Here is a 52,701-nt window from a genome sequence, read left to right as displayed (position 1 = left end):
TAGATAGGCCGGATGTGGAAGACAGGACGAAAGACTGTCGGAGCTGACCGGTACTAATAAGCCAACAACTTCACACACACCCAAACACTGTTTGGCAATACTGCTTCGCGTCCACTATGCGGTTCCCGAGAAACGGGCACCACCCACACACCCCCTGGCGGGCGTGTGTGGGTGCACCCTGAAAACTCGATACTGTTACGGCGGTCATAGCGTTGGGGAAACGCCCGGTCCCATTCCGAACCCGGAAGCTTAGCCCTTCAGCGCCGATGGTACTGCCCTCGAGAGGGGGTGGGAGAGTAGGACGCCGCCGGACACCCATTCACGAAAGGCCCACCCCCGCACCGGGGTGGGCCTTTCGCATACCCCCACACCACCACCAACCCACCCCGCCCCCCGAGATCACCCAGGCCCCACCCGCCCACCACCGACCAGGCAGTGACGCACGGCCCGCGCGGCCATGACGTGCACAACGACCCGCTCGGTCGCCACGACCCGCACACCACCCTCCGGTACGCACGTGTTCGGAAGCGGCGCTCGAACGAACCAGGTGACGGCGCCGTGCTGTGAGCACGGGCGCCGGCGCTGGGACTGAGAGGTCCGCGGCACTCAGGACCACCACTGGGCTGCGGAATGTGCAGGGTCGCAGGCGCCACTGAAGGGCCGGCCCTGGCGTCGTCAGCGGCCTCCGGCCGTATCGGCCGAACTCGGGCCGTGGCGAGGCGGCGTGCAGGGGCCTGTCTGAGCCCGCCCGATGGTGGCGTTCGCGGCTCGTTCGCTACACCGTGACAGCGGCTCGTCTGAGTGCACGTGCGGGTCCTTGCCGCACGGGCGGTCGAGAAGGTGTTTGTCGGGAGGTGTGCGGCCGATCGGCCCGTGCCTGCAAGGGTGCGGTGGTGCCGCCTGTCACAGGTCGGCGGAAGCTCTTGGCCGCCCTCAAGGGAACGTGGCGTGGGAGAATACGGCTTGTGTCGGCGTCTGGAAGGAGTAGCGTGAACGATTCACCGCGGGACGAGAACAAGGGCGGTGCTGGCGGTCGCTCGTCGTCCCCCCGTGGTGCCAGCCCTCGCGGGGCTGGGCGTGACGGTGGCAGGAGTGCACGCTCGCCCGAGGGCGGCCGCGGTGGCGACCGGCCTCGGGGCCAGGGACGTCCCTCGTCCGAGCGCGGCGTGCGGAGCGGGAGTGAGGGGCGCGACCGTTGGTCCGGTTCCGGTAGTTCTGACGACCGCCGGCGCGGCGGCGAGCGCGCCGGATCGCGGAGCGGTGGATCGGGTCGGTCCGGGGACGCGAGCCGCAGCGACCGTCCGGCGCGCGGTGACGGACAGGCGGGGGACCGCAGGGATCGGCGCGAGCGGTTGTCGGGTGGTCGTCCGCAGGGTGGCTCTGGGGACCGTCGTGAGTCGTGGTCGCGCGACGACCGACGTGCTCGGCCCTCGTACGGGCGCCCGCAGGGTGGCTCTGGCGAGCGCCGCGACTCGTGGTCCCGGGACGACCGAGGTGAGGGACGTCCTGACGGTGGGCGTCCGGGACGCGGTCGTGAGGAGCGTGAGTACCGCGGGCGGGGCACGGGCCCCCAGAGCGGCGAGCGCCAGTCGCGCGACCGTGACGACCGCGAATACCGCGGGCAGGACAGGCGGGACGGGCGCTCGGGCGGACCTCGTCAGGGACGGGAGCAGTCCGGCGGCTACCGCGGCGGTTCGGACCAGCGTGACCGCGCCCGGGATCGCCGAGACGGCCATGACCCTCGTGACGGGACCCGCCAGGGGTACCGGGGCGACGGCTCGCGCGGACCTGCGGCCGGAGAGCGCCACGGCGGAGGGCAGGGACGGCGTCCCGCGGGGCCGGGTGGCTCGGGAGGGCCTCGGCAGGGCCACCGCCCGGCCGCGGCGGCGGAGCGCCGCCCCCGCGTCGTCGAGCCGGAGATCGCCGAGGACGCGACGATGGGCCAGCTCGGGAAGGACGTGCGCGGCCGGCTCCGAGGGCTGACCAAGGAGAACGCCGAACGGGTCGGGCTGCACCTGGTCATGGCCGGGCGCCTGCTCGACGTCGACCCCGAGCGGGCCTACGAGCACGCTCAGGCAGCCGTCCGCCGCGGCGGACGCGTGGACGTCGTGCGGGAGGCCGCCGGCATCGCCGCGTACCGCACGGGTCGCTTCGCCGAGGCGCTGCGCGAGCTGCGGACCGTGCGACGGCTGAACGGGTCCTCGGAGCACCTGCCGCTCATGGCGGACGCGGAGCGCGGGCTCGGGCGACCCGAGCGTGCCATCGCCCTCGCCACCAGCGAGGAGGCGCGCACGCTCGACGCCGAGGGGCGGACCGAGCTCGCGATCGTGGCGAGCGGTGCCCGGAGCGACCTGGGCGAGCACGACGCCTCGCTGGCCGTCCTCGACCGGATCCCCGCCGCCGAGCGGAAGGGCGACCTGGGCCTCCGGGTGCTGCAGGCCCGCGCGGCCGCGCTCGAGGCTGCTGGACGTGCGGACGAGGCCGCCACGCTGCTCGCCGGCGTCGACCCCGCGGCGTTGGAGCGCGTCTCCGGCGCGGTGGAGGAGATCGACGACGTCGTCGTCTACGACACGTACGACGAGGACGCGGACGACGACGAGGACTCGGACGACGAGGACTCGGACGACGAGGACGCGGACGACGAGGACGCGGACGACGAGGACGCGGACGACGAGGACGCGGACGACGAGGACGCGGACGCTGACAACGAGGGCACATCCTCCGAGCCCGACGCCGAGCCCGAGACGGAGGTCGCCCTCGAGGAGGGTGCCGACGGGCAGGACCATGAGGGCGTCGGGTCGGGGGCCGAGGCTCCCGACGACCGTACGGCGACCGTCGACGGCGGCGCGGACTCGGAGGAGGCAGCCGATGCGGCCGACGTGGCTGCGCTCGACGCCGCAGGTCGCGCCGCGGCCGAGCCGGTGACGGACGAGGACGACGAGGCGCCCGAGATCGTCGATGTCCTCGCCGAGGACCGGGCCGACGACGTGGCGGAGGACGCGGTCGAGGAGGTCGCCGACGGTACGGAGGCAGCGCCTCCCGTGCCGGCCGACGAGACGTCCGCGGAGAAGGGATGACGGCGACGCTCGCGAGCAGCGACGTCCCCTTGGCCTCGGCGCACGACCTGGCGCTCGTCGACCTCGACGGAGTGGCCTACCGGGGACACCTGCCCATCCCGCACGCGGCGGAGAGCTTGACCGCCGCGCGCGGCGAGGGCCTGCGGCTCGTGTTCGTGACGAACAACGCGTCACGGGAGCCCGAGGAGGTCGCCGGCCAGCTCACGGGGCTGGACATCCCCACGGCTGCGGACGAGGTCATGACCGCGGCGCAGGCGTGCGCGGCGCTGCTGCGCACGCGCCTCGCGCCGGGCGCCCGCGTGCTCGTCGTCGGCGGCGCGGGGCTGCGGACCGCCGTCGAGCGGTCGGGGCTGATCGTCGTCGACTCCGCCGACGACGTGCCCGACGCCGTCGCGCAGGGCTACGCGCCCGGGCTGGCCTGGGAAGACCTGGCCGAGGCGGCGTACGCGGTCGCGGGCGGTGCGTGGCACGTGGCCAGCAACCTCGACCTCTCGTTGCCGACCGCGCGGGGGTTCGCGCCGGGGAACGGCGCCCTCGTGGGCGCCGTCGTCGCGGCCACGGGCGTGCGGCCCGACAGCGCGGGGAAGCCCTCCCCGACGATGTACCGCCTCGCCGTCGAACGCGCGGGGGCCGAGCGGCCGCTGGTGATCGGCGACCGGCTCGACACCGACCTCGCGGGGGCGCGCTCCGGCGGATACCCGGGCCTGCACGTGCTGACCGGGGTGTCGACAGCGCGCGACGCGGTCCTGGCGGACGCGGGCCTGCGCCCGGACTTCCTGGGCGGCGACCTGCGCGCGCTGCTGGAGCCGCACCCGGCGCCGCAGCGTGCCGCGGAGGGCTGGTGGACGTGCGGCGACCGTGCCGCACGGGTCACCGACGGCCGGCTCGAGCTCGACGGCGAGGGGCCTCGCGGCATCGACGTGATCCGCGCCGCCTGCGTCGCCGCGTGGGAGGCCGTGGACCGCGGAGACGTCGTGGATCCCGCCACCGTGCCGGAGCTGCAGGCCTGACGCCAGGAGCTCGTCACCAGGAGCTCGTCACCACGAGCTCGTCACCACGAGCTCGTCACCACGAGCTCGTCACCACGAGCTCGTCACCACGAGCTTGTCACTGTTCAATGACGTCGGTCGCCGGTCTTCTGACGGCTTGCGCCTGATCTCGGTCGGCTGACACCGTGCGTCCTACTCTGTTCCCGTGCGGCGGGCGGGGTCCCGGCGACGGACCAGGTCGGGCCTGTGGGTCGTGGCACAGGGACGTGGGCGCCAGCGGGTAGCGTGGACCCGGACCTCGGCCTGCGGCGTCGTCCCCCACGATCAGCCGCTGACGGGCCGGTGGTCCGCGCACCCGGCCACGGTGCCGGCGACGAGACCACGACCCGCGAGCGGCAGGAGGGACGATGACGCAGGATCCGGTGACGCCTGGAGGCGTCGTCCCCGAACCGCCTCGCGACGCCGAGCAGCCGCCGACCGACGGAGCGCGCCCGGGCGACGTCCACGCGGTCGACGCTCGACCCGCCGACGTCCGCGCCGCTGACGCTCGACCTGCTGACGCTCGACCTGCTGACGCTCGACCTGCTGACGCTCGACCTGCTGACGCTCGACCTGCTGACGCCGAACCGATCGACCCCGCCCCGACGGCGGCGGGAGCCGCCGGCCCGTTGGCGGGCCTCGACGGTCTGGACGAGGTCCCGGTGAGCGAGCACGTGGAGCGGTTCGCGCAGGTGCACGACGTCCTGCGCGCGCGCCTGGACGGCGAGCCGGAGCCAGGGGAGCGGGACCGCGGCGCCCCTCGCCCGGGACCGGCGCGGTGATGCCCGAGCCCCGTGCGGACACGGAGCTCGTCCGGCGCGGCCTGGCACGCTCGCGCCGGCAGGCCGTCGAGCTGATCGGCGCGGGGCGTGTGCGGCTCGAGGGGCGCACGGTCGCCAAGGCCTCGACGCCCGTGCCCGCCGGCGCGCCCGTCACCGTGGACCCGGACCCGGCCGACCCGGGTTATGCCTCCCGCGCCGGCGGCAAGCTGGCGGGGGCCCTGGACGCGCTCGCCGCGGACCCTGCCGGACACGACCTGCTCGACGCCGTCGACGGCGGCTGGTGCCTCGACGTCGGGGCATCGACCGGAGGCTTCACCGACGTGCTCCTGCGCCGCGGCGCGCGGCACGTCGTCGCGCTCGACGTCGGGCACGACCAGCTCGTGCCCGCCCTGCGCGCGGACCCGCGGGTCACCGTGGTCGAGGGGTTCAACCTGCGGGACCTCACGCCGGACGACCTCGAGCGCTCGCCGGACGTGGTCGTCGGCGATCTCTCCTTCATCTCGCTCACGCTGGTGCTGGGCCCGCTCGCCGCGGTGCTCGACCCGACCTCGCAGGTGCTGCTGCTGGTCAAGCCGCAGTTCGAGGTCGGACGAGAGCGACTGGGCAGCGGGGGAGTCGTCCGCGACGGCCGCCTGCACGCCGAGGCGGTGGGCGCCGTCGTGCGGTCCGCGGCCGAGCACGGCCTGGAGGCGCGCGCCGTCGTGCCCAGCCCGCTGCCCGGCCCGAGCGGCAACCGCGAGTACTTCTGCTGGCTGCGGCCGAGCGCGGGGCCCGACCGTGCCGGTCCACGTCCCCACGGCGCTCGGTCCGGCGGCCCCGACCCCGCGGCGCTGGCCGCGGCCGTGGAGGCCGCCGTCGCCTGGCAGCCCGGCGCCCCCGACGCGCCGCCGTCCGTCCCACCCGTCCTGCCGATCGGAGGAGCACAGTGAGCCGCCGAGTCCTCATCGTCACCCACGGGGGCCGCCCCGAGGCCGTGGCGGCGCTCTCCGAGGCCGTGCGCGAGCTGACCCAGGCGGGTTTCGAGGTCGCGCTGCACGACGACGACCTCGCCGAGTCCTTCGGCGACCACATGGCCGCCGCCCGCGCGCGCGAGGGCGTCACCGACTCCGAGGCCGTGATGGTCCTGGGCGGCGACGGGACGATCCTGCGCGCCGCCGAGCTGACGCACGGCACGGGGGTCCCCCTGCTCGGGGTCAACCTGGGCCACGTGGGCTTCCTCGCCGAGAGCGAGCGCGACGACCTGCGGCACGCCGTCCGGCGCCTCGCCGCGCGCGACTACGAGGTCGAGGAACGCGCCGTGGTCGACGTCACCGTCCACCTGCCGGGCGAGGAGACGCCCCGCACGGGGTGGGCGCTCAACGAGGCCACCGTGGAGAAGGCGCGGCGCGAGCGCATGGTCGAGGTCGGCATCGCCGTCGACGGCCGGCCGCTGTCGTCGTTCGGGTGCGACGGCGTGGTCATGTCCACCGCGACCGGCTCGACGGCGCACGCGTTCTCGGCGGGCGGGCCCGTGATGTGGCCCGAGGTGGACGGCGTGCTGCTGGTGCCGCTGTCCGCGCACGCGCTGTTCGCGCGCCCGCTCGTCATCGGCCCGCGGTCCACGTACACGGTGAAGGTGCTCGAGCGCAGCCCGGTGCCCGCGGTGCTGACCTGCGACGGCCGGCGGCGCATCGACCTGCCGGTCGGGTCGTGGGTCGAGGTGCGCCGTGGGGCACTGCCCCTGCGGTTCGCGCGGCTGTCGCCGTCGCCGTTCACCGACCGGCTGGTGTCGAAGTTCTCCCTGCCGGTGGTCGGCTGGCGGGAGCTGGCCGCGAACCGACCGGACCACCGGGCGCCCGGCCGCCCGGAGCAGGACGCCCCGACCGAGGGCGGGGCCGAGCACGAGAAGGAGGCGTAGGTGCTCGAGGAGATCGCGATCGAGAACCTGGGCGTGATCCGCGCCGCCCGGGTGCCGCTGGCGGACGGGCTGACCGTCATCACGGGCGAGACCGGTGCCGGCAAGACCATGGTGCTCACGGGCCTCGGCCTGCTCATGGGAGGCAAGGCCGACGCGGCCGCGGTGCGTCCCGGCGCAGACGGTGCCGTCGTCGAGGGACGGCTGCGGGTCGCGACCCACCCCGCCGTGGCGGCGCGCGTCGACGAGGCGGGCGGGGAGGTCGACGACGACGGCACGGTCGTCGTGCTGCGGACCGTGGCGGCCGCGGGGCGCTCGCGGGCGCACCTGGGCGGCCGCGGCGTGCCGCAGGCGGTGCTCGCGGAGATCGCCGACGAGCTGGTCACCGTGCACGGGCAGGCCGACCAGCTGCGGCTGCGTACCGCGGTCAAGCAGCGGGAGGCGCTGGACTCGTTCGCCGGACCGGAGCACCAGGACCTGCTCGACGCGTACCGCGCGGCCTGGACCGAGCGCGCCGGGCTGCTGGCCGAGATCGCCGAGCTCACCGCGCGCGGCGCCGAGCGTGCCCGCGAGGCGGAGCTGCTGCGCCTGGGCCTCGCCGAGGTCGAGCGCGTGGACCCGCGGCCCGGGGAGGACGCCGAGCTGTCGGCGCTCGTGGGCCGTCTCGGCAACGCCGAGCAGCTGCGGGTCGCCGCGCAGGAGGCGCACGACGCCGTCGCGGGCGACGACGTCGAGACCGCGGGCAGCGCGGTGGCGGCGGTCGAGCGGGCGCGGCGCGCGCTCGATGCGGCCGCGGGCGACGACCCGGCGCTCGGCGCGCACGCGACCCGGCTTGCGGAGGCGGGCTACCTGCTCGCGGACGTCGCGACCGACCTCTCGGCGTACGTCGACGACCTGCAGGCCGACCCGGCGGGGCTCGAGACGGCGCACGCCCGCCTCGCGGAGCTGACCACCCTGACGCGCAGCTACGGCGAGACCGTCGACGACGTGCTGCGCTGGGCGAGCGACGCGGGCCTGCGCCTGCTCGACCTGGACGACGGCGGCGAGCGGCTGGCCGCCATGCGCGAGCGCACGGTGGAGCTGGACGCCGAGCTGGCGGCCGCGGCCGAGCGGCTGACCGCGGGGCGCCGGACCGCGGGGGAGGAGCTCGGCGCCGCCGTCACGGCGGAGCTGGCGGGGCTCGCGATGAAGGGGGCGCGGCTCGTGGTCGACGTCGCCGAGGCCGACGAGCCCGGGCCGTGGGGCGCCGACCAGGTGACGTTCCTGCTCGAACCGCACCCCGGGGCGCCCGCCCGCCCCCTGGGCAAGGGCGCGTCCGGGGGCGAGCTGTCCCGCGTGATGCTCGCCGTCGAGGTGGCGCTCGCCACGGCCCGGCTCGAGGCCACGACCGGCGCGCGGGCCGCGGCCCCGCTGCCGACGTTCGTCTTCGACGAGGTCGACGCGGGCGTGGGCGGCCGCGCCGCGGTCGAGGTGGGGCGCCGGCTGGCGACCCTCGCACGCAGCACGCAGGTGGTGGTCGTGACGCACCTGGCGCAGGTGGCGGCCTTCGCGGACTCCCACCTCGTGGTGACGAAGTCGAGCGCGGACGGCGGCTCCGACGCCGACGGGGGCACCGACGGGGATGCAGGCGGCGTCACCGTGACGGGCGTGCGCGAGGTCACCGAGGACGACCGCGTCCGCGAGCTCGCAAGGATGCTGTCGGGTCAGGAGGAGTCGGCGACCGCCCGTCAGCACGCGGTCGAGCTTCTCGAGTCGTCCACCGTGGGACGATAGGGGCGATGAGAATGATCCTGCGCAAGTCCGAGCGCGCCCCCGACGCCGGCGACGGCGGCCCCGACGTGACCGGACCCGCCCGGGTCGGCACGCGCACGAAGGACCTCACCAAGCGGCTGAAGCCCGGCGACGTGGCGGTCATCGACCACCTCGACATCGACCGCGTGGCCGCCGACGCCCTGGTGGCGGTCGGCCCGGCCGCGGTGCTGAACGCCGCGCGCTCGACGTCGGGCCGGTACCCGAACGCGGGCCCGGGGATCCTGATCGAGGCCGGCATCACGCTGGTCGACGACCTGGGCCCGGCCGTGATGGCGCTGCCCGAGGGCGCGTCCGTCGTCATCGACGGCGGCACCGTGCGCGTCGACGGCACGACGGTGGCGGACGGGGTCCGGCAGACGCCGGAGACCGTCGAGGCCGACATGGCCGCCGCGCGCGAGGGGCTCTCAGACGAGATCGAGCACTTCGCCGAGAACACCATGACCTACCTGCGGCGCGAGCGGGACCTGCTGCTCGACGGCGTCGGCGTGCCGGACGTGCGCACGCGGTTCGACGGCCGGCACGTGCTCATCGTCGTGCGCGGGTACCACTACCGCGAGGACCTGGCGATGCTGCGGTCCTACATCGCGGAGAACCGGCCCGTGCTGGTCGGGGTCGACGGCGGCGCCGACGCGATCATCGACGCCGGCTGGAAGCCGGACATGATCGTGGGGGACATGGACTCGGTGTCGGACCGGGCGCTGTCCTGCGGCGCGGAGATCGTGGTGCACGCCTACCGCGACGGCACCGCGCCGGGGCTCGACCGGGTCGAGTCGCTCGGCGTGGCGCCCGTGGTCTTCCCCGCGACCGGCACGAGCGAGGACATCGCCATGCTGCTCGCGGACGACAAGGGCGCCGAGCTCATCGTCGCCGTCGGCACGCACGCCACGCTGGTGGAGTTCCTCGACAAGGGCCGCGCGGGCATGGCCAGCACGTTCCTCACCCGCCTGCGGGTGGGCGGCAAGCTGGTGGACGCCAAGGGCGTGTCCCGGCTGTACCGCACCCGGATCTCGAACCTCCAGCTCACGCTGCTCTCCCTGGCCGGCGTCGCCGCCGTCGTCGCCGCCCTGTGGTCCACCTCCGCCGGCCAGACGTTCTTCGGCCTCGTCGGCGCCCGGATCGACGACCTCGTCTCGTGGGTGGGTAGCCTCTTCGGCGGGTGACGCCCTCCCCGCGCCCGCCGCTGCCCCGCCCGACCCGACCCCATCGAAGGAACCTCTGCCGACCGTGATCGACTTCAGGTACCACCTCGTCTCGCTGATCTCCGTCTTCCTGGCGCTCGCCGTGGGCATCATCCTCGGCGCCGGCCCGCTCCAGGGCCCGTTGGGCGACCAGCTCACCGAGCAGGTCGACGCCCTGCGCACCGAGCGCAACACGCTGCGTGACGAGCTGGGCGACGCACGGACGTCGGCGGAGGAGCAGCGCCGGTTCATCGACAGCGCGGGCGACCAGCTCGTCGCGGGCTCGCTCGAGGGCAAGAACGTGGCCATCGTCGAGGTGGACGAGGTGAGCGACTCCAGCCGCAAGGCCGTGCTCGACGAGCTCGAGGCCGCGGACGGCACCGTCGTCGCGCAGGAGCGGCTGTCGGCGTCGTGGACGTCCGCGGACGAGCTGACCATGCGGGAGACCGTCGCGGACGGGCTGCGCGCCAAGCTGCCGGCCGACGCCGTCGACGGCGCCATCGACGAGGACTCCGGCACCGCTGAGCTGCTGGCCGCCTCGCTGACGGTCGCGCTCACCGACGCGGGCCCCGAGGCCGGGACCTTCTCCGACGTGGCGCTGGAGCAGCAGCACCTGCTGCAGCAGGTGGGCCTCGTGGAGCAGGTCGCGGAGCCGAGCGCCCCCGCCGATGCGATCCTGCTGCTGTCGGGCGGCGGCAAGGCCACCGACGACTCGCAGACGACCGACGCCGACCCGAAGCAGACCGGGATGGGCGCGCTCGTGGCACTCGCGGGCACGTCGGCCCAGGTCGCCGGCACGTCGGTCGTGGCGGGTCCGACGACGCAGGACGGCGACCTCGTGGGCAGCGTCCGCTCGGACGACGAGCTCTCGGGCCTCGTGAGCACCGTGAGCGGGATCGAGGAGACGACCGGCCAGATCGTCGTGCCGCTGGCGATCGCGGCTCAGGAGGCCGGGACGGTCGACCAGTACGGGTTCGAGGACGGCGCGACCGTCCTCCCGCCGGCGGTCGTGAACGGCGCGACGCAGGCGGACGGCTGATGGCCGGGGGGCTCGGGGCGCTGCTGCGCGGGGCGGCGGTCGCGGCGGCCGGCACGGCGCTCGCCCGCCGCGCGCTCGAGACGGACCCGCCGGGCGGCTCCGCCCGCTGGACCCGCACCAACCACCGGGGCGAACCGGTCAGCATGCTCGAGGGCCCCGCGGTGGCCGCCGGGCTCGTGGCGGGCACGCTCGCCGCGGGTGGCGGGCGCGCGCGGGCCGGCACGGTCGTCGCGACTGCCGGCGCCGCCGCGTTCGGCCTCGTGGACGACCTCGCCGAGGACACCAGCACCCGGGTCAAGGGGCTGCGCGGGCACCTGGGCGCGCTCGCCGAGGGCAAGCTCACCACCGGCGGGCTCAAGGTGCTCGGCATCGGCGCCACGGCCCTGGTCGGGGCCGCGGTCGGTACCCGGCGGCGCGGCGGGGCGGTGGGCCACCTGGTCGACGTCGCCGTCAACGGCGCGCTGATCGCCGGCACGGCCAACCTCCTCAACCTGCTCGACCTGCGCCCCGGGCGCGCCCTCAAGGCCTCGGCCGCGCTGAGCCTGCCCGTCGCGGGCGGCGCCGGGGCGACCACGGGCGTGGTCCTCGGGGCCGCGGCCGTCGCCGCCCCCGGCGACCTCGCCGAGCGGGACATGCTCGGCGACGGCGGCGCCAACGCGCTGGGCGCGCTGGTCGGCGCGCAGTGGGCCTTCGGCGCCCCGCGTGCCGTGCGCCTCGCGGCCCTGACCTCCGTCGTCGGGCTGACGCTCGCGTCGGAGCGCGTGAGCTTCTCCGCCGTCATCGAGCGGACGCCGTGGCTGCGCGCCGCCGACCAGCTCGGCCGACGGCCGGCGCCGGCAGCCCAGGACCCCGCCGCGGGGGAGTGACCGCATGACGTCGCGCCCGGGCGGGCTGCGGGCGGCGACCCAGACGCTCGCGGGCGCCGCCGTGATGATCACCGTCGTGACGGTGGCGAGCCGGCTGGTCGGCTTCGCCCGGTCGCTGGTGCTGTCGTGGGCCGTGGGCACCGAGGGCGTCGGGCCCGCGTACAGCGCGGCCAACCTGCTGCCGAACGTGCTCTTCGAGGTCGCCGCCGGCGGCGCGCTCGCGGGCGCGGTGGTGCCGCTGCTCGCGGGCCCGATCGCCCGCCGGTCGGCGAAGGAGACGTCCGGCGTGGCCTCGGCGATGCTCGGGTGGACGCTGGCCGTCCTCGTGCCGCTCGGCGCCCTGCTCGCCCTGCTGGCCGGCCCGATCGCCGGGCTCCTCATGACCAAGCACCCGGAGCTCGTGGACGTCACGGCCACGTTCGTGCGGACGTTCGCGCTCCAGGTCCCGCTGTACGGGCTCGCGGTGGTGCTCGGCGGCATCCTGCAGGCGCACAAGCGGTTCTTCTGGCAGGCGTTCGCGCCGCTGCTGTCCAGCGTGGCCGTCATCGTCGTGTACCTCGTCTTCGTCGCCATGACGGGCGAGAACCGGGACGACGTCGGCGCGCTGTCCGCCGCCGCGATCGGCTGGCTGGGCTGGGGCACGACGGCGGGGGTCGCCGTGCTCGCGCTGCCCCTCGTGCTGCCGGTGCGGCGGACCGGGACGCGGCTGCGGCCCACGCTGCGCTTCCCCGGCGGCGAGGGTGTCCGCGCCCGCAACCTCGCGCTGGCGGGGGTCGGTGCCCTCGTGGCGCAGCAGCTGTCCGTGCTCGCCGTGATGGGCGCGGCGCTGCAGTTCGGGCCGTCGCAGACGTTCCCGACGTACACGTTCGCCCAGCAGGTCTACCTGCTGCCCTACGCCGTGCTGGCGTTCCCGCTCGCGACGAGCACGTTCCCGCGGCTCGCGGAGCACGTGGCGCACGGGCGCCGCGACCTGTTCCGGAGCCTGCTGGCCGCCACCACCCGGACGCTGCTCGTGGTCTCGGGGCTCGGCGTCGCCGCGCTCGTGGCGGCGTCGTCCGCCGTGGAGGCCGTGTTCGCCCGCATCGCCCACGGGTCGGTGGCGGGGCTCGGGGACGCGGTGGCGTGGATGGCGCCGGGGATCGTCGGCTTCGCGCTGATCCTGCACCTGTCGCGCGCCCTGTACGCGATCGACCACCAGCGCGTGGCGGTCGTGGTGACGGCGGCCGGCTGGCTCGTCGTCGCGGCGGCGGCCTTCGTGCTGCCCGCGGCGACGGGGGTCCGCGACCAGGTCGGCGTGCTCACCCAGCTCGGCCTGGCGACCGCGCTGGGCATGACGGTCGCGGGGGCGGGCCTGCTCGTCGCCGTGGGCCGGCTCGCCGGGCGCGAGGCGCTCCGGGGCATCCCGCGGACCCTGGTGGTGCTCGTCGTCGCGACCGCGCTCGGCGCCTGGGCGGGGGCGCTGGTGTCGGGCGTGCTGCTCCCGGCGCACGCCGCCATCCTCCCGGCGCTCGGCGTCGGGCTGCTCGCCGCGCTGGTCGGCGGAGGGGCCGTCGTGGGCGCCTTCCTGCTCACGGACCGGTCCGCGGTGACGGGCATCGCGCGCCGGGGGCGCGGCGCCGCACAGGAGTGACGCGGAGCGGCGCGGGGAGTGACGCGACGCACCGCACGGCCCGCGTGCCGCCTCCCCACCCGCTGTTAGGATGGAGTTCCGTGGCCGACACCGCGAACAGACTCCAGCCCCGCTCCTCCAGCCGTACGGGTGCGACGCACCAGACGCGGCACATCTTCGTGACGGGCGGTGTGGCCTCGTCTCTCGGCAAGGGACTCACCGCCTCCTCGCTCGGGCGCCTGCTGCGCTCGCGGGGCCTGCGCGTCACCATGCAGAAGCTCGACCCGTACCTCAACGTGGACCCGGGCACGATGAACCCGTTCCAGCACGGCGAGGTCTTCGTCACCGAGGACGGCGCCGAGACGGACCTCGACATCGGCCACTACGAGCGTTTTCTCGACGTCGAGCTGCCGGCCTCCTCGAACGTCACGACCGGCCAGGTCTACTCCCGCGTGATCGCCAAGGAGCGCCGCGGCGAGTACCTCGGGGACACCGTCCAGGTCATCCCGCACATCACCGACGAGATCAAGTCGCGCATGCGCGACCAGGCGGGTCCCGACGTCGACGTCATCATCACGGAGATCGGTGGCACCGTCGGCGACATCGAGTCGCAGCCCTTCCTCGAGGCCGCCCGCCAGGTGCGGCACGAGCTCGGCCGCGACGACTGCTTCTTCCTGCACGTCTCGCTGGTGCCGTACATCGGCCCGTCCGGCGAGCTCAAGACGAAGCCGACCCAGCACTCGGTGGCTGCGCTGCGCTCCATCGGCATCCAGCCCGACGCCATCGTGCTCCGCTCGGACCGCGTGGTGCCCGACGGCATCAAGCGCAAGATCGCCCTCATGTGCGACGTCGACAACGAGGCCGTCATCAACTGCGCCGACGCGCCGAGCATCTACGACATCCCGCGCGTCATCCACTCCGAGGGCCTCGACGCCTACGTCGTGCGCCGTCTCGACCTGCCGTTCCACGACGTCGACTGGGACGGCTGGACCCGCCTGCTGGAGCGCGTGCACGAGCCGGAGCACAACGTCGAGATCGCCCTCGTCGGCAAGTACATCGACCTGCCCGACGCGTACCTGTCGGTGACCGAGGCGCTGCGCGCCGGCGGCTTCGACAACGACACCAAGGTCGCCATCCGCTGGGTGGCCGCCGACGACTGCCGCACCCCCGAGGGTGCGCAGGACGCCCTGGAGGGCGTCGACGCCGTGCTCGTGCCGGGCGGCTTCGGCGTGCGCGGGATCGACGGCAAGGTCGGCGCGCTGCGCTGGGCGCGCGAGAACCTGGTGCCGACGCTCGGCATCTGCCTCGGCCTGCAGTCGATGGTCATCGAGTACGCGCGCAACGTGCTGGGGCTGCAGGACGCGTCGTCCACCGAGTTCGACCCGCAGAGCACGCACCCCGTCATCGCGACGATGGCGGAGCAGCTCGCGATCGTCGACGGCGGCGGCGACCTGGGCGGCACCATGCGCCTCGGCGCGTACGACGCGCACCTGGGCGCCGGCTCCGTCGTGGCGAAGGCCTACGGCAGCGAGCGGGTCTCGGAGCGTCACCGCCACCGCTACGAGGTGAACAACGCCTACCGGGCGCAGCTCGAGGAGGCCGGCCTGGTGTTCTCCGGCACGTCGCCCGACGCGAAGCTCGTCGAGTTCGTCGAGCTGCCCGCCGACGTGCACCCGTACTACGTGAGCACGCAGGCGCACCCCGAGTTCAAGTCGCGCCCGACCCGCTCGCACCCGCTGTTCAAGGGGCTCGTCGCGGCGGCCCTCGAGCGCCAGGGCAACCAGGCGTGAGCGACGCCCCGGGCGCGGGTGGCGGGGGCGCCGGCGCGCCGCTCGCCGACGAGATCACCCCGCGCCCCGTCCTGCGGCACGACGTGCTGCAGCGGGGCCGGATCATCGACCTCGTGCGCGACGAGGTCGACCTCGGGGACGCCGGGGTGGTGACGCGCGAGTACGTGGAGCACCCCGGCGCCGTCGCGATCGTGGCGCTCGACGAGCAGGAGCGGATCCTGCTGGAGCGTCAGTACCGCCACCCCGTGCGGTCGTTCATGTGGGAGGTGCCGGCCGGGCTGCTCGACGTCGACGGCGAGCCCGCCGTCGACGCGGCGGCGCGCGAGCTGGCCGAGGAGGCCGACGTCACCGCCGAACGGTGGGCGGTCCTCGCCGACTACGCGACGACTCCCGGCAGCAGCGACGAGGCGGTGCGGATCTTCCTCGCGCGCGGCATCGCGCCGGTGGCCGAGGCCGACCGGCACGTGCGCACCGGCGAGGAGGCCGGCATGGAGGTGCGCTGGGTGCCGCTCGACGAGGCGGTCGCCCGAGCGCTCGACGGCAGCCTGCACAACCCGTCGACCGTGGTGGGCATCCTCGCCGCCGCCGCGAGCCGTGCGGGCGGCTGGTCGTCCCTGCGGCCGACGGACGCGCCCTGGCCTGCCCGGCCCGGCGCCTGAGCTGCCGGTAGGCTCCACAGGCGTGCGTGACGCCTCCCTCCCCGAGCCCGGTACCGACGGTCCGCCGGCGCCGGCGGGCACGCCCGCGGTGCGGGTGCTCGGCCCGGTCCGAGTCTCCGGGGCGGGAGGCGAAGAGCGCGCGCCGCGGGGTGCGCGCGCGTCGGCGCTCGTCACCCTGCTCGCCCTCGCGGGCCCGCGCGGCGTCTCGTCGTCCGTCCTCGTCGACCGGCTGTGGCAGGAGTCCCTGCCCGCCGACCCGCGTGCTGCCCTGCAGAACCTCGTCTCGCGGCTGCGCGCCGTGGCAGGGCGCGGCGTGGTGCTGGCCACGGAGGCGGGGTACGCCCTGGGCGTGGCGACCGACCTCGACCTGGCCCGCGAGGGCCTGACGGCCGCGCGCCGTGAGCTCGTCTCCGGCGACCCGGGCGTCGCCGCCCGCACCGCCGAGGAGTCCCTGGCGCTGTGGAGCGGCACGCCGGGCGTCGACCTGGAGGGCGGCGAGTTCGCGGCCGTCGCCGCGGAGCTCGCGGCCGTCGCCCGGCGGCGGCGCGACGAGCTCCGCGCCGTGCGCCGCGACGCGGCCGAGGCGGCGGGGGAGCACGGCCTCGTCGCGGAGCTCGCCGGCGCCGACGTGGCGGCCGACCCGACGGACGAGGACGCGGCCCGCGCGCTCATGGCGGCGCTCGGCGGCCTCCGCCGACCGGGCGAGGCGCTGCGGGTGTTCACGCGGCTGCGGTCCGTGCTCGTGCGCGAGCTCGGCAGCGAGCCCGGCCCGGCGACCGTCGCCCTGTCCGAGCGGCTCGCCGCGCAGATCGGACCGTCGGGGGACGCGACGGACGCCCGGCCGGGAGTCGCGGAAGCGCCGTCGGTCCCACCGGTCCTGGCGGCCGCCCCCGGCTCGGGCGCCCCGGGCGCCGGGAGCGCGCCCGCCGGCGGCACGGCGCGGGGCCTGCGCACCTATCCGACGCCGCTGCTCGGCCGCGAGCCGGACGTCGCGGCCGTCCTCGACGCCCTGAGGGCCTCACGCCTCGTCACCGTCCTGGGCCCGGGCGGGCTCGGCAAGACCCGGCTCGCGCAGGAGGTCGCCCGTCGGTCGCTGGGCCGCGCCGCGGTCGTGGTCGTCGTCGAGCTCGTCGGCGTGCGGAGCGACGACGACGTGGTCCTGGCGCTCGCGGACGCCCTGGGCGTCGCGCCGGGGGTCGGCTCCGTGCGCCTGGCCGACCGGCTCCAGGCGGGCGACGTCGCCACCCAGGTGACAGCCCGCCTGCGCGACGCCGAGGCCCTGGTCGTGCTCGACAACTGCGAGCACGTCGTGGAGGGCGCCGCGCGGTGGGCCGGGACATTGCTGGCGGTCTCGCCGCGGCTGCGGGTGCTCGCCACGAGCCGCACCCCGCTGCTGCTGGAGCAGGAGGAGACGTACGTGCCCGCCCCGCTCGGCTCCGCTCCGGACGGCGACGACGACGGCCCCGCCGTCCGCCTGTTCGTCGAGCGGGCCCGCGCCGTGCGGCCCGACGCGCTGCTCGACCGCGCGGCCGTCGCACACCTGTGCGAGCGGCTGGACGGGCTGCCCCTGGCGATCGAGCTGGCGGCGGCGCGCGTGCGCACCCTGAGCGTCGCGGAGATCGACGCCCGGCTCGTCGAGCGGTTCGCCCTGCTGCGGGTGCGCGACCGGTCGGTCCCGGACCGGCACCGCACGCTGGAGGCGGTGCTGGACTGGAGCTGGAACCTGCTCACGCCCGGCCAGCAGGCGCTGTGGCGGCGTGCGGCCGTGCTCCCCGACGGGTTCTCCGCCGAGGCCGCGCGCTCCCTCCGTCCCGAGGCGCCCGGCTGGCAGGTGGACGACGACGTCGACGCTCTCGTGCTGCAGTCGCTGGTGCGGGTCGAGGAGGCGGACGGCGCGAGCCGGTACCGCATGGTCGAGACGGTGCGCGAGTTCGGGCTGCTGCGGCTCGCGGACGCCCACGAGGAGCCGGCCGCCGACGAGGCCGTCCTCGCGTGGGCGCTGACCGTGGCCCGCCGGTGCGCGTCCAGGATGCTGTCACCGCGCCAGCTCGAGGCGGTCGCGGAGCTCGGGCGCGAGCAGGAGAACCTCGTGTTCGCGGTCCGGCGCGGCATGGACCTGTCGCGACCGGAGGTGGTGGTGCACGGCTTCGTCGCGCTGCTGGGCAGCTGGGCGGTGCGCGGCGCGGAGGAGCGGGTGGTGGGCTTGGTGCCCGGGGTGCTGCACGCCCTGGAGGGGTGGCCGGTACCGGACGAGCACGCCGACGCCACCGCGATCGCGCTGGAGGCGATCGCCGCCGCGTCCGTCTTCGGGGTCCCGGGGTCTGCCGCGCGACCCCTCGCGCGGCTGCGCCGGCTGCTGCGCACGAGCCGGGGCGTGGGGGCGCGGACGCGCGAGCTCTCCCACCTCGTGCTGGCCCGGACGGCCGAGGAGTCGCTCGAGGTGCTCGCCCGGCTGCAGCGGTCCGACGACGGGTACACGGCGCTGCTCGGGCACATGTTCGAGGCCCAGCAGCGCGAGAACGACGGCGAGATCGCACGTGCTGTCGAGCTCGCGCGCGGCGCGCACGAGGTGGCCCGCGGGATCGACGACGCCGCGGCCTCGGCCATGACCGCGATGGTCCTCGCGTCGTTCCTCGCGGAGCAGGGCGAGGCGGCCGAGGCGGCCCGCTGGGTCGCGCGGGCGAAGGACGGCGTGCTCAGGATAGGCGCCGAGGAGATGCAGTGGCAGGTCCGGTGGATCGAGCTGGGCTCGGCCCTCACGCTCGGCGACCTGGCGACCGCCGAGTCCGTGGTCGTGTCGATGGTCCCCACCCCGGAGGCTGGCGACGACGGGCGCGAGCAGCAGGCGCGCGGCGTCGTGGAGCTGGGGCGCGGCGAGCTGGCGTGGGCCCGCGGCGACCGCCCGGGCGCTCTCGCGCACCTCGACCGGGCGATCGAGACGTTCGGTCCGGGCCAGCCGCGGGGGGACGCCGCGCCGTGGTTCCTGCTGCTCGCCTCGGCGACCCTCGTCCGGCGGGTGCAGGCAGGGGCGGACGGCGGCGTCCTCGTGCGGCGGATCGTCGACGTGGGGCGGCGGGTGCGGGGCCACGGGCGCGGCTTCGTCGACCGCCCGGTCCTCGCGACGTCGTCGGTCGGTGTCGCGTACTGGGCGTGCCTCGACCCCGGGGTGTCGTCCGAGCGGTGGCCCGACCGCGCGGCCGACGGCGCCGAGCTGCTCGCCCTCGCGGGCCTGATGGGCGCGCGCCAGGACCTCCCGGCCCTGCGGCTCGACCGCCTGCGGGCGGACCTGGCCGGGGTCGCCTCCCTGGCGGGCAGGTCCGGCGCCGAGCTGGTGCGCCAGGGCGAGGACCGGGCCGGTGTGCTGGCCCGCGACGCGCTGGTGCCGCGCGCGGAGGAGCTCCTGGTCCGCCTCGCGGGGGAGGCGGACCAGGAGCCCGGGGACGAGCGCGGTCAGGCCTTCTTCATGTAGCTCCGCACGGCCAGCGGGGCGAAGATCGCCACGACGACGGCGCAGCTGAGCAGTGCGATGCCGACCTGGCCCGTGACGCTGCCGGTGGAGGCGAGGTCGCGGACGGCCGTCACGAGGTGCGACACCGGGTTGACGTTGACGAAGCCCTGCAGCCAGCCGGGCATCGTGTCCACGGGGACGAACGCGTTGGACAGGAACGTCAGCGGGAAGAGCACCAGGAACGAGATGCCCTGCACGGACGACGCGGACCGGCCGATGACGCCGAAGAACGCGAAGATCCAGCTCAGCGACCAGGCGCAGACGATGACCAGCAGGCCGGCGAGCAGCACGCCGCCGACACCGCCGCCCGGGCGCCAGCCCATGACCAGGCCCATGCAGATCGTCAGGGTCGTGGCGATGAGGTAGCGGACCAGGTCCGCGATCAGGGCGCCGGCGAGGGGCGCGATGCGGGCGATGGGCAGCGACTTGAACCGGTCGAACACGCCCTTGTCCATGTCTTCGCGCAGCTGGGTGCCGGTGACGGCGGACGCCGTGATGACGGTCTGCACGAGGATGCCCGGGATGATGACGGGCAGGTAGGCCGCGATGCTGCCGGAGATCGCCCCGCCGAAGATGTACGTGAACATCAGCGTGAAGATGATCGGCTGCACCGTGACGTCGATGAGCTGTTCCGGCGTGCGGCGGATCTTGATGAGGCCGCGCCGGGCCATGGCAAGCGAGTCGGACACGGCCTGGCCGACGGTGACGCGGTTGCGCAGGGTGCGCTCGGCGCCGGGGACGATGCGCCCGCCCGACGCCGACGGCGCCGCGGGGGTTGCGGTGAGGGTGGTCATGCGGGGATCTCCTCGAGCTCGGGGGAGCCGGCGGCGTCGGACTCGGTCGCGCCGTGGCCGGTCAGGGTCAGGAACACCTCGTCGAGCGTGGGCTTGTCCATCGACAGGCCGTCGACGTCGACCCCCGCGCCGCGGAGGCGCACCAGCAGGTCGGTGACGCGGGCCGGGTCGGCGACGGGCACCGTGAGGCGGCGGGACTCCGGCGACGGCGTGGCGGGCACGCCGAGCACGTCCCGCACGGCCTCGAGGGCTACGGGGACGTCCTCGGCGCGCACGAGCGTGAGCTGCAGCGACTGCTCGCCCACGGAGGACTTGAGCTCGTCGCCGGTGCCCTCCGCGACGACCCGCCCGCGGTCGATGACCGCGATGCGGTCCGCGAGCTGGTCGGCCTCGTCGAGGTACTGCGTGGTGAGCAGCACGGTGGACCCCGTCGCGACGAGGCGGCGGATGGTCTCCCACATCTGCGCGCGGGTGCGCGGGTCGAGGCCGGTGGTGGGCTCGTCCAGGAAGAGCAGCGGCGGCTGCGCGATGAGGCTGGCCGCCAGGTCGAGCCGGCGGCGCATGCCGCCGGAGAAGTTCTTCAGGGGGCGCGCGGCGGCGTCGGTGAGGCTGAATTCCTCGAGCAGGTCACGGGTGCGGCGCGTCGCGGCGGCGCCCTTGAGCCCGTTGAGGCGGCAGAAGAGCAGCAGGTTCTCCGTCGCGCTGAGGGTCTCGTCGACCGAGGCGTACTGCCCCGTGACGCCGATGAGCTGTCGCACGATGAACGGCTCCCGGGCCACGTCGTGGCCGAACACGCTGGCCCGCCCGGCGTCCGGGCGCAGCAGCGTCGCCAGCATGCGGATCGTGGTGGTCTTGCCGGCCCCGTTCGGGCCGAGCACGCCGTAGACCGTGCCGGTGGCGACCTGCAGGTCGACCCCGTCCACGGCGCGGTTGTCGCCGAAGGTCTTGACGAGGCCCTCGGCCTCGATCGCGGTGGTGGTCATGGCACCACCGTGCGCGGCGGCGCTCGCAGCCTGCTGTCACGGCGCTGTCACGGCCTCGCGCGGCGCCGTCAGGGCATCCGGGGGTGGGGCCGGGGCCCCACGACATCACCTCAGACGGCGTCCCGGGGGAGGGCGGCCACCGCGGACCGGATCTCCGCGACGCGGGCGGCGGCGTCGGGCAGCGCGGCGGCGTCGACGGACGCGACGGCGACGATCCCGATCGAGTTGACGAGGAGGGCGCCCGCGAACCCGGCCAGGTCGGCCAGGTGCACCGGCCGCGACACGCAGGGCGCGACGGCTTCGACGAGCGCGAGGCCGGTGCCGCGCAGGTGCGGGGCGGTGGGCCAGACGACGTCGCCGCCCGGCTCGAGGAACCCGACGTTCGCGATCGTCGACTCGGCCACTGCGCCGTCGGGTCCGGTCAGGAGGGCGTCATCGTACCCCTCGCGCTCGACCTGCCGGGCCCACTGCGCCTGGGCGAAGCCGCCCAGGTGCTTGAGGTGGGCGAAGGGTCGCAGGTACGGCACGGCGCGCAGGCGCTGGGGCGCCGTCGGCGGGAGGCGGGGGTCGGTGACCTGGACGGCGACGTGCTCGGGGTCGCGCAGCACCACCCGCACGGACGCGTCGGCGCGGCCGTCGAGCGCGTGCCGCACGAGGGCGCGGACCCGGTCGCCGTCGAGCGGCACGCCGAAGATCTCGCGGTGGGCGGCGTCGAGCCGGAGCAGGTGGTGCTCCAGGCCCTGCACGCCGCCGTGGCGGACCTGCATGGCGGTGAAGTGACCGTCGGTGGACGCGACCTGCTCGGCCGTCGCGGGGCGGCCGTCGACCTCGATGCGCACCCGAGCACGGTAGCGCGGAGCCGGGCGGGGCTGCGCGCCGCCGGGCGTACCCGGCTAGGTGCGGGTGCGCAGGCGCAGGACAGCGTTCGCGGTGGCCCAGGTGAGACAGCCCGCGCCGACCAGGTGGAAGCCGACGAGCAGCTCGGGCAGGCCGGTGAAGTACTGCACGTACCCGATGAGGCCCTGGGCCAGCGTCACGACGACCAGCAGCCACGCGCCCTTCCGGGCGGCCAGGACGCCGGGCCCGGGCACCGTGCGGTACAGCAGCACCAGCAGTACGACGAGCGTGATCGTGAACAGCCAGACGGAGCCGGAGTGCGCCTTGGTGACCGTCAGGGGGTCGAGGGCGAGGCGGTAGCCCACGGAGTCGTCGCCGGAGTGCGGGCCGGAGCCGGTGACGAGGACGCCGAGGGTGACGATCGGGACGAGGAGGACGCCCTGGATCGTGCCGACCACCGACACGGCCCGTCCGCCGACCTGCGCGGGGGTGCCGTCGCCTTCGCCGTGGCGGTGCAGCAGGTAGGCGCTGAACCACACGAGCGCCGCCGAGACGCCGAAGTGCAGCGAGACCCAGCCGGGGTGCAGGTGCAGCAGCACGACGACGCCGCCGATGACCGCCTGCGCGACGACGCCGGCCAGCGGCACGACGCCGAGAGCGCGGTACGACGTGGGCCGGCGGCGGTCGGTGGCCACGAGCACGAGGACCATCAGCCCGACGATCGCCAGGAGGAACGCCAGCGCCCGGTTCCCGAACTCGATGTACGGGTGGATCGTCGAGGCCTGGTGGAAGACGGGGCTGAACTCGCCCGGCTCGCAGTTCGGCCAGCTCGAGCAGCCGAGCCCGGAGTCGGTGAGCCGCACGGCCCCGCCGGTGCCGATGATGAGGATCTGCCCGATGACGTTCGCGAGCAGCACGCCGCGGGTCCAGGGGCGGAACCGGGCGAGGCGGTCGGGCCGGTCGGTCAGCGGGCCAGGACCCGCCTCGGGGGCGGGCGCGGCGGGGCTCGGCGAGGTCACGGGTCCACGGTATCGCCGGAATCCGGGCGCCCGGGCCCCCGCGGGGGCCCGGCGGTGTGACCTTCGCCCGGCTCCCGGCGCGCGGTCACTGCCAGCGGAAGAAGCGGGCCGCGGCCCATGCGAGCAGCGCCGTCCACGCGGCGAGCACGACGACGGCCAGCGCCGGCACCCCGGTGCCGAGCAGGGCGCCGCGCATCGCCTCGCCGAGCGCGCCCGACGGCAGGAACGTCGCGAGGTGCTCGAGCGCGCCGGGCAGCTGCTCCGGCGGCACCAGCAGCCCGCCGCCCACGACGAGGAGCACGAGGACGAGGTTGGCGAGCGCCAGCACGCCCTCGGCGCGCAGCGTGCCCGCCAGGAGCATCGCGAGGGCGGTGAAGCATGCGGTGCCGAGCAGCCCGACGCCGACGGCGGCCAGGATCCCGCCGGCGGCCGGCTGCCAGCCGAGCGCCAGAGCCACGGCGCCGATCACGACGACCTGCACGACCTCGACCGCGAGCACGCCCAGCAGCTTGCCTGCGAGCAGCCCGCCGCGGCCCAGCGGGGTCGTGGCGAGGAGGCGGAGCACGCCGTTGCGCCGGTCGAAGGCGGTGGCGATGGCCTGAGAGGTGAACGCCGTGGACACGCAGGCGAGCGCGAGCACGCCCGGCGTGACGAAGTCGATGCGGGCGAGCCCGCCCGTGTCGATCTCGATCACGCTGGTGCGGGTGAGGCCGAGCAGCACCATGACCGGCAGCACGATCGTGACGAGCAGCTGCTCGCCGTTGCGCAGGACGGCGCGGGTTTCGAAGCCGGCCTGGGCCAGGACCCGGCGCCATGCGGGGGCGGCGAGCCCGGGGGGCTCGGCCGCCGGGGCGGGAGCCGGAGCGGGGGTGGTCGTGGTCATCGCAGGTGCCGTCCCGTCAGGTCGAGGAAGACGTCCTCCAGCGTGCGGCGGCCCACGGTGAGCCGGCTCGCGAGGACGTCCTGGTCGGCGAGCCAGCCGGTCAGCGCGGCCAGCGCGCGGGGGCCGGCGGGGCCCGTCACGACGTAGGAGCCGGGCTGCGGCTCGGCCACCGCCCAGGTGCCGGGGCCGCCGGACCGGCCGCGCTCGTCGCCCAGCCGGTCGTCCAGCTGGTCGCCCAGCGACGCGGCGAGGGCCGCGACGTCCAGGCCGGGGGCGGCGTCGAACCGCAGCGTCCGGTCGTCCTGCGCGTCGGGGGAGAGGAGCTCGGGGACGCTGCCGCTGGCGATGACGCGCCCGTGGTCGACGACGTGCACGCGGTCGGCCAGGTCCTCGGCCTCGTCCATGAGGTGCGTCGTGAGGACGACGGCGGCGCCCTCGTCGCGCAGCTCGCGCACGAGCTCCCACACGGCGTGCCGGCTCTGGGGGTCCATGCCCGCGCTGGGCTCGTCGAGGAAGACGACCTCGGGCCGTCCGACCACCGCCGCGGCGAGCGACAGCCGCTGCCGCTGTCCGCCCGACAGGCGGCGCACCGTGGTCCGCGCGAACGAGCCGATGCCCAGGCGCTCGCCGAGCTCCGTCACGTCGCGCGGGGCTGCGTACATGGCGGCGACGTGCCGCAGCACCTCGCCCGCGTGGGCGCCGGTCGGCAGTCCGCCGTCCTGGAGCATGACGCCCACGCGGGGGCGCAGGGCGCGCGCGTCGGCCACCGGGTCGAGCCCCAGCACCCGCACCGTGCCGCCGTCGGGGGAGCGCAGCCCCTCGCAGCACTCGATCGTGGTGGTCTTGCCGGCGCCGTTGGGGCCGAGCACGGCCGTCACCGCGCCGGCGTCGGCGACGAGGTCCAGGCCTGCGACCACGTCCCGGCCGCCGTAGCGTTTGACGAGGCCCCGCACGTGGACCGCGGCACCGGCGGAGGGCTCGACGGAGCCGGCACGGCGGTCCTCGGCAGGGCGGGCGGGCGGCGTGGCGCCGTCCGCGCCCGATGGCGCGATCGAGGTGGGCACCGGAAGATTCTACGGAGTCGCCCGGACGGGGCGGCGCCCCGTCACGCCCGACCGGAGGAGCAGCACGACCATGACCTTCTACACGTTCACCCCGCCGCAGGACGTCGCCGCCCTGGCCCGGCGCCTGTGGTACTGGCCGGTGATCCGCGGCGTGCTGGCGCTGCTGTTCGGTCTGCTGGCGATCTTCCTGCCGGACAAGACGCCGGGCCTGCTGGTCCAGGTCTTCGGGGTGTTCGTGCTGATCGACGGGCTCGTGAGCATCATCGACGGGATCCGGCGCCGGGGGACCTCGGCGGGATCCGTCAACACCGGCATCGGCATCGTCTCGTTGGTGGTCGGTGCGCTGATGCTGTTCATCCCGAACTTCTTCCTCGGGTTCGTGCTGGTGCTCATCGCGATCTGGGCGCTGCTGGTGGGGCTGCTGCAGCTCTTCGTGGTCCCGACGATGCGGCGCCGTGGCGGGGCGTCGTGGGTGTGGAACCTCATCGTGGGTCTGCTGCTGATCGCGCTCGCCGTGGTGTGCTTCGTCAACCCGAGCAGCGCCATCGTGGGCCTGTCCATCGTGATCGGCGTGTTCGCGGTGATCATCGGCATCGTGATGATCGCGCTGGGGGTCAAGCTGCACCAGCTCGGCACGCAGGGTCCGGGCGACGGCCCGGGCGAGGTCATCGAGGGGCGCATCGTCAGCGGGGAGTGACGTTCGCGACACCTGCCCTCCCAGCGGCCCGTGACGGGGGCCGGTGAGGCATGCCTTGCTTGACATCCTGGATTACGCAACAAGGATGTTCCCTATATCGACGTCGTCGCCGGTGGCCGTGTCCTGCAGTTGAGGCCTGCCCCCGGTCGGTCCACGAGCCGTAGGGGAGGAGCGCATGCCGACGAGCACGACCGACCGCAGCTCGGCGCGCGCCGTCCCGCGCGTCCTCGACGGCGCCCCCGAGGCCGACGGCACCACCCGCCGCCGCGTCCTGGAGCTCGTCGCCGGCGAGGGCCCCGTCAGCGCCGCCGAGCTGGCCGACCGCCTGGGACTCACCTCCGCGGCCGTGCGCCGCCACCTGGCCTGCCTCGAGGAGGACGGGACGATCGCCGTGCACGACGGCGGCCCGTCGTCCGGCCGCCGCGGGCGCCCTGCGCGCCGGTACGTGGTGAGCACGCGCGGACAGTCCGACCTCGCGGGCGGCTACTCCGAGCTCGCTGCCCAGGTGATGCGCCACCTGCGCGAGACCGGCGGCAGCGAGGCCGTCGCCCGGTTCGCGGCGGAGCGCTACGACGCCGTCGTCGCGCGGTACGCGCCGCGCCTCACCGCCGCCGACCCCGAGGGCCGCGCGGGTCAGCTCGCCGACCTGCTCTCGGCCGACGGCTACGCGGCGTCGGTCCGGCCCGTGTCCGGCCCGCTGCTCCCGACGGTCCAGCTGTGCCAGGGCCACTGCCCCGTGCAGCACGTCGCCGAGGAGTTCACCGAGCTGTGCGAGGCGGAGGCCCGCGCCTTCTCCGAGCTGCTGGGCACGCACGTCCAGCGCCTGGCCACCATCGCGGGCGGCGCGCACGCCTGCGTCACGAACGTCCCGACCGTCACCACGCAGGTCACACCCCAGAACCTCCCCACCCCGGCCCACCGCACCCGCGGCACGCAGGAAGGAACACGATGAGCGCTCCCACCCAGGACGCCGCCCAGGCGGCTTCGGCGCAGAGCACCGAGAAGCGGTCCGATGACGAGATCATCGACTCGATCGGTGCGTACGAGTACGGCTGGCGCGACAGCGACGCCGCGGGCGAGGCCGCACGCCGCGGCCTCAACGAGGACGTCGTCAAGAACATCTCGGAGCTGAAGGACGAGCCCGAGTGGATGCGCAAGGCGCGCCTCAAGGCGCTGCGCCTGTTCGACAAGAAGCCGATGCCGAACTGGGGCGCCGACCTCACCGGGATCGACTTCGACCGCATCAAGTACTTCGTGCGCTCCACGGAGAAGCAGGCCGCCAGCTGGGAGGACCTGCCCGAGGACATCCGCGCCACGTACGACCGGCTCGGCATCCCCGAGGCGGAGAAGCAGCGCCTCGTGGCCGGCGTCGCCGCGCAGTACGAGTCCGAGGTCGTGTACCACCAGATCCGCGAGGACCTCGAGGCCCAGGGCGTCATCTTCGTGGACACGGACACGGGCCTGCGCGACTACCCGGAGCTGTTCCAGGAGTACTTCGGCACCGTCATCCCCGCCGGTGACAACAAGTTCGCCGCGCTGAACTCGGCCGTGTGGTCGGGCGGCTCGTTCGTCTACGTGCCGCCGGGCGTGCACGTCGAGATCCCGCTGCAGGCCTACTTCCGCATCAACACGGAGAACATGGGCCAGTTCGAGCGGACGCTGATCATCGCGGACGAAGGCTCCTACGTGCACTACGTCGAGGGCTGCACCGCGCCGATCTACTCGAGCGACTCGCTGCACTCCGCGGTCGTCGAGATCGTCGTGAAGAAGAACGCCCGCGTGCGCTACACGACCATCCAGAACTGGTCGAACAACGTGTACAACCTGGTGACCAAGCGCGCCACGGCCGCCGAGGGCGCCACCATGGAGTGGGTCGACGGCAACATCGGCTCCAAGGTGACGATGAAGTACCCGGCGATCTACCTGCTGGGCGAGCACGCCCGCGGCGAGACGCTGTCCATCGCCTTCGCGGGCGAGGGCCAGCACCAGGACGCCGGCTGCAAGATGGTGCACGCCGCGCCGCGCACGTCGTCGTCGATCGTGAGCAAGTCCGTCGCCCGTGGCGGCGGCCGCACGTCGTACCGCGGCCTGGTGCAGGTGCTCGAGGGCGCCAAGCACTCCGCGTCGACCGTGCTGTGCGACGCGCTGCTCGTCGACCAGATCTCCCGGTCCGACACCTACCCGTACGTCGACGTCCGCGAGGACGACGTGTCCATGGGGCACGAGGCGACGGTCTCGCGGGTGAGCGAGGACCAGCTGTTCTACCTCATGTCCCGAGGCATGGAGGAGACCGAGGCGATGGCCATGATCGTGCGCGGGTTCGTCGAGCCCATCGCGCGCGAGCTGCCCATGGAGTACGCGCTCGAGCTCAACCGCCTCATCGAGCTGCAGATGGAAGGGTCCGTCGGCTGAAATGACTGCTACCACTGATCTGTCCACGGATCACTCCCGCGCCGTGGCCGACGGCGCGCACTCCCACGGCGTCGTCCCGGTCGGCTCGCGCGCCGAGCGCAAGACGTCGTTCGACCTCGCCGACATCCCCGTGCCCACCGGGCGCGAGGAGGAGTGGCGGTTCTCGCCCGTCGCGCGGCTCCAGCCGCTGTTCGGCGAGGACCTGGGCGCCGGCGGCGTCCTCACGACCGTCGTCGAGACGCCCGAGGCCAAGGTCGAGATCGTCGGCAAGGACGACCCGCGCCTGGGCACCACCGGCAAGCCGGGCGACCGTACCGCCGTGACCGCGTGGAACGCGGCCGCCGAGGCGACCGTCGTCACGCTCCCGGCCGAGGCCGTCGCCACCGAGGTCACCTCGGTGCGCGTCGAGGGCGCGACCAAGGACGCGACGGCGCAGCACCTGCTGGTGCACGCCGAGCACCACGCCGAGGGTGTCGTCGTCATCGACCACCGCGGCGACGCCGTCCTCAACCAGACGGTCGAGATCGTCGTGGACGAGGGCGCGCACCTGACGGTCGTGTCGGTGCAGGACTGGGCCGACGGCGCCGTGCACGCCTCCAGCCACCGCGCCCGCATCGGCCGCGACGCCAAGCTCAAGCACGTCGTGGTGACGTTCGGCGGCGACGTCGTGCGCATCACCCCGGACGCGACGTTCACGGGCGAGGGCGGCGAGGTCGAGATGGTCGGCCTGTACTTCGCCGACGCGGACCAGCACCAGGAGCACCGCCTCTTCGTGGACCACGCCGTGCCGCGCTGCAAGTCGCGCGTCACCTACAAGGGCGCGCTGCAGGGCGCCGGCGCGCACGTGGTGTGGGTCGGGGACGTGCTCATCCAGGCCGAGGCCGAGGGCACCGACACCTACGAGCTCAACCGCAACCTGGTCCTCACCGACGGCGCCCGCGCCGACTCGGTGCCGAACCTGGAGATCGAGACGGGCGAGATCGAGGGCGCGGGGCACGCGTCGGCGACCGGCCGCTTCGACGACGAGCAGCTCTTCTACCTCATGGCCCGCGGCATCCCCGAGGTCGACGCGCGTCGCCTCGTGGTGCGCGGCTTCTTCGCCGAGCTGATCGACCAGATCGGCGTCCCGTCGGTCGAGGAGCGCCTGCTCGCGTCGATCGAGGCCGAGCTCGAGAAGTCGATGAGCGTCATCACCGGCGTCGCGCCGGCCGCGGAGTGACGCGGCGATGACCTCTCAGCTGGCCTGCATGGCCGACGACCTCGCCCCCGAGGAGGCCATGCTCGTGGAGCTCGACGGCGCGGACGGGGCCCCGGTCCCGGTCGCCGTCGTGCGCGACGCCGACGGCGGCTGGCACGCCCTGTCCGACATCTGCTCGCACGGGCAGGTCTCCCTGTCCGACGGGGAGGTCGAGGGCTGCCTCGTCGAGTGCTGGCTGCACGGCTCGCAGTTCGACCTGCGCACCGGCAAGCCGGTCCAGCTCCCCGCGACGCAGCCCGTGCCGGTGTACCCGGTGACCGTGGACGGCGACCGCATCCTCGTGGACGTCGACGAGCGGCTCGCCGTCGCGTCCTGACCTGCCTCAGACTTTCGCAACACAGACCTGGAGACACGAAGCATGCCCACCCTGGAGATCCGCGACCTGCACGTCAGCGTCGAGACCAAGGAAGGCGCCAAGCCGATCCTGCGCGGCGTCGACCTGACCATCAACTCGGGCGAGACGCACGCCATCATGGGGCCGAACGGCTCCGGCAAGTCGACCCTCGCCTCGGCCCTCGCCGGCCACCCGAAGTACACGGTGACCTCGGGCACCGCGACGCTCGACGGCGAGGACCTCCTCGCGATGACCGTCGACGAGCGCGCCCGCGCCGGCCTTTTCCTCGCCATGCAGTACCCGGTCGAGGTGCCGGGCGTGTCGGTGGCGAACTTCCTGCGCACCGCCAAGACCGCCATCGACGGCGAGGCGCCCGCCCTGCGCACGTGGGGCAAGGAGGTCAAGGGTGCGATGGAGAACCTCCGCATCGACTCGACCTTCGCCGAGCGCTCCGTCAACGAGGGCTTCTCCGGCGGCGAGAAGAAGCGCCACGAGATCCTGCAGATGGAGCTCTTCAAGCCCCACTTCGCGATCCTCGACGAGACCGACTCCGGCCTGGACGTCGACGCCCTGCGCGTCGTGTCCGAGGGCGTGAACCGGGCCAAGGCGAACACCGACGTCGGCGTCCTTCTCATCACGCACTACACGCGCATCCTGCGCTACATCAAGCCCGACTTCGTGCACGTCTTCGTCGACGGCAAGATCGCCGAGGAGGGCGGCCCCGAGCTCGCGGAGCAGCTCGAGGAGAACGGCTACGACAAGTACGTCGGCACCGGCGCGACGATGGCCTGACCTCCTCTGTCGAGGAGCCGTCACCAGGAGGACAGCATGACCACCACCGACACCGTGCGCCCGTCGCTCACCGCGGCGGAGCTCGCCGCCGTGCGCGCGGACTTCCCGCTGCTCGGGCGCACGGTGCGGGGCGGCCGGCCGCTCGTCTACCTGGACTCGGCCGCGACCTCGCAGAAGCCGAACGTGGTGCTCGAGGCCGAGGTCGACTTCTACGAGCAGCGCAACGCCGCCGTGCACCGCGGCGCGCACCAGCTCGCGGAGGAGGCGACCGAGGCGTTCGAGGACGCGCGGTCCGCCGTGGCCGCGTTCGTCGGGGCCGACGTCGACGAGATCGTCTGGACGTCGGGCGCGACGGCGGCGCTCAACCTCGTGGCCTACGCGTTCTCCAACGCGACGGCCGGGCGCGGGGGAGCGGCCGCCGAGCGGTTCCGCCTGGCGCCGGGCGACGAGATCGTCGTCACCGAGGCGGAGCACCACGCGAACCTCGTGCCGTGGCAGGAGCTGTGCGCGCGCACGGGCGCCGTCCTGCGCTGGTTCGGCGTCGACGACGAGGGGCGCATCGACCTCTCCGACGTCGCGAGCGTGATCACCGACCGCACCCGCGTCGTCGCGTTCGGGCACGTGTCGAACGTGACCGGCGCGATCGCTCCGGTGGCCGAGCTGGTCGCGGCGGCGAAGCGGGTCGGGGCGCTGACCGTACTGGACGCGTGCCAGTCCGTGCCGCACCTGCCCGTCGACCTGCACGCCCTGGGCGTCGACCTCGCCGCCTTCAGCGCGCACAAGATGCTCGGCCCCACCGGCGTCGGCGCCCTGTACGGGCGGCGCGAGCTGCTCGAGGCCATGCCGCCCGTCACCACGGGCGGGTCGATGGTCGAGGTCGTGACCATGGCCGAGACCACGTACGCGCCGCCGCCGCAGCGGTTCGAGGCGGGCACGCAGATGGTGGCGCAGGCCGTCGGCATGGGTGTCGCGGCGCAGTGGCTGGACGAGCTGGGCATGGACCGCGTCGCGCGGCACGAGCAGGAGCTCGCGGCCGAGCTGGTGCGGATCGCCGAGATCCCGGGCGTGCGGATCGTCGGGCCGGCGGACGCGCGCGACCGGCTCGCGGTCGTGTCGTTCGTCGTCGACGGCGTGCACGCGCACGACGTCGGGCAGGTGCTCGACGACAAGGGCATCGCGGTGCGCGTGGGTCACCACTGCGCGCAGCCGCTGCACCGCCGGTTCGGCGTGGCGGCGACGGCCCGCGCGTCGGCGTCGGTGTACACCACCACCGAGGAGATCGCGGCGTTCCGGGAAGCATTGGCGGGCGTGCGCGCGTTCTTCGGTATGGACTGACGGCAGGCGGAGAGGACAGCAGTGAGCTCGCTCGAGCAGATGTACCAGCAGGTGATCCTGGACCACGCGAAGCGCCCGCACGGGCGGGGGCTCGTGGACGCGCCCGCCGACCACCGGTCGGGGGAGTCGCACCAGGTCAACCCGACCTGCGGCGACGAGATCACGCTGCGCGTGGACGTCGACGGCTCCACCGTCGCCGGGGTGTCGTGGGAGGGTCAGGGCTGCTCCATCTCGCAGGCCTCGGCCTCCGTGATGACCGAGCTGGTCACCGGGCACGACCTGGCCGACGTCGCCCGCATCGACGCCGTGTTCCACGACCTCATGGGCTCGCGGGGCAAGGGCCTGGACGACGAGGACGCGCTCGACGCGCTCGGGGACGCCAGCGCGTTCACCGGTGTCTCGCAGTACCCCGCCCGCATCAAGTGCGCGCTGCTCGGCTGGGCGGCGCTCAAGGACTCGCTGGCGCGCAGCGGCGCGCTGAGCTGAAGCCGACCCGAATCTGAGAGGACACGATGACCGAGAACACGACCGACGAGGTCGCCCCGCCGGCGGCGTCCCCGACGCCGACCACGGCCGCCGACGTCGAGGAGGCCATGCGCGACGTCATCGACCCCGAGCTGGGCATCAACGTCGTCGACCTGGGCCTCGTGTACGGCATCCAGGTGGACCAGAACAACATGTCCACGATCGACATGACGCTGACGTCCGCGGCCTGCCCGCTGACCGACGTCATCGAGGACCAGGCGGGCACCGCGCTCGAAGGCCTCGTCGACGGTTTCCGCATCAACTGGGTCTGGATGCCGCCGTGGGGCCCGGAGAAGATCACCGACGAGGGCCGCGAGCAGCTGCGGATGCTGGGCTTCAACGTCTGATCTCGCGACACAGCCCCTCTGTCCTGCATCACCGCTGGACAGAGGGGCTTCTTCGTTCTCAGGTGCACCTCGTGGCAGGTCGTGGGCCGTCGACCGGCGTGCCGTCCGCGGTGAGCCTGCGGGAGCTCCGCGGCGGCCGCGCCGAGCGGGCGAGGCTCAGTCGCGGCGGCGCGTGAACCAGCCGCGGAGGCCACCGGTGCTGGCGGGCAGGGTGGGGCTGGTGATCGTGCTGTCGGGGGCTGTCGAGGTGATCGACGGGGTGTCGGCCGGGCTCTGCTCGGGGCGGCTCGGAGCGGCGCCCGCCGAGCCGGTCGCCGTCGCGGCGGCGCGCGTCTTGACCTCGTCGAGGTAGTCGTCCACCTCGGTCATGTCGTAGCCCTCGCGGAACTTCGTGGACGCGAACCGGGCGCCGTCGACCAGGGCGGCGACGTCGGTGCCGTCCTTGACCGCCGCGACGAGCGTGTCGAGGAAGTCGTCCACCTCCGACATGTCGTACCCCTCGCGAAGCTTGGTGGTGGCGAAGCGCTTGCTGAGGATCTCTTCCGCGAGGCTCGTGCTCATGCGACGAGGACGTCATGCCGGTGCGCCCGGGCGCCTCCGGGTATCGCCCCGCCCTCTTGCTTGATTGCGCGCGTCGTTGAAGAATTCGAGCAACTTCGATCACTGCGTCCCCGAGGGAGTGGGCGCAGCGCGTCCGTCGGAGTGCCTGGATCACGGGAGAACGACATGTCGACGAAGACAGGTTCACGGATCGGCAGGATCAGCAGAGGGACAGCGACGGGGCGCCGACGACGGCGCGGCGCGGTGGCCGCGCTCGCGGCGCTGGTGCTCGTGCCCGGCCTGGCGCTCGCCGTCCCGGCGGCGTCGGCCGCGGGCGAGGATGCCGCGGCGGGGACCACGCTGGGCGACGTCACCGGGATGGAGCGGGACGGCGACACGTTCACGTTCGCCGCGGAGACGTCCGCGCAGGGCGAGGCGAAGCTCCGGGTGAGCTTCCTCGAGGCGGGGGCGCTGCGCGTCCGCCTCGCCCCTGACGGGACGTTCACCGACCCGGCGAACGACGCTCCGTCAGACCCGGACGCGCCCGCCGCGAAGATCGTCGTCGGCGAGCTCGACGGCGACGCCGGCGCCACCATGACGGAGACGTCCTCGGCGTACCGGATCGCGACGGCCGACGCGACGCTCACCGTCACCAAGGCGCCGCTGACCCTGGCGCTCGCGGACGGCTCGGGCGCGACGCTGTGGGCAGAGACGACGCCGCTGTCCTGGGACGCCTCCGGCACGACCCAGTCGCTCACGCGCGGCGCGACCGAGCAGTTCTTCGGCGGCGGCATGCAGAACGGGCGCTTCTCGCACCGCGACGAGACGATCCAGATCTCTCGCGACTACAACTGGGACGACGGCGGGAACCCGAACGCGTCGCCGTTCTACCTGTCCAGCAACGGGTACGGGGTGCTGCGCAACACGTTCGCCGCGGGGAGCTACGCCTTCGGCGACCCGGTCGCCACGCGGCACGCCGAGCAGCGGTTCGACGCCTACTACTTCGTCGGCGACACGCGCACCGTGCTCGACGACTACACCCGGCTGACCGGGCGGCCCGCGATGCTGCCCATGTACGCGATGGAGCTCGGCGACGCGGACTGCTACCTGCACAACGCCAACCGCGGGGAGCGCGAGACGCTGCGCGACTCGACCGCGATCGCGCAGGGGTACACCGACCACGACATGCCGCTGGGCTGGATGCTCGTCAACGACGGCTACGGCTGCGGCTACGAGGACCTGCCCGAGACGCACGACATGCTCACCCAGCACGGCTCCGAGCTCGGTCTGTGGACCCAGGCCGACCTCACCGAGCAGCCGGCCGAGGTGGCCGCCGGCGTCCGCGTCCGCAAGACGGACGTCGCGTGGGTCGGGCCCGGCTACCGCTTCGCGCTGTCCGCGTGCGAGAAGGCGAACGCGGGCATCGAGGACAACGCCGCCGACCGCGCCACCGTCCTCACGATCGAGGGCTGGGCGGGCACCCAGCGGTGCGGCGCGATGTGGAGCGGTGACCAGTCGGGCAGCTGGGACTACATCCGCTGGCAGATCCCGACGTACGCGGGCTCGACGATGTCGGGCCAGGCGGCGACGACGGGCGACGTCGACGGCATCTTCGGCGGCAGCGCCCAGACCTACACGCGCGACCTGCAGTGGAAGATGTTCCTGCCGATGACGTACGCCATGAGCGGGTGGGCGGCGAGCGACAAGCAGCCGTACCGGTACGGGGAGCCGTACACGTCGATCAACCGCTCGTACCTGCACCTGCACGAGCGGCTGCTGCCCTACCTGTACACGTACCAGGCGGACGCCCACGCGACGGGCCTCGGCTCCACGCGGCCGCTGTACGTGAACTACCCGGACGACCCGAAGACGTGGGGCGACGACGTGAAGTACGAGTTCCTCGCCGGCGACGACTTCCTGGTGGCGCCGGTCTACGAGGACACGACCGTGCGGGACGGCATCTACCTGCCGGAGGGCACCTGGACCGACTACTGGACCGGGCGCACGTACACGGGCCCGACGACGATCGACGGCTACTCCGCGCCCCTGGACCGGTTGCCGCTGTTCGTGAAGGGCGGCGCCATCGTGCCGATGTTCCCCGACGGGACCACCGACTGGGAGGCGGGCAAGAAGGCCGGCCGGCTCGACGTCGACGTGTACCCGCAGGGCTCCTCGGAGTTCACCCTGTACGAGGACGACGGCCGCACGCAGGAGTACGCCGACGGGGCACATGCCGCGCAGCGGATCGCCGTGACGGCGCCGCAGGCTGGCAAGGGCGAGATCTCGATGTCGGTGGGGAGGCTGACCGGGGACTACACCGGCAAGCCGTCCGCGCGCAGCTACCGGTTCACGCTGCACACGGACGCGGCTCCGTCGGTGGTCCGGGTCAGCGGCCAGAAGCTGGCGGCCGTCGGGGACGTCGAGGACCTCGACCGCGGCCCGGGGTACGTCTTCGACCCGGCGACCGGCGTCCTGACCGTGCAGACGGCGAAGGTCTCCACGGCATCGTCGTTCGACGTCACGGTCAGCGGGTCGGCCGCGGTCGGCGGGGAGCACCCCGCCGAGCGGGCCGTCGACGTCGCGGTCACCGCGCCGTCGCTGTCGCTGGCCGGAACGGCCGGGACAGCCACGCTGGCCCTGACGAACCACACGGGCAAGCCGATCGACGTCACGGGCGCCACCGTCACCGCGCCCGACGGGTGGTCCGTCGATGCGACGTCGTCCACGACGGCGAAGTCCCTGAAGGACGGCGCGACGTTCACCGCGACGTTCGGCGTCACCCCGCCGGACGACGCCGCCCCCGGCCAGGTGACGATCGGCGGCACCGCCGACTACCGGGCGCGCACGACACCCCGCCAGGTGTCGGCACGCGCGCAGACGACGGTCGCCTACGCGAGTCTCGCCGCGGCGTTCGACAACGTCGGCGTCACGACCCTGGCGGACCCGTCGAAGGGGAACATCGACGGCGGGGGCGGCAGCCTCATCGCCGAGCGGCTCGCCGCCAAGGGTGTCACCCCGGGCGCCACCGTGAGCGCGAACGGGTTCGACTTCACGTTCCCCGACGCGGCGCCGGGCACGCCCGGCAACGTCGGGAGCGCCGGCCAGACCGTGCCGGTCTCCGGGGACGGGAACGTCATCGGGGTGCTCGGCACGGGCACCAGCGGGTCGGCCACCGGAGGGGTCACCGTGCACTACGCGGACGGCAGCACCGACGCGAGCACGCTCGGCATGCCGAACTGGTGCTGCCTGGCGACGAACTCCTACGGGGCGAAGATCGCCGTCGTCACCCTCGGGAAGAACACCCCCACCGGGGCGGCCTACCCGACCACCGAGTACCGCCTTTACACCAACACGATCCCGATCGATCCCGACAAGAAGGTTGTGGCGGTGACCCTGCCGGCCAACGCCGCGGTGCACGTGTTCGCGCTGGACGTGGGCACCGAGACGGTGGTGCCGCCGCCCGTCGCCGACGGGCAGTACTCGCTGGCTCTGGCGAGCGGGCAGCGGCTGACGGCGCCGGGGAACGAGTCGACGCAGCTGACGGTGGCGGCGGAGTCGAGCTCGCCGACCCAGAAGTGGGTCCTCACCCGCCTCGGCGGGTCGGACTACACGATCCGGAACGCGGGCAGCGGCCAGTGCGCGGACGTCTTCTACAGCTCGAGGGACCAGGGCGCGCTCGTCGGGCAGTACGGCTGCGGGGGCACGGACAACCAGGTCTGGCAGGTCAGCGTCGAGGACGGACAGCTCCGGCTCGTGAACAAGAACTCAGGGCTCGCGCTCACGGCCGACCCGGACGGCAAGGTCGTGCAGCGCACCGACACCGGTGCGTCGAGCCAGCGGTGGGCCGCCGCGGCGGGCTGATCGGACCCTGCCCGAAGCGCCCGGGGTGGGGCCGGCGTCGCCGCCGGCCCCGCCCTCGTCGTGCGGGTTCCCCGTTGACCGGGCCGGTGCCACGCCGTAGCGTCGGGGCATGCGCAGCCTTCAGGTCACGACGACGCCGGACACCTCCGGCGCCGACTGACCGCTGCACGCACCACCGCACGCACCCAGGCCCCGGAGCTCGCTCCGGGGCCTTTCTCGTGCCCGGGCGGCTCCGCCACCTCGCCCGAAGGAGCACCGCCATGAACCACCGTGACCAGAGCCACGACCAGCCCGTCGTCGATCCCGACGCCGGACCCGACGTCCTCGACCACCGCGACCTCGCCCGCGCGATGGGGATCTTCACCACCAGCCCGCTGGTGGGTCCGGGGCTGCCCCTGTGGCAGCCGGCGGGCGCCGTCGTGCGCCGCGAGCTGGAGCGGCTCGCCGAGGACGTGGCGCTCGCGGGCGGCTGCGAGCCCGTCTGCACCCCCGTGCTGGGCAAGCGGTCGCTCTTCGAGCGCTCGGGTCACTGGGCGAAGTTCGCCGACGACATGTTCCCCGCTCTCGACGACGGCAGCGACGACCCGCTCGTGCTGCGGCCCGCCAACTGCCCGCACCACGCCCAGCTGTACGCGGCGGAGCCCCGCAGCCACCGCGACCTGCCGGTGCGGTACCACGAGCTCGGCGCGATGTTCCGCGCCGAGCGCTCGGGCGTGCTCAGCGGGCTCTCGCGCGTGCGGCAGATCAACCTCGACGACACCCACGTCTTCTGCCGCCCGGACCAGGTCCCGGGCGAGGTCCGCGCCGCGCTCGACGCCGTCCTCGGCGTGCTCGACGTGCTGGGCCTCGCGCTCGACCACGTGCGCCTCTCGCGCAGCGACGGCTCCGGCCGCTGGCTGGGCGGGCCCGAGCGGTGGGCGGAGGCGGAGGGCATGCTGCGCGCCGCGATCGAGCCCACCGGCCTCCCCTGGGAGGACGGCCCGGGGGAGGCGGCCTTCTACGGACCCAAGCTGGACGTGCAGGTGCGCGACGCCCGCGGCCACGAGGAGACCCTCGCCACCGTCCAGCTCGACCTCAACCAGCCCGAGCGGTTCGACCTGGGCTACACCGCGCCCGACGGTTCGCGCGAGCGGGTCGTGATGATCCACCGCGGCACCGTCGGCTCGATGGAGCGGATGGTCGCCTTCCTGCTCGAGCAGCACGCCGGCCGCCTCCCGGTCTGGCTGGCGCCCGTGCAGGTGTGCCTGCTGCCGGTCGGCGACCCGGCGCCCGCCGACGAGGCCGCCCGGGCGCTGCGCCGCCGCGGGGTGCGGGTGCGCCTCGAGGCGGACGGGTCGCTGGGGAACCGGGTGCGGCTCGCGCGCGGACGACGCGACGCGCTGCTCGCCGTCCTGGGCCCGCGGGAGGCCGCCGCCGGCGTGCTCGCCGTCACCGACCCGGCGACCGGCGCCCGCGGGAGCCTGTCGGCCCACGAGCTCGGCGTGCGCCTGGCCGCCGCGTCCGCCGAACGCGTGGCGCGGGTGCGGCTGGACGGCTGACCTGACCCCCGGCCCGTGCAGGCCGAGCCGTCCTCGCGCGCGGCGGACGACCCGCGCGTACGGTACGAACCAGACGGTGGACAGTGGAAGGAGAGCCTTGTCCGACGACCGATTCCGGGCGCTCGTCCTGGAGGACGACCCTGACGCGGCCGAGTTCCTCCGCATCGCGCTCGAACGCTACGGCGGCATGGACGTGGACGTCGCCGGCGAGGCGGACACGGCGCTGCGGCTGCTGCGCTCCGCGTCGTACGACGTCCTCGTGAGCGACATCCAGCTGCCGGGGCGCTCGGGGCTCGAGGTCATCCCGGAGGTGCGGCAGGCCGACCCGACCTTGCCGATCATGATCGTCACCGCGTTCCCGACGGTCACGAACGCCGTCACCGCGCTGCGGGAGGCCGCCGACGACTTCCTCGTCAAGCCCGTGCCGGCGTCGACGGTGGTGGAGCGCGCGACCGAGCTCGCGCAGCGCGCCCGTGAGGAGCGGCGCGCCAGCCGCCTGCGCGTGCTCGCCGTCGGCGCGCACCCGGACGACGTCGAGATCGGTGTCGGGGCCACCCTGGCCGCGCACGCGGCCGCCGGCGACGAGGTCGTGCTCCTGACGCTCTCGGGCGGCGCGGTGGGCGGCCCGGCGTCGGCGCGGCACGAGGAGGCGCTCGCCGCGGCGGCGGTGATCGGGGCTCGCCTCGTGCACCTCGACTTCCCCGACACCCTCCTCGACCCCGCCCAGGGGCCGATCTCGGCGATCGAGGAGGTCGTGGCGGACGTGTCCCCGCACCGCGTCTACACGCACAGCGTGCACGACCGGCACCAGGACCACCGGGCGGTGAACGAGGCGGTGCAGATCGCGGCGCGCCAGGTGCCGAGCCTGCTGTGCTTCCAGAGCCCGTCCGCGACGGTCGCCTTCGCCCCGAACCGGTTCGTGGACGTCGACGGCTTCCTCGAGACGAAGCTCCGGATGCTCGCCGCCTACGCGTCGCAGGCGCACCGGGAGTACATGCGCCCCGACATGGTGCGCGCGACCGCGCGGTACTGGGCGCGGTTCAGCCCGGCGGACGAGGTCGAGCCGCTGGAGACCGTCCGGGCGAGCGAGACGCTCGCGCGGACCTCGGCGGTCCGCGTCCTGCCCGCGGTGGACGACCAGGACGCGGACCACCCGACGGCTCCGGGGGAACCACGGCTCCCCGTGGGGGTCGAGCAGGTGGAGACCGCCTGATGCCGGGCGCCCTCGCCCACCGCCTCGGCGACCTGTACGTGCGGGTGGGGGACCGGTGGTTCGCCGACGACGCCGTCGGGCTGCGGCACCTGCCGCTCACCGTCTCGCTCGCCGTCGTGCTCGCCACCCTGTCGCTCAGCGACGTGCCGAGCAGCGTCCCGGCGCTCCTGGTCGCCTCCGGGGTGATCGGGGCCGTCGTCCAGCTCGTGGCGAGCCTCGGCCGCTGGGACCGCTGGCCGCGAGGGTGGCGGTACCTGCTGCCGCTCGCGCAGATGGTGGCCGTCGGGCTCCTCGAGCTCGGGTCCGGCCTGCCGCTGGCGGGCTTCGACGTCCTGCTCTTCCTGCCGGTCGTGAACCTTGCGCTGCAGCCCGGCATCCTGGGGCTGGTCCTCGCGCTGGGCGCGTCCACGGTGGTCGCGTTCGCCCCCGTCGCGGTGGGGTTCGTCGAGGTGGGCCGGGTCAACCCGTTGATGCACGCGCTCGTGGACCTGCTGGTCGCCGGCCTCGTCGCGGTCGGGGCGCACATGATCGTCGGTCTCGCCCGACGCCAGGCGACGCAGCTCGAGCACGCCCGGGACGAGACGGCCGTCACCGCTCAGCGGCTGCGGGACTCGCGTGACACGCTCCGCGGGATCCTGCAGGCCGCGACGGAGCAGGGCTTCGTGGCGACGGACTTCGCGGGCCGGATCGTCTCGGTCAACCCCGGGGCCGAGCGGATCTTCGGCCGGCCGGAGCGTGAGCTCGTGGGCACCGACGTCGCGGGCCTCGTCGCCGCCGAGGCGCTCGCCGAGCGGCTGGCGGCCGCCGGGCCGCAGCGGTGGGACCACGCGGCGAACCGCGCGGTGCTCGGCCGCGCCGTCGCGGGAGAGACCCAGGTGGACGACTGGGAGACCGTGCTCCCCGACGGCACCCGGCGGCGCGTGGAGCTGACGGTCACCGAGCGGCCGGCGCTCGGGGGCCGCGATCCGGAGCTGCCGGAGGGCTACCTCGTCGTCGTCACCGACGTCACGGCGCGGTACGAGGAGGAGCGCACCCAGGACGAGTTCATCGGCCTCGTGAGCCACGAGCTGCGTACGCCCCTCGCGTCGATCTTCGGGTACGTCGACCTGATGCGGCTCGAGGGCGACAGGCTCGACGAGGAGCAGCGGGGCTACCTGGAGGTCGTCGACCGCAACGCCCGTCGGTTGCGGTCCCTCGTCGACGACCTGCTCACGAGCGCTCAGATGGTGTCGGGCAGGTACACGCTCGCGGCGGACGAGATCGACGTCGCCCAGGTGGTGCGCGAGGCCGTGGCGAACGAGCGCCCGTCGGCGGACGCCGCGGGGGTCGCCGTGGAGGTCGACGGGGACGCGAGGGTGCCGCTGCGCTCGGACTCCGGCCGCGTGGGGCAGGTCGTGGACAACCTGCTGAGCAACGCCGTCAAGTACAGCGAGCGCGGGGGCCGCGTGCGCGTCACGGTGACGGCGGGCACCGGCCCCCAGGGGGGCAGGCTCGCGCGGCTGCAGGTCGCGGACGAGGGGTCGGGCATCCCCGCCGACGAGCTGGAGCACATCACCGAGCGGTTCTACCGCTCGCGCGACACCCGCCGCCGCCGCGTGCGCGGGGTGGGCCTCGGCCTGTCCCTCGTCGACCAGATCGTGCACGACCACGGCGGCACGATGACGTTCCGCAGCGAGCTCGGGCACGGCACGGAGGTCGACGTGACGCTGCCCGACGTCACCCCGGCGGCGAGGGGCTGACGGACCCCGGCCGGGCGGCCGGTCCCCACACCGCGCCGAGCGCCGCCCAGTGGGCCGGGGACAGGTGCGACAGGGGCGTGACGTTGACGTCCGTGATCCCGTGCGTGGACGCGGCCGCGAGCGTCGCCGTCATGACCGCGGGGGAGATGGCCTGCGGGGGGTCGGCGTCCGCCGCCCCCGCCCACAGCCCGACCGACATCGTGAACCGGGACATGTCGTAGCCCGCGTCCTCGAGCGCGCCGGTGAGCTCCTCGACCTGGGCGGGCGTGCGGTCCCCTGGCCCCACGTACGCCCACACCACGAGCCGGTCGGCGGCGCCGAGGAGGATCCGGTAGTCGTGGCCGCTGGACGTCGCCCCCGCTGCCGGGTCGTCCCAGTCGACGCGGACGTCCATCGCGAGCGCGATGTCGCGGCCGTCGCCGTCGCGCGTCTCGTCGAGGGCGGCGCGCATCCGGCCGAGGAGCCCGGCGATCACCTCCGACCGCCACGTGCCGAGCGCGGGGGAACCCTCGTCGATCTCGCCGTCCGCGGTGCGCGGCCAGTCGTCCGCGCCGGTCATCTCCCGGTACAGGGCGAGGTCGTCGTCGCCGAAGGAGTACCGGTTGAGGAAGAGCTCGGTGATCGCGATCTGGCTGGGGGCGTAGCGCTCGCCCAGCGCGGCCACGTACTCCACGAGCCGGTCGCCGACGTCGCCCGTGGCCAGCTCGCTGGCGGACACCTGGTATCGCGAGCGGCGGCCGTCGGCGGACACCCCGGCCACCGACGGGTCGGCCTTGATCCATTCCGGGACGTACGCGTCGACCACGAGGCCGACGAGCCGGTTCGTGTCGTCGGCGTCCTCGTGCAGCGCCCGGGCCGCGCGCGCGAGGTGGTCGGTGCCCGGCTCGGCGGCCGCCTCGGGGTGGGCCGCCCAGTCGAAGGCGGTGAACTCGACCCGGCCCGCGCTGAGGTCGACGCCGTTGGCCCCGACGTCGTCGAGGTGCCGGTCGACCGCGGCCCAGTCCGTGCCCGGGTCGGTGACGATGCCGAAGTCGACGCTCACCGACCGCACCTCGTCCGGGGTCACCTCAGGCCGCATCGTCGGCGGAGCGTCCTCCCAGGGGCGCGCGACGAGGACGGCGGCCGCGAGCGCCGCCGCCAGCGCGACCACGACGGTCAGGACCCAGGGCCATCGTCGTCGACGAGCCCGCGCACCGAGACCGTCCCGGTCCGGTCGAGCTTGTTCCATCGGTTCTCCGCGTTCCCGAGCTCGAGCCGGGCGGCGTCGAGCACGACCAAGGTCATCATCGTGGAGTAGACGGGCCACAGGGGGACGGTCCACAGTTGGCGCAGGTCGCCCAGCGCGCGGTCGAGGGCGACCGCGAGCAGGAGCAGCACGAGGGACAGGGGCAGGCCGAGGAGCAGGATCCAGGCCCACCACGACGACGGGACCCAGCCCGGACCGTCGACGACCACGAGGACCACGAGCACGACGAGCGCCAGGACCTGGACGAACGGGGCCACGATCTGGGCGGCCGTGTTGTACAGGAGGTAGATCCCGAACGGCCCGTACCGGGGGTTGCCGACCATCGACCGGTGCATGCCGGTCACCTGGAGCAGGCCGCGCGCCCAGCGGACGCGCTGGCGCCACAGGGCCGGCACCGTCGACGGGGACTCGGCGTACACGAGGGCGTCGGGCGCGAACGTGACCCGGTAGCCCTCCCGGTAGACCCGCCAGGTGAGCTCGAGGTCCTCGCCGAGCGTGTCGGTGCGCAGCGGGCCGGTGGCGTCGAGCACGTCGCGCCGGAAGGCCCCGATGTTCCCCGAGACGACGGGCAGGCAGCCGAGCACGTCCAGCGCCCGGCGCATCAGACCGGTCCCCACGTGGCTGATCAGCGACAGCAGCCGGGTCTGGACGCGGTCGAGGTTGACCGGCCGGTCGTTGCCGCAGACGGCTCCGGTCCGCGGGTCGCGGAACCCCCGCAGCAGGCGGGTGACGGTGTCGGGGCGGAACAGCCCGTCGGCGTCGACGAGGACGAGGACGTCGCCCCGCGCGGCGGCGATGCCGGTGTTGAGCGCGGCGCCCTTGCCGGCGTTCTCCTGGCGCAGTGCCCGCACCTGCGGGTGCTCGGCGGCCAGCCGCTGCATGCGCTCGAAGGTGTCGTCGGACGACCCGTCGTCCACGCAGACCACCTCGAACGCGGGGTGCTCGCTGCGCAGCACCGAGCGCACGCAGTTCTCGATGACGACGGCCTCGTTGTACGCGGGGACGACGATGCTCACGAACGGGGCCTCGGGGAACATCGGGCCGCACCCGGCCGGGCCCGGGTCGTCGCGCCGGCGCCGCGCCTCGAAGACGAGCGCGGCGGGCACGAAGGCGAGCCGCACCACGCCCACGACCAGGAGCGAGATCCCGAGGACCGCGACGAGGGCGACGAGGACGGACGTCACGACCGGCCCGGCCAGTCGTCGAGGACTGCGTCGAGCAGCTCGGGCGCCCCCGCGGAGACGGCGCCGAACCGGGCGTTGACCTCGAGGACCACCGGGGTGCCGTCGGCGAGGCGGCGCACGTCCATGTCGAGGGGGCCCACGAGGTCGAGCGCCGCGGCGGTGCGCGCGGCGAGGTCCGCGACGTCGGGAGCGGCGCCGTCGGGCAGCCGCTCGACGGTGGTCGCGTTGCCGACGCGACCCTCCTTGCGCCCCGTCTTCTCCAGCACGACGACGACGCAGCGCCCGTCGGCGGGGGAGCGGTAGACCTGCGGGCTGTACTCCGTGCCGGGGGCGTAGGCCTGGACCACCCACGAGGCGTCCAGCCCGGCCCACACCGGGTCGCCGGGGTCCTCGACCACGTGCACGCCGCGACCGCCCCGCGCGACCCGCGGCTTGACCACGACGGGGGCGTCGTCCCAGGCGAGGGCCTCGGCGGCGGAGGCCAGCTCGTCGGCGGGGGCGTGCCGGGGCACGGCGACGCCGCTGCGGTGAAGCGCCCACATGGTGAGGAGCTTGTCTCCCGCGACCGCGGTCGGGCCGGGCGCGGACAGCACGACGGCGTCGCCGAGCCCGGCGGCCCGGGCCAGCACCGCGAGCCGCGGCAGCTCGTCGGAGACCGTCGGGACGAGCAGGCGCGGCCGGTGCTTGGCCAGCAGCTCGAGGGTGGCAGCGTCGTAGGCGGGGTCGGCCGCCGCCGGGACGGCCTCGACCACGTCGTAGCCGGGGACGTCGCCGGGGGAGAGGTCGACGCCGACGACGCGACGCCGGCCGGCGTCGGGCCGGGCCGCGAGCTGCGTGCCGAGCGTGCGCCCGGCGGGCCCCGCCGCCCCGGTCACGAGGATCGTGTGCTGGTCCGCGGCTTCACCCATGGTCGGATCGTAGGGTCCGACCTGCGGCGCTGCAGCCGGGGCGCGCTCAGAGGGTGCGCGCCGACAGTGCGCCGCAGTCCTGCAGGGTGCCGCCCTCGTACCCGACGGTGAACCAGCGCACCCGCTGCTCGGAGGTGCCGTGGGTGAAGCCCTCGGGGTCGACCTGTCCCGTCGCCTGCTGCTGGATGTGGTCGTCGCCGACGGCGGCGGCCGCGTCGAGGGCCTGACGCAGCTGGTCCTGCGAGATCGGGTCGAGGAACGTGACGCCGGTGTCGGGGTCGACCTCGGTGGCCGCGGACCCGGCCCACATGCCGGCCAGGCAGTCGGCCATGAGCTCGATGCGCACGGAGTCGGACTCGGGGCCGCTGCCACCGCGGGCGGCGGCGTCCATCGCCCCGGTGAGCTGCTCGACGTGGTGGCCCACCTCGTGGGCCACCACGTACTCCTCCGCGAGCGGCCCGCCCTCGGCACCGAACTGGGAGCTGAGCTGGTCGAAGAAGGACACGTCGACGTAGACGGTCCGGTCGGGCGGGCAGTAGAACGGTCCGGTCGCGCTGGACGCGGCGCCGCAGCCCGTCGTCGTCGACCCGGAGAAGGCCTCGACCGGCGGCATCGCGTAGGCCACGCCCGCCTGCTCGGGGAGCACCCGGCCCCAGTACGCGTCCAGCGACTGCACCGTGGCGGACAGGCGGCACTCGCGGTCGGAGTTGGCCTCCTGCGCGGTGCACGCCTCGACGTACTGCTGCTGGCCGTCGCCGGCGGGGGCGCCCGCGTCCTGGACGGCGCCGCCGAGCGCTCCCGTGAGCTGCCCCAGGTCGCCGCCGCCGAGGAAGATCGCGAGCAGCGCGACGACGATCGCCCCGACGCCCCCGCCGACGACCGCGCCCCGGCGCCCGCCCGAGCCCTTGCGGACGCGCCCGCCCTCGAACTGGCCGCCCTCGTTGAAGGTCACGAGCACACGGTAGGTCGCCCCAGGTCCGGTCGCGCGGCGCGTGCCGGCGCGACAACCGCAGGAAAGGACGGGCGGCCCGAGCAGGAGCCGTCCTAGGGTGCCGCCATGATCGGAACGGTGCTCGCTCTCGGCGGTGGTGGCTTCTCGATGTCGGACGACGGCTCCTCGGCCATCGACGACCACCTGCTCGACCTCACCGGCAAGGACGTGCCGCGGGTGTGCTTCGTGCCGACCGCGAGCGGCGACGACAACGGGTACTCCCACCGGTTCGAGGAGGCCTTCGCGGGGCGGGCGACCACGTCGGTGCTGTCCCTCTTCTGCCACGAGCCGTGGGGGTACACCGACCCGCAGGTGCTGCTGGAGCAGGACGTCGTGTACGTCGGCGGGGGCTCGACCGCGAACCTGCTCGCCGTCTGGCGGCGCCACGGCCTGCCCGACCTGCTCGCCCGCGCGGCCGCGCAGGGCACGGTCCTGGCGGGGATCAGCGCCGGCATGAACTGCTGGTTCGAGGCGTCCTCGACGGACTCGTTCGGCCCGCTCGCGCCGCTCGACGACGGCCTCGGCCTGCTGCCCGGCAGCGCCTGCCCGCACTACCTCGGCGAGGCCGACCGGCGCGAGGCGTACCTGGGCTGGGTGGCGTCAGGCGCCCTCCCGGGCGGGTACGCGGTGGACGAGTACGCCGCGGTGCGCTTCGTGGACGGCGTGGCCGTGGAGGCGGTCGCGGAGCGTCCCGGGCGGCCCGCGTTCCGCGTGGAGCGGGACGGCGCCGGCGCCACGGAGACGCCGCTGGACGTGCGGCGGCTGCGCGGGGCGTGACCGCCCGGGGTCTCGTCAGCCGTCGTAGTCGACCGGCGTCTTCACCGACTGCCAGTGCCACGGCTCGGGCAGCCGGCCGTCCGGCTCCGCCCAGTCGGGGTGGGTCCACCCGTGCTCGGCGGCGTGCTCCTTGAGCCAGGCGTAGCGGGCGCCGTCGAACCCCTCGGGCCCCATGGCGACGTCGACCGCGGTGCCGAGGCCGTGGTTGGAGCAGCCGGGCGGCGCGGCCAGCGGGTTCGGGTGCGCCGGGTCGTACACGGCGACCTGCTGGTCGTAGGTCCGGTAGGCGGAGTTCACGGTGAGGTGCTGCCCGAACTCGGCGCGGTAGGCGGCGTCGAGGGACACGAGCCCGTCGAGGACGTCGGCGCGGACCGAGTACTGCGGCGCCCACGGGAGAGGTGCGAGGCTCTTCGCGTCGAGCCGGCCGGCCTGCGGGAACCACAGCTGGTCCGGCTCGGGGCACACGACGGCGTCCTGCGCCGTCATGAGGTCGGTCGTCGCGCGGTCGAGGTCGTCGCGGCTCGCGCCCAGCGCCTGCGCGGCGGCCTCGACGGCGGGCAGGTCGTCCGCGTCGAGGGCGTCGTCGGCCGACGACGCCAGCGCGTCCCGCGCGGCCGCGAGCGCGTCGCCCGCGGCCGACCTGGCCTTCTTGTCCGCACCGCGCCCGTCGTCGGCGAGCTCGTCGACGGCGGCGACCACCTCCTTCGCGCGGCGGGTCACCGGGGCGAGGGCATCGCGCCCCTCGGCGACCTGCGCCCGCGCATGCTCCAGACGCGACCGGTCCACGGCCGCGACGTCCCGGGCCAGCGCGCGGCCGGCCTCGGGGGCGTCTCCGGGGCGGCGCTCGAGCAGCGGCGTCGCGGCGAGCAGGGCCTCGGCGCGGTCGATCGACGCCGCCAGGGCGGGGCGGACGGCGTCGTCGGCGACGCGGTCCGCGGAGGCGTCCAGGCTCGCCTGCGCGGCAGTGACCTGGGCGGTGAGGGTGCCCGCCTCGTCGTGCAGGGTCCACGCGAGCCACCCGCCGGCGGCGCCGAGCAGCAGCACGATCACGACGGGCACGACGACCGTCGCGCGACGCCGGCGGCGCGGCCCGGCCGGCGCGGTCACGTGCCGCAGCCCGCGGTCGACCCGGGCGGCGCGCGGCGCGACGAGGGCCAGCAGCGCGCCTCCCGCCGCGGCGCCGGCGGCGTACCAGGCCAGGTCCGAGGCCACGAAGGTGGTGCCGAGCACGAACCGCGCCTCCGGCACCCGCGCCACGATCTGGGCGGGCACGTCGGTGAGCTGCGCCAGCTCCACGGCGGCGCTCACCGCGAGACCGACGGCCGCGGCGACCACGGGCGCCGTGCGAGGGCGCAGGAGTGCCACGAGCAGCACGACGAGGGTCGCGTAGAGCGCGTCGCCGAGCGGCCCGCCGACGGCGTCCGGCAGCAGGAGGCGCGCGCCCAGCCCCAGGAGCACCACGAGGAGGGCGAGCAGGGACGACGTCGCGCGGGGGACCGCCGTGGTCGGCCGGCTCACGGGACCCGGCGGCGGCGAGCGGAGGCGCGCGCGAGTTCCGGCGGCACGGCGGGGAGGATCACGCGCACACCCTAGCGCCGGGCGGTGGGAGCGACGGCCACGAGCGGGCCCCCACGACGGTCCGTTTTGCTCCGATGACAGCGGTGACATAGCCTCGCAGGCCGCGGCGACAACAGGGTCGCCGCCTGTGTTGACGGGAGCGCATCGATGCGTGTGTCACGTTGGCCGAGGACGGTGGTCTCCCTCGTCGTGGTGGGTGGCCTGTGTCTCGGCAGTCAGATCTCCGCGGCCGCCGGGACCGGCGCCGTGGTGCCGCACCACCGCGACCAGCTCGCGCTCACGCAGTTCGTGGACCCGCGGATCGGCACCGCCGTGAACTCCGCGAGCGGGTACGCGGGCAACGTCAACGCCGGCGCGCAGGTGCCGTTCGGCGCCGTGACGTTCGGCCCGGACATGCCGCGCAAGGACTTCAACGGCTCGGGCGGCTACCTCATCGGCGCGAACGCCACCTCGGGGAACATCAACTTCTTCAGCATGACGCACCTCAGCGGCGTCGGCTGCCCCGGCCAGGGCGCGGTGGCGATGATGCCGCGCACCGCGGCCACGCCGCTGGTGAACGGCAGCAACAAGGTGAGCCCCGTCGGCTTCAAGACGGCCACGGAGACCGCGAAGCCCGGCTACTACGAGGTGGGCCTGGACACCGGCGTGAACGCCGAGTTCACCGCCACCCAGCGCACCGGCATGGCGCGCTTCACCTTCCCGGACGCCGACCAGGGCTTCCTGGCCCTCGACCTGCGCGCCAACGCGCGGACCAACCAGGGGGGCTCCGTCTCGGTGAAGCCGGAGAACGTCTCGCTCCAGGTCTCGGACGACGGCCGCACGATCTCCGGCAAGACCGTCGCGCCCGCGTTCTGCACGCCCTACGGCACCAAGTGGAACGCGCCCGTCTACTTCTACGGCGAGCTCGACAAGCCGCTGCGCGCCCAGGCCGACGGGTCCTCCGTCAACACGGTCACGAACGGTGGGGGCGTCTTCCAGTACGACCTCACCGACACCGACCGCACGCTGACCATGCGCACGGGCATCTCCTCGGTGAGCGTCGCGAACGCGCGCCTCAACCTCGACGCCGAGAACCCGGACGGCGCCTTCGACGCCGTGGCCGCCGACGCCGACCAGGACTGGAACGAGCGGCTCAACACGGTGCAGGTCGACCGCGCGGCAGACCCGGCCGCCCTGTCGGCCGCGCAGCGCGACGACCTCGTGCAGCTCTACTCGGCGCTCTACCGCGTGTTCGGCTCGCCCACCGTCTACTCCGACGTGAACGGCGACTTCCGCAGCATGGAGGCCCAGAAGCCGTACCCGTCCGGCGTCGACGCCACGGGCGGGGTCGAGGACCGGCCGGTCGCCAACGTCGCGGACTACGACTACACGCGACCCGACGGCAGCACGGGCAGCTACTCCACGCAGTACACCAGCTTCTCGATGTGGGACACCTACCGCTCCCAGGCGCAGCTCCTCGCGCTGCTCGCGCCGAAGGAGTCGGCCGAGATGATGCAGTCCCTCGTGGTCGACGCGCAGCAGTGCGGCGCGTTCCCGCACTGGGTGGACGGCAGCGACGACTCTACGCCGATGGCCGGCGACAACGCCCTGCCCGTGATCGCGGGCGCGAAGGCGTTCGGCGTCGACGACTTCGACCTCGTCACCGCCGGGGCGCTCGTCAAGCAGTCGGTCTTCGACCCGACGAGCACGTGCAACGACCACGCGAGCATGTCCGGCGCCGAGCAGTACCTGCGCGACGGCTACTACCCGGACGCGTCGTCGGCCAACATCGAGCGCTACAACAGCGACCGGGCCGCGGCGGCGTTCCTCGCCGACCTGCCCCAGGACGTCAAGGCGGACCCGCGGGTGACCCTGACCGACGCCGACCTCGACGCCCTGACCGACCGGGCCGGCTGGTGGCGGACCATCTTCGACACCTCGACGGGCACGATCAAGGCGCGCAAGGCGCCCACGACGCCGGGGGAGCCCGGCGCGTGGACGACCGGCTCGTTCCACGAGTCGACGGAGCCGAACTACTTCTGGTCGTTCGGGTACGCCTGGTCGGACCTCGTCGCGGCGTCGGGCGGCAAGGACGTCGCCGTCGAGCGGCTCAACCGCCTCTTCAGCGTCGACGACGCGCTCACCGCGAAGCCGACCCTGCGCCAGCTCAACGGGGGCCAGGAGTCGCAGGGCCTCTACATCGGCAACGAGCCGGCGCACGCCGCGCCCTGGGCGTACAACTGGGCGGGCAAGCCGGCCGCCACCCAGTACGTCGTGCAGCAGATCATGGACACGGCGTTCACCACGCGCCGTGACGGCCTGCCGGGCAACGACGACATGGGCGCCACGTCCAGCTGGTACGTCTTCGCCGCGCTGGGCATGTTCCCGACGGTCGGGACCGCGGGCGGGGTCGCGCTGTCGACGCCGCAGTTCCCGGCGACCACGATGTGGCTCGGCAACAAGCCGCTGCGCATCACGACGTCCGACGACGCGCACGCCGCGCCGTTCGTCCAGTCCCTGCGGATGGACGACCGCGACTACGCGGGCTCGTGGCTGCCGATCTCGAAGGTGCGCCGCGGCGTCACGCTGGACTTCACCGTCGGGGCCACCGCCTCGCAGTGGGCCGCGGCGGACGCGCTCGCCCCGCCGTCGGGGCCGGATGCGAACTACGAGAAGATGACGGCCCGCGGCAAGTAGGCCGCTCGGCGGAGCGAGGTCGACCACGGTCGGCGGTCCTCCGCGTCATCGACCGCCACGTGGCGGGCGTCCCGAGCACGGGGCGCCCGCCACGTGGCGTCTGTGATCAAAGTCCTCGTGGGCGCGGTGCCCGGCCCCGTAGACTGGACCGACCTCCCCCGCACTGACTGAAGGACACCCCTGCCTTGATCACCGCCCACGGCGTCGAGCTGCGCTTCGGCGCCCGGACCCTGCTGCACGAGGCGACGTTCCGCATCGCCCCGGGCGACCGCATCGGCCTCGTGGGCCGCAACGGCGCGGGCAAGACGACGCTCACCAAGACGCTCGCGGGCGAGAGCCTGCCCGCGGCCGGGCAGATCACGCGAGGCACCGACATCGGCTACCTGCCGCAGGACCCGCGCACCGGCGACCTCGACGTGGTGGCGATGGACCGGGTGCTCAGCGCGCGGGGGCTGGACCACATCGTGACGCAGATGCGGGAGACCGAGGGGCTCATGGCCTCGGCGGACGCGGACACGCAGGAGGCCGCGCTCGAGCGCTACCCGAAGCTCGAGGCGCGCTTCGTCGCCGCGGGCGGCTACGCCGCGGAGTCCGAGGCGCACCGCATCACCAGCAACCTCGGCCTCGACGACCGCGTCCTCGCGCAGCCGCTGCACACCCTCTCCGGCGGCCAGCGCCGCCGGATCGAGCTCGCCCGGATCCTGTTCTCCGGCGTCGACACGCTGCTGCTCGACGAGCCGACGAACCACCTCGACGCCGACTCGATCGTCTGGCTGCGCGACTACCTCAAGACGTACAGCGGCGGCTTCGTCGTGATCAGCCACGACGTCGACCTGCTGCGCGCCACCGTGAACAAGGTGTTCCACCTGGACGCCAACCGGGGCGAGCTGGACCAGTACAACCTCGGCTGGGACGCCTACCTCGAGCAGCGCGAGCAGGACGAGCGCCGCCGCCGCCGCGAGCGCGCCAACGCGGAGAAGAAGGCCGGCGTGCTCCTGGCCCAGGCGGACAAGATGCGCGCCAAGGCCACCAAGGCCACGGCCGCCCAGAACATGATGAAGCGCGCGGAGCGCATGCTGTCCGGCCTGGAGGGGGAACGCCGCGCGGACAAGGTGGCGCACCTGCGCTTCCCGAAGCCGGCCCCGTGCGGGCGCACGCCCCTCACGGCCGAGGAGCTGTCCAAGAGCTACGGCTCGCAGGAGGTCTTCGCGGGCGTCGACCTCGCGATCGACCGCGGGTCCCGCGTGGTCATCCTGGGGCTCAACGGCGCGGGGAAGACGACGCTGCTGCGCATCCTCGGCGGCGTGGAGCAGCCGGACACCGGCCGCGTCGTGCCGGGCCACGGCCTGAAGATCGGCTACTACGCCCAGGAGCACGACACCCTGGACATGGACGCGACGGTGGTCGAGAACCTGCGGCACTCCGCCCCCGACCTCACGGATACGCAGGTGCGCTCGGTGCTCGGCTCGTTCCTGTTCAGCGGGGACGACGCGGAGAAGCCGGCGAACGTGCTGTCCGGCGGCGAGAAGACGCGCCTCGCGCTCGCCACGCTCGTCGTCTCCAGCGCGAACGTGCTGCTCCTCGACGAGCCCACCAACAACCTGGACCCCGCGTCGCGCGCGGAGATCCTCGGCGCCCTCGACACCTACGAGGGCGCGGTCGTCATGGTCACCCACGACGACGGCGCGGTCGAGGCGCTCAACCCCGAGCGCGTCCTGCTCCTGCCCGACGGTGACGAGGACCTCTGGTCCGCGGACTACGCCGAGCTGGTCTCCCTGGCCTGAGGCCGAGCCCCGGCGCCGAGCCTGACACGGCGTGACGGAAGCACGGGGGGGGGGGGGGGGGTGTTCGGGGGTTCTTCTTCCCCGCCCTCCCTTCTTCCCGGGGGTCCCTTCTTTGAGGGGTTTTCTCTCTCTAGGGTTTCTTTC

40 protein-coding genes and 1 rRNA gene are annotated in these 52,701 nt (G+C 74.5%); 29 read left to right on the top strand and 12 right to left on the bottom strand.

Annotated features, from left to right (window positions below; all coding sequences use genetic code 11):
• Positions 1–196 precede the first annotated feature (196 nt).
• The 13 genes from rrf to ACWF41_RS08495 all read left to right on the top strand — a co-directional run bounded on the left by rrf (position 197) and on the right by ACWF41_RS08495 (position 19,203).
• Positions 197–313 (top strand): 5S ribosomal RNA (gene rrf / locus ACWF41_RS08555).
• Positions 314–1,937: 1,624 nt separating this feature from the next.
• Entirely contained in the window at positions 1,938–3,077 is a 1,140-nt protein-coding gene (locus ACWF41_RS08550) for a hypothetical protein (RefSeq protein WP_380316125.1), read from the top strand.
• Positions 3,074–4,087, top strand: a complete 1,014-nt coding sequence (locus tag ACWF41_RS08545; RefSeq protein WP_380316122.1) for an HAD-IIA family hydrolase — start codon at positions 3,074–3,076, stop codon at positions 4,085–4,087. The genes ACWF41_RS08550 and ACWF41_RS08545 overlap by 4 nt, the downstream gene beginning before the upstream one ends.
• A 799-nt stretch (positions 4,088–4,886) precedes the next feature.
• Positions 4,887–5,816: a TlyA family RNA methyltransferase gene (locus ACWF41_RS08540; RefSeq protein ID WP_380316119.1), complete on the top strand. Its 930-nt coding sequence runs from the start codon at positions 4,887–4,889 to the stop codon at positions 5,814–5,816.
• Positions 5,813–6,784, top strand: coding sequence for an NAD kinase (locus tag ACWF41_RS08535; RefSeq protein WP_380316116.1), 972 nt, complete (start codon positions 5,813–5,815; stop codon positions 6,782–6,784). Before ACWF41_RS08540 ends, ACWF41_RS08535 begins: the two co-directional genes overlap by 4 nt.
• Positions 6,785–8,554, top strand: a complete 1,770-nt coding sequence (gene recN, locus ACWF41_RS08530) for a DNA repair protein RecN (protein ID WP_380316113.1) — start codon at positions 6,785–6,787, stop codon at positions 8,552–8,554.
• Between the two features lie 5 nt (positions 8,555–8,559).
• Entirely contained in the window at positions 8,560–9,753 is a 1,194-nt protein-coding gene (steA, locus tag ACWF41_RS08525; protein ID WP_380316110.1) for a putative cytokinetic ring protein SteA, read from the top strand.
• A gap of 64 nt (positions 9,754–9,817) precedes the next feature.
• A complete protein-coding gene (locus ACWF41_RS08520; protein ID WP_380316107.1) occupies positions 9,818–10,810 on the top strand; it encodes a copper transporter in 993 nt (330 codons plus the stop codon).
• The gene (locus ACWF41_RS08515; protein ID WP_380316104.1) at positions 10,810–11,676 is read left to right on the top strand and encodes a hypothetical protein; all 867 of its coding nucleotides are present in this window, start codon (positions 10,810–10,812) and stop codon (positions 11,674–11,676) included. Before ACWF41_RS08520 ends, ACWF41_RS08515 begins: the two co-directional genes overlap by 1 nt.
• A gap of 4 nt (positions 11,677–11,680) precedes the next feature.
• The gene (gene murJ / locus ACWF41_RS08510; protein ID WP_380316101.1) at positions 11,681–13,306 is read left to right on the top strand and encodes a murein biosynthesis integral membrane protein MurJ; all 1,626 of its coding nucleotides are present in this window, start codon (positions 11,681–11,683) and stop codon (positions 13,304–13,306) included.
• A gap of 80 nt (positions 13,307–13,386) precedes the next feature.
• On the top strand, positions 13,387–15,075 hold the full coding sequence (locus ACWF41_RS08505; protein WP_380316098.1) for a CTP synthase: 1,689 nt from the start codon (positions 13,387–13,389) through the stop codon (positions 15,073–15,075).
• Positions 15,072–15,734 (top strand): NUDIX domain-containing protein, encoded by a 663-nt coding sequence (locus tag ACWF41_RS08500; RefSeq protein ID WP_380316095.1) that lies wholly within the window; start codon positions 15,072–15,074, stop codon positions 15,732–15,734. Before ACWF41_RS08505 ends, ACWF41_RS08500 begins: the two co-directional genes overlap by 4 nt.
• 22 nt (positions 15,735–15,756) lie before the next feature.
• Positions 15,757–19,203, top strand: coding sequence for an AfsR/SARP family transcriptional regulator (locus tag ACWF41_RS08495; protein WP_380316092.1), 3,447 nt, complete (start codon positions 15,757–15,759; stop codon positions 19,201–19,203).
• Here the strand turns inward: ACWF41_RS08495 and ACWF41_RS08490 are convergent.
• From ACWF41_RS08490 to ACWF41_RS08465, 6 genes are all read right to left on the bottom strand, one after another.
• Positions 19,185–20,036, bottom strand: coding sequence for an ABC transporter permease (locus tag ACWF41_RS08490; RefSeq protein WP_380316089.1), 852 nt, complete (start codon positions 20,034–20,036; stop codon positions 19,185–19,187). The two genes, ACWF41_RS08495 and ACWF41_RS08490, sit on opposite strands and share 19 nt — an antisense overlap.
• Entirely contained in the window at positions 20,033–21,019 is a 987-nt protein-coding gene (locus ACWF41_RS08485) for an ATP-binding cassette domain-containing protein (protein ID WP_380316086.1), read from the bottom strand. Before ACWF41_RS08485 ends, ACWF41_RS08490 begins: the two co-directional genes overlap by 4 nt.
• A 110-nt stretch (positions 21,020–21,129) precedes the next feature.
• The gene (locus ACWF41_RS08480; protein ID WP_380316083.1) at positions 21,130–21,858 is read right to left on the bottom strand and encodes an aminotransferase class IV; all 729 of its coding nucleotides are present in this window, start codon (positions 21,856–21,858) and stop codon (positions 21,130–21,132) included.
• Between the two features lie 54 nt (positions 21,859–21,912).
• Complete coding sequence (locus ACWF41_RS08475; RefSeq protein WP_380316080.1) at positions 21,913–22,875, bottom strand: COX15/CtaA family protein; 963 nt, start codon at positions 22,873–22,875, stop codon at positions 21,913–21,915.
• A gap of 85 nt (positions 22,876–22,960) precedes the next feature.
• Complete coding sequence (locus ACWF41_RS08470) at positions 22,961–23,758, bottom strand: ABC transporter permease (protein ID WP_380316077.1); 798 nt, start codon at positions 23,756–23,758, stop codon at positions 22,961–22,963.
• Positions 23,755–24,711: an ABC transporter ATP-binding protein gene (locus tag ACWF41_RS08465; protein WP_380316128.1), complete on the bottom strand. Its 957-nt coding sequence runs from the start codon at positions 24,709–24,711 to the stop codon at positions 23,755–23,757. The genes ACWF41_RS08470 and ACWF41_RS08465 overlap by 4 nt, the downstream gene beginning before the upstream one ends.
• Before the next feature lie 181 nt (positions 24,712–24,892).
• Between ACWF41_RS08465 and ACWF41_RS08460 the strand changes: the two genes are divergently transcribed.
• The 9 genes from ACWF41_RS08460 (at position 24,893) to ACWF41_RS08420 (ending at position 32,522) form a co-directional block, all read left to right on the top strand.
• Entirely contained in the window at positions 24,893–25,519 is a 627-nt protein-coding gene (locus ACWF41_RS08460; protein WP_380316074.1) for an HdeD family acid-resistance protein, read from the top strand.
• Between the two features lie 175 nt (positions 25,520–25,694).
• Positions 25,695–26,471, top strand: a complete 777-nt coding sequence (locus ACWF41_RS08455) for a helix-turn-helix transcriptional regulator (RefSeq protein ID WP_380316071.1) — start codon at positions 25,695–25,697, stop codon at positions 26,469–26,471.
• Positions 26,468–27,931 carry a Fe-S cluster assembly protein SufB gene (sufB, locus tag ACWF41_RS08450; protein ID WP_380316068.1) on the top strand — a complete coding sequence of 488 codons (1,464 nt, stop codon included), beginning with the start codon at positions 26,468–26,470 and terminating at the stop codon, positions 27,929–27,931. Before ACWF41_RS08455 ends, sufB begins: the two co-directional genes overlap by 4 nt.
• A gap of 1 nt (position 27,932) precedes the next feature.
• The gene (gene sufD / locus ACWF41_RS08445) at positions 27,933–29,150 is read left to right on the top strand and encodes a Fe-S cluster assembly protein SufD (RefSeq protein ID WP_380316065.1); all 1,218 of its coding nucleotides are present in this window, start codon (positions 27,933–27,935) and stop codon (positions 29,148–29,150) included.
• A gap of 7 nt (positions 29,151–29,157) precedes the next feature.
• Positions 29,158–29,505 (top strand): non-heme iron oxygenase ferredoxin subunit, encoded by a 348-nt coding sequence (locus tag ACWF41_RS08440; protein ID WP_380316062.1) that lies wholly within the window; start codon positions 29,158–29,160, stop codon positions 29,503–29,505.
• A 42-nt stretch (positions 29,506–29,547) separates the two neighbouring features.
• Positions 29,548–30,315, top strand: coding sequence for a Fe-S cluster assembly ATPase SufC (gene sufC, locus ACWF41_RS08435; protein WP_380316058.1), 768 nt, complete (start codon positions 29,548–29,550; stop codon positions 30,313–30,315).
• A 36-nt stretch (positions 30,316–30,351) separates the two neighbouring features.
• Positions 30,352–31,650 carry a cysteine desulfurase gene (locus ACWF41_RS08430; protein ID WP_380316055.1) on the top strand — a complete coding sequence of 433 codons (1,299 nt, stop codon included), beginning with the start codon at positions 30,352–30,354 and terminating at the stop codon, positions 31,648–31,650.
• Between the two features lie 21 nt (positions 31,651–31,671).
• Entirely contained in the window at positions 31,672–32,136 is a 465-nt protein-coding gene (gene sufU, locus ACWF41_RS08425) for a Fe-S cluster assembly sulfur transfer protein SufU (RefSeq protein ID WP_380316052.1), read from the top strand.
• Between the two features lie 26 nt (positions 32,137–32,162).
• The gene (locus ACWF41_RS08420) at positions 32,163–32,522 is read left to right on the top strand and encodes a metal-sulfur cluster assembly factor (protein WP_380316049.1); all 360 of its coding nucleotides are present in this window, start codon (positions 32,163–32,165) and stop codon (positions 32,520–32,522) included.
• 156 nt (positions 32,523–32,678) lie between these two features.
• On the opposite strand, the gene ACWF41_RS08415 is transcribed toward ACWF41_RS08420, so the two are convergent.
• Positions 32,679–33,083 carry a DivIVA domain-containing protein gene (locus ACWF41_RS08415; protein ID WP_380316046.1) on the bottom strand — a complete coding sequence of 135 codons (405 nt, stop codon included), beginning with the start codon at positions 33,081–33,083 and terminating at the stop codon, positions 32,679–32,681.
• Positions 33,084–33,326: 243 nt separating this feature from the next.
• Between ACWF41_RS08415 and ACWF41_RS08410 the strand changes: the two genes are divergently transcribed.
• The 4 genes from ACWF41_RS08410 to ACWF41_RS08395 all read left to right on the top strand — a co-directional run bounded on the left by ACWF41_RS08410 (position 33,327) and on the right by ACWF41_RS08395 (position 41,413).
• Positions 33,327–36,923 (top strand): TIM-barrel domain-containing protein, encoded by a 3,597-nt coding sequence (locus tag ACWF41_RS08410; protein WP_380316043.1) that lies wholly within the window; start codon positions 33,327–33,329, stop codon positions 36,921–36,923.
• Positions 36,924–37,183: 260 nt separating this feature from the next.
• Positions 37,184–38,461, top strand: a complete 1,278-nt coding sequence (locus ACWF41_RS08405; RefSeq protein WP_380316040.1) for an aminoacyl--tRNA ligase-related protein — start codon at positions 37,184–37,186, stop codon at positions 38,459–38,461.
• A gap of 97 nt (positions 38,462–38,558) precedes the next feature.
• Positions 38,559–39,674, top strand: a complete 1,116-nt coding sequence (locus ACWF41_RS08400; RefSeq protein WP_380316037.1) for a PIG-L family deacetylase — start codon at positions 38,559–38,561, stop codon at positions 39,672–39,674.
• A complete protein-coding gene (locus ACWF41_RS08395; RefSeq protein WP_380316034.1) occupies positions 39,674–41,413 on the top strand; it encodes a sensor histidine kinase in 1,740 nt (579 codons plus the stop codon). Before ACWF41_RS08400 ends, ACWF41_RS08395 begins: the two co-directional genes overlap by 1 nt.
• Here ACWF41_RS08395 and ACWF41_RS08390 read toward each other — a convergent pair.
• The 4 genes from ACWF41_RS08390 to ypfJ are packed head-to-tail and all read right to left on the bottom strand — an operon-like array spanning position 41,391 to position 45,703.
• The gene (locus ACWF41_RS08390; RefSeq protein WP_380316031.1) at positions 41,391–42,563 is read right to left on the bottom strand and encodes a hypothetical protein; all 1,173 of its coding nucleotides are present in this window, start codon (positions 42,561–42,563) and stop codon (positions 41,391–41,393) included. The two genes, ACWF41_RS08395 and ACWF41_RS08390, sit on opposite strands and share 23 nt — an antisense overlap.
• Before the next feature lie 5 nt (positions 42,564–42,568).
• Positions 42,569–43,843 (bottom strand): glycosyltransferase, encoded by a 1,275-nt coding sequence (locus ACWF41_RS08385; protein WP_380316028.1) that lies wholly within the window; start codon positions 43,841–43,843, stop codon positions 42,569–42,571.
• Positions 43,840–44,751, bottom strand: a complete 912-nt coding sequence (locus ACWF41_RS08380) for an ATP-grasp domain-containing protein (protein ID WP_380316025.1) — start codon at positions 44,749–44,751, stop codon at positions 43,840–43,842. Before ACWF41_RS08380 ends, ACWF41_RS08385 begins: the two co-directional genes overlap by 4 nt.
• Before the next feature lie 46 nt (positions 44,752–44,797).
• Positions 44,798–45,703: a KPN_02809 family neutral zinc metallopeptidase gene (gene ypfJ / locus ACWF41_RS08375; protein WP_380316022.1), complete on the bottom strand. Its 906-nt coding sequence runs from the start codon at positions 45,701–45,703 to the stop codon at positions 44,798–44,800.
• Positions 45,704–45,808: 105 nt separating this feature from the next.
• Here ypfJ and ACWF41_RS08370 point away from each other — a divergent pair, with 105 nt between their 5' ends.
• A complete protein-coding gene (locus tag ACWF41_RS08370; protein ID WP_380316019.1) occupies positions 45,809–46,519 on the top strand; it encodes a Type 1 glutamine amidotransferase-like domain-containing protein in 711 nt (236 codons plus the stop codon).
• Positions 46,520–46,534: 15 nt separating this feature from the next.
• Here ACWF41_RS08370 and ACWF41_RS08365 read toward each other — a convergent pair whose 3' ends face one another.
• The gene (locus ACWF41_RS08365; RefSeq protein ID WP_380316016.1) at positions 46,535–48,037 is read right to left on the bottom strand and encodes a DUF2809 domain-containing protein; all 1,503 of its coding nucleotides are present in this window, start codon (positions 48,035–48,037) and stop codon (positions 46,535–46,537) included.
• A 207-nt stretch (positions 48,038–48,244) separates the two neighbouring features.
• On the opposite strand from ACWF41_RS08365, the gene ACWF41_RS08360 reads away from it, so the two are divergent.
• Positions 48,245–50,773 (top strand): glycoside hydrolase domain-containing protein, encoded by a 2,529-nt coding sequence (locus ACWF41_RS08360; RefSeq protein ID WP_380316013.1) that lies wholly within the window; start codon positions 48,245–48,247, stop codon positions 50,771–50,773.
• Positions 50,774–50,958: 185 nt separating this feature from the next.
• Positions 50,959–52,557 (top strand): ABC-F family ATP-binding cassette domain-containing protein, encoded by a 1,599-nt coding sequence (locus ACWF41_RS08355; protein ID WP_380327153.1) that lies wholly within the window; start codon positions 50,959–50,961, stop codon positions 52,555–52,557.
• The last annotated feature ends 144 nt before the right edge of the window (positions 52,558–52,701 follow it).

Source organism: Isoptericola sp. NPDC055063, assembly GCF_053608125.1.
Note: the sequence above shows the minus strand (reverse complement) of the source record. Positions and strands in the feature narration are given on the sequence as shown.

Coding starts and splice junctions, on each gene's coding strand:
- ACWF41_RS08550 (WP_380316125.1), top strand. CDS start 1,938: ATGGGCCAGCTCGGGAAGGACGTGCGCGGCCGGCTCCGAGGGCTGACC.
- ACWF41_RS08545 (WP_380316122.1), top strand. CDS start 3,074: ATGACGGCGACGCTCGCGAGCAGCGACGTCCCCTTGGCCTCGGCGCAC.
- ACWF41_RS08540 (WP_380316119.1), top strand. CDS start 4,887: ATGCCCGAGCCCCGTGCGGACACGGAGCTCGTCCGGCGCGGCCTGGCA.
- steA (WP_380316110.1), top strand. CDS start 8,560: ATGAGAATGATCCTGCGCAAGTCCGAGCGCGCCCCCGACGCCGGCGAC.
- ACWF41_RS08515 (WP_380316104.1), top strand. CDS start 10,810: ATGGCCGGGGGGCTCGGGGCGCTGCTGCGCGGGGCGGCGGTCGCGGCG.
- murJ (WP_380316101.1), top strand. CDS start 11,681: ATGACGTCGCGCCCGGGCGGGCTGCGGGCGGCGACCCAGACGCTCGCG.
- ACWF41_RS08490 (WP_380316089.1), bottom strand. CDS start 20,036: ATGACCACCCTCACCGCAACCCCCGCGGCGCCGTCGGCGTCGGGCGGG.
- ACWF41_RS08485 (WP_380316086.1), bottom strand. CDS start 21,019: ATGACCACCACCGCGATCGAGGCCGAGGGCCTCGTCAAGACCTTCGGC.
- ACWF41_RS08470 (WP_380316077.1), bottom strand. CDS start 23,758: ATGACCACGACCACCCCCGCTCCGGCTCCCGCCCCGGCGGCCGAGCCC.
- ACWF41_RS08460 (WP_380316074.1), top strand. CDS start 24,893: ATGACCTTCTACACGTTCACCCCGCCGCAGGACGTCGCCGCCCTGGCC.
- ACWF41_RS08455 (WP_380316071.1), top strand. CDS start 25,695: ATGCCGACGAGCACGACCGACCGCAGCTCGGCGCGCGCCGTCCCGCGC.
- sufB (WP_380316068.1), top strand. CDS start 26,468: ATGAGCGCTCCCACCCAGGACGCCGCCCAGGCGGCTTCGGCGCAGAGC.
- sufD (WP_380316065.1), top strand. CDS start 27,933: ATGACTGCTACCACTGATCTGTCCACGGATCACTCCCGCGCCGTGGCC.
- ACWF41_RS08440 (WP_380316062.1), top strand. CDS start 29,158: ATGACCTCTCAGCTGGCCTGCATGGCCGACGACCTCGCCCCCGAGGAG.
- sufC (WP_380316058.1), top strand. CDS start 29,548: ATGCCCACCCTGGAGATCCGCGACCTGCACGTCAGCGTCGAGACCAAG.
- ACWF41_RS08430 (WP_380316055.1), top strand. CDS start 30,352: ATGACCACCACCGACACCGTGCGCCCGTCGCTCACCGCGGCGGAGCTC.
- ACWF41_RS08420 (WP_380316049.1), top strand. CDS start 32,163: ATGACCGAGAACACGACCGACGAGGTCGCCCCGCCGGCGGCGTCCCCG.
- ACWF41_RS08415 (WP_380316046.1), bottom strand. CDS start 33,083: ATGAGCACGAGCCTCGCGGAAGAGATCCTCAGCAAGCGCTTCGCCACC.
- ACWF41_RS08405 (WP_380316040.1), top strand. CDS start 37,184: ATGAACCACCGTGACCAGAGCCACGACCAGCCCGTCGTCGATCCCGAC.
- ACWF41_RS08395 (WP_380316034.1), top strand. CDS start 39,674: ATGCCGGGCGCCCTCGCCCACCGCCTCGGCGACCTGTACGTGCGGGTG.
- ACWF41_RS08380 (WP_380316025.1), bottom strand. CDS start 44,751: ATGGGTGAAGCCGCGGACCAGCACACGATCCTCGTGACCGGGGCGGCG.
- ACWF41_RS08370 (WP_380316019.1), top strand. CDS start 45,809: ATGATCGGAACGGTGCTCGCTCTCGGCGGTGGTGGCTTCTCGATGTCG.
- ACWF41_RS08360 (WP_380316013.1), top strand. CDS start 48,245: ATGCGTGTGTCACGTTGGCCGAGGACGGTGGTCTCCCTCGTCGTGGTG.